The following is a 55,325-nucleotide window of genomic DNA, read 5'->3' as shown; positions in this document are numbered from 1 at the left end:
CGGGAAAGATGCCGAGCATGACCTCGGGCAAGGCCAGTGAAGTACCCGGTTGGTCCGCCACCAGGCGGTAGCGGCAGGCCAGCGCCAGTTCGAGGCCGCCACCCAGGCAGTGGCCCTGGATCAGGGCCAGCGTGGGGTAGCGCACCGCGGCCAGGCGGTTGAACAGGTCCCAGCCGCGCGCCACCAGCGCGCGCGCCTGTTCGGGCGTGTCCAGGCTGGCGAACTCGTTGACGTCGGCGCCCACGACGAAGCCCGTGGCCTTGCCGGAGCGGATGACCAGGCCCGTGGGCGGGGCCGCGTCCAGCGCGTCCAGCACCACCGCAAGTTCGCTCATGGCGTCGGCGGACAAGGCGTTGACCGCGCTGCCGGCGCGGTCGAAGGTCAGCCAGGCCAGGCCGTCGGCATCGCGCTCCAGGCGCCAGTGCGCCAGCGTGTCGATAGTCGTCATGAGCGGTCCTCGTCCAGGGTTTCGACCAGCATCGCGCCGCCTTGGCCGCCGCCGATGCAGATGGCCGCCATGCCGCGCCTGGCGCCGCGGCGCTTCAGGGCCGCCAGCAGGTGCAGCACGATGCGGGCGCCGGAAGCGCCCACGGGATGGCCGATGGCGATCGCGCCGCCGTCGACGTTGAGCCGGGCCGGGTCGAGGTCGCCCCAGGCCGGCGTGCCGAAGTGCTCCTGGCAATAGGCATCGTCGCGCCAGGCCGCCAGGCAGCCTAACACCTGGGCGGCGAAGGCCTCGTTGATTTCCCACAAGTCCAGGTCATTGAGGCCCAGGCCGTGGCGCTGCATGATCGGCGTGGCCGCGTGCACCGGCCCCAGGCCCATCTGCGCGGGATCGAGGCCGGCCCATTGGCTGTCGACGATGCGGCCCAGCGGCCGCAGGTTCCATTTGCGCACCGCTTCCTCGGAAGCGAGGACCAGCATGGCGGCGCCGTCGGTCACTTGCGAGCTGTTGCCCGCGGTGATGTTGCCCCAGGGCTTGTCGAAAACGGGTTTGAGCTTGGCGAGTTTCTCGGGCGTGGAATCATCGCGCACGCCGTCGTCGTCGGGGTACAGCTTGCCCTGCGTGTCGATCAGCGGCGAGATCTCGCCCAGCGCGCCGGCCGCGCGGGCCGCCAGCGCGCGCGCGTGGCTTTGCGCCGCATAGGCGTCCATGGCGGCGCGGTCGATGCCGAAGCGGGTGGCGACGTTCTCGGCGGTCTGCCCCATGGACAGGCCGACCACCGGATCGGTCAGGCCCTTGAGCAGACCGATGACGGGGGCGAGATTGCGCAGCCGGAAGCGGCCCAGCGCCGCGAGCTTGGCGCCTGCGCCGCGCGCGGCATACCAGCTGGCCAGCCAACGCACCATCTCGTCCGAATACAGCACCGGCGCGCGCGACAGCGCGTCCGTGCCGCCGGCCAGCACCAGTTCCGAACGGCCGGACTGGATGTTGGCCACTGCGGAATCCAGCGCCTGCATGCCCGAGGCGCAATTGCGCATGACGGTCCAGCCTGGCACCTTGTTGCCGCAGCCCAGGCGCAGCGCGATCACGCGGCCGATGTTCACTTCGTCAGGCGAAGGCGCGGCGCAGCCCACGATGACCTCGTCCAGGTCGGTGGGCGCATAAGGCTGGCGCAGCAGCAGCGCGCGGCCCGCCTGCACGGCCAGATCGCCGGCGGAGAAGGGACCCGGGCCGGTGCGCGCCTTCAGGAAAGGCGTGCGGGTGCCGTCGACGATGTAAACCGGTTTGAATGCCATCCGATTTCTCCTTTCAGGCGGCCCTGCGTTCAGGCGGCCCTGCGTTCGGCTGCGGGGCTGCCCTGGTCCGCGGCGCGCAAGTCAAAGGCGAAATCATCCACTTTCACCACCGTGTCGCGCAAGCGGTTGCGGCGTTTCACCACTGCGTATTCTTCGGCGGTGATGCCGCCGATGGCGAAGGCGGCATCGGCGATGTCGCGCACGTTGGCCTGCGGATTGCCGTCAAGCGCGCCGCGCTTTTCAAGTTCGCGGATCTTGGCTTCGATGGGCTCGGCGTTCAGCGTGGCGGCCAGCGCCAGTTCGATTGCGCCCACCGGTTCGGCCTCGGTCGCGGGCAGGTGGCAGCCGGCGGTCAGGCGGTCGCGCGTCGCGCTTGGGTTGATCAGCAGCCGCGCAACGTCCTGGCCCAGCTGGTCCGAGGGCAGGGCTTGCGTGCGGCCCCAAGGCAAGACCAGGCGGCGCAGGCTCCAGGCGACGAAACGGTTGGGGTAGTTTTCCAGCACGCCTTCGATGGCTTCCTGCAGCTTGTACAACGCATCCTGGATGGACCAGTGCGCCAGCGGCGCGTCGGCCGCCTGGCGGCCTTCGTCTTCGAAGCGCTTGAGGGTGGCGCTGATCAGGTACATCTGCGACAGCACGTCGCCCAGGCGCGCCGACAGGCGCTCGCGGCGCTTGAGGCTGCCGCCCAGCACCAGCATCGAGGTGTCGGCCAGCAGCGCGAAGGCGGCGCTGTAGCGGCTGAGCAATTGGTAGTAGCGCTTCATTTCCGGCGCGACGTCGGCGTTGACGCCAACGAAACGCGCGCCGGTGAGGGCGGTGCCCAGGGCGCGCAGCTTGTTCTTTGCGACGAAGCCCACGTGGCCCCAGAAGGCGCGGTCGAAATCATCCAGGCCGCGCTTGCGGTCGGGCGATTGCGCGGCCTGCATTTCAGCCAGCACGTAGGGATGGCAGCGGATCGCGCCCTGGCCGAAGATGATCAGGCTGCGCGTGAGGATGTTGGCCCCTTCCACCGTGATGCCGATCGGAATCTGCTGGTAGGCGCGGCCCAGGAAGTTGGACGGCCCCAGGCAGATGCCCTTGCCGCCGATGACGTCCATGCCGTCGTTGACGACCTGGCGCGCCCGTTCGGTCACGTGGTACTTGACGATGGCGGACACGACCGAGGGTTTCTCGCCCAGGTCCACGGCGCCCGCCGTCATGCTGCGCGCGGCGTCCATCATGTAGGTGTTGCCGCCGATGCGCGCCAGCGCTTCCTCCACGCCTTCGAACTTGCCGACGGGCGTGCGGAACTGGCTGCGCACGCGCGCATAGCCGCCCACCGCCCGCGTCGTCAGCTTGGACATGCCGGTGTTGGAAGAGGGCAGCGAGATCGAGCGTCCCGCCGCCAGGCATTCCATCAGCATGCGCCAGCCCTGGCCCGCCATGGCCGGGCCGCCGATGATGAAATCCAGCGGCATGAAGACGTCCGCGCCGCGCGTGGGGCCATTCATGAACATGGCGTTCAGCGGGAAATGGCGGCGGCCGGTGTCCACGCCCGGATGGTCGTGCGGCACCAGCGCGCAGGTGATGCCCAGGTCTTTCGCGCCGCCCAGCAGGCCGTCGGGATCGTACAGGCGGAACGCCAGGCCCAGCAGGGTGCATACAGGCGCCAGGGTGATGTAGCGCTTGTCCCAGGTGACCCTCATGCCTATCACTTCGCGGCCTTGCCATTCGCCCTTGCAGACGATGCCGCTGTCGGGGATGGCCGCGGCATCGGAACCGGCCCAGGGGCTGGTCAGCGCGAAGGCGGGTACTTCCTCGCCGCGCGCCAGGCGCGGCAGGTAGTGGTTCTTCTGTTCGTCGGTGCCGTAATGCAGCAGCAGCTCGGCCGGGCCGAGCGAGTTGGGCACCATGACCGAGACCGCCAGCGCCGACGAGCGCGTGGACAGCTTGGTCACGATTTCGGAATGGGCATAGGCCGAGAACCCCAGGCCCCCATATTGCTTGGGAATGATCATGCCCAGGAAACCCTGGGTCTTCAGGTAGCTCCAGACCTCTGCCGGCAGGTCGTGGCTTTCCTGGGTGACATGCCAGTCGTTGACCATGCGGCAGGCCTCTTCGGCCTGGACGTCGAGGAAACGCTGCTCGTCATCGCTCAGGCGCGGGCGGGGATAGGCCAGCAGGCGGCTCCAGTCGGGCCGGCCGCGGAACAGCTCGCCTTCCCACCACACCGTACCCGCCTCCAGCGCATCGCGCTCGGTGTCCGACATCTGCGGCAGCACCTTGCGGTACAGATTGAAGATCGGCGCCGACAACAGGGCGCGGCGGATCGGACGCACGCCCAGCAAGACCGCCGCCAGGAGCGCGACGATGACCAGAGCGTAGATGACTGCGTGCATTTTCTTGTCTCCGTGGAGGTTCTGTTCCGTCTGCGGGCGCGTGGCGCTCAGGGCACGTGCGGCAGGGGCGAGCGCAGGCCGCCGAGCAGAAAGCTCATCAGGCGCGGCAGCAGCAGGTTGGGGTTATCCGGTTGTTCGGCGTCGTCTATGGTCCAGCCCGTGACCGAGCGCAACAGGTCGGTGCCGATGATGGCGTACGAGGTGGCGCCCAGCATGAACTGGAAGCGCCACATGATTTCCGCGCGGGGTACGTCGGGCAGGGCCGCGAACAGCGCGTTGCGGTAGCGCTCCAGCACGTCCGCGTACTCCTCCGCGAACAGCGCGCGGATGAAATCGGAGGGGTCGGTCATGGTGCGTTCGAGCAGCGGCAGGAAGGTGCTGCCCGCCTGCGCGGGATCCGCCGCCAGGCGCAGCAACGTGCCGAAAAAGGCATCCACGATCTGCGACGGCTTCAGGGGCCTGCCTTCGGCTTGCGTCTCCAGTTCATCCAAAAGTCGCAAGCGCTCGCGGTTCAGCACTTCCAGGCGGCGTTTGAGCACCGCCTGCACGAGTGACTCCTTGGAGCCGAAGTGGTAGTTCACCGACGCCAGATTGACGCCGGCGGCCGCGGTGATCTGGCGCATCGAGGTTCCATCGTGTCCCTGCTGGGCAAACAAGGCCTCGGCGGTGTCCAGGATGGATTCACGGGTGAGGGATGGTCTGATTTCTTGCATAAGGTTGAATTCAAACGTTTGTTTAAAAACAATTATGCGTGAGAGATGGTTGAGACGCGAGCCTCGGCTATCCCCAATAGGGTTTACCACTACCGGCGCGCGATTCCAGCGTTCAGGACCGACCGGATTTTCGCCAGCCTCCGCCAGAGGGATGACAAATCTCATGCGGAGGGAGTAACGATTTCCTAGTGTTTGCGCATGATCCTGAGCCATTCGTCCTCGGACTGCCGACCTAGGATGAATGTGGTCTGGAACGGAGGCGCAAAACCCCGCAGTATCAGCGCGAGGAGTTGATTCTGTCGCGCCCCTGAATACGCAATGGCTAGCCCGTTCGCCCTACCGGACGGAAGGCCGATCAGCCCTGGCACAGGAGCAGGAGAAATGAAAACCTACAGAGTGGGACTGCTGGTTGACGGGTACGAGCAACCCGGTTGGATGCATGAGATGGTGGATTGGCTCAGGCATAGCCAGGATTTTGAAGTCGCTGCTTTGCTGGTGATAAGCGAGGAGGGCGGCGAGAAAGCGCCCCGCCTGGGCGTGCGCGCCCTGTTTGGCGCCCTGTCGCGTCTGGAAGCGCGGCTGTTGCCGGCAAAGCAGCGGCAGGCGCTTGCGTGCCGCGACATGCGGGAAAGCGTGCCGCAGGATACGGCCGCCGTCCTGTCGCTGGCGCCTGGCATGTCCGCGGACGAGATGCAGGGGCAGGTCGCGGCGCTGGGCCTGGACCTGGTCATCACGCTGGGCGCATCGCCGGCCACGCGTGAACAAATGGCGGACTGGACGCGGCTGGGGGTATGGCAGCTGAGCTATTCGGATATTGCGGTGGCGACCAGCCGCTATGCCGGCTTCTGGGAGGTCTATCAGCGCGAAGATCACACCACGGTGAAACTCTGGCGCGTCGGACCGCGAGAGGACCAGGACGAACTGCTGGACCAGCGCAGTTTCAACACCGAAGTGTTCTGGTTGAAGAATCAGGCGCGCGCGTTCAGCCTGGGGAATTTCATGGTGTACGACGCGCTGCAAACGCTGGCGCGCGTCAAGCAAGGGGTTGCGCCGCCGAGCATGCAGATCATGAGCGGCTTGCGGCGCGATGATCCGGTGGAATGGGATAGCGCCGCATATATTGCGCGTCAGGCCTGGTTAATGTCGGATTTGATTGTGCGCCGCGTCATGAAACGCAATGTGCGCTGGCGGATCGGCATGTTTCCCTCTGCGCGGCAGCAGGCGGTGGTATCCGAGGCCATGGTGTTGCAGCCACCCAAGGGCAGATTTTTTGCGGATCCGTTCGTATATACCCAGGATAAAAAGCCGTATATATTTTTCGAGGATTACGATTTTACTTCCCGCAAGGGCACGATCTCGGTCGCGACCTACTCCGACGGGGCTTTCCGCCTGTTGGGGACGGCCTTGAACCTGCCCTACCACCTGTCATTTCCTTATATATTCGAGCACGAAGGCGTCACCTACATGGTGCCGGAGACTTGCGGAAATCGTAGTATTGAACTCTGGAAATGCACCGATTTTCCGCTTAAGTGGGAGCTTGATGTAAATTTGATGACGAATATATCCGCCGTCGATACCATTATTTTCAAGCACGGCGAATACTGGTGGTTATTAACTAATATTGACCGGACCGACGGTCAAAGCCATTGCGACGAATTATTCGCTTTCTTTTCGGATTCGCCGCGCTCGACCGAGTGGACGCCGCATGCCTGCAACCCCATCGTGCGCAACCCGATGCGGGCGCGCAACGCCGGAATCGTTGTGTCGCCTGGCGGAGAGGTGATCCGCTGTGCTCAGTACCAGGGCTTCTGCCACTACGGCAAGGGCGTGTCGCTGAACCGGATCGAGGAACTAACGCCATCCACCTACGTGGAAACGGACGGCGAAATCCACTACGCAAGTTTCCTGAGAAAACGCCATGCTTCGATGCACCATTGGCATCATCAGGGCGGGCATACGGTATTTGACTTCGCCTATATGGAGTAAATCGTTCCGGAAACGCAAAAATAAAAATGTTACCTATATTTCGATTACGAGAAAGACGCACGGGCTTGATGTGTCCGCGGAAACATATAGACAGTTATTGTCCTGGTTCCGGAACTTCCAGGCCGCGCCCGGCGGATGCCGCGGCGCGGCTTTTTTACGGCTGTAACATCGGCCTGCCTTAGCCTGGAAGCCACGTCCGTCCTGCATCTTCCATAGGGAAAGCGCAAGCTCCTCATGGGGAATTCCTGGTGAAAACCCTAGCGTCGGAATGGATGAGATGCACGTCTCGTCCGGATTTACGATGATGATTAAGGCTAACGAATGATTTCTGTTTTTGTCGGATTATATCGAGCCGAAACGTCTTGATTTTGACAATTTCGAACCATAAGATGGGTCCATGCCATCCGTTATGTTGGCTACCAAAGTCTCCCAGCCCAAATGCTCCGGTTCAGCTTCATTAGATATTCCGGAATATTGCGGACTCGCACCGCGGGGTTGGAAAAAAAATAGTCTTCAGCACAGCGAAGATCCCTTCTAGGCCCGTCGAAAAACCGGGAGGACACCATGGCCAAGATGGTCCTGATTGAAGCCCATCCGCTCCTGCGGTTGGGGTTGTGGCAGATTCTGAGCAAGTTGGATGATGTGTGGGAAATCGAGGGGATGGGTTTGGCTGACATCTCCAAGGCGGACGGCGTGCACGCGGGCGCCGACCTGTTGATCTACGGATTGCCGGTGGATACCGACGAAGCATGGAGCGCGCTGCATGAAATCCAGCGCGTGCTCACGCCCAAGCGGATCCTGCTTCTGACGGACGTCATGCCCCTGCCCATGCCGGTGCAGGGCCTGCCCGGGGCAAGCGTCTACGGTTGCCTGATGAAGACGGCCTCGGTGGAGATCCTTGAAGCGGCCATCCGCCTGGTCATGGCGGGCGGGCAGTGCTTCCCCAGCGAACAGGCGTTGCAGGCTCCCGCGCAAACGGTCTGCGCCTTGCCGGCCCGGGAAGCCGACGATGCCGCCGCCAGCAAGGGCTCCATGCCCGTCAGCGCCGGCGCGCAGCTGCTGCAGATCACGCCGCGGCAATACGAGGTGCTGGTGTTGCTGGCGCGCGGTTATCCGATCAAGACCGTCAGCAGGATGTTGAACATTTCGGTGGCAACGGCCAAGACGCATGCATGCACGCTTTACCAGCGCTTGCATGTCAAGAACAAGGGCGAAGCCGTGTACGCGGCGCTGCAACGTGGCGCGACCCTGGAATGGCATGAGCCCAATGGCAGGGATGTGGACGCCGGGCAGCTCTATGGGCGCAAGCTCGGGTAGCGCGGCCGTGGTTGCGCTGCCTGCCCGGCAGCCTGGAACGCAAGCGTTCCATTGCTGCCGGGTATGCGCATAGCCATCATGGCTAATTCTTACACAGCAGTATCCGCGGTCGCAGTGCTGCTGCATTCCTCCACCAATCATCCTCCTGAACGAGATTCAGCGAACGTAGCCGCTGATAGCATGGGTTGTGTCCGCAAGACTGGATCGAGAGGGCGAACCACTCCGCCTCGCCATCGCGATTCCGTGCCGCGGACGAGATTCCCGTGAGGTCGGTGACGCCAGCAGCCTGCCGTTGCAGCAATGATGCGCCAGCGTCATGGGAACCGTGTATGGGCCATGCGTCACAAGGTTCCCCCCGGGATGACAACCGTACTGATCGAAGACTACGCTCTGCTCCGTGTCGCGATCCAGCATGTGCTGGAGCGTGCGCGGAACACCGACGATATTCTGGCCATCTCGCCAGCCCAATTGCTCACCATGTCCAGTTCGATCAATCGCCCAGTGGAGCTGCTGGTGATGGGTTGCAGCGGCCTGGCCGAGCAGGACGTCGGGCTCCTGTCCCAATCGATGGCGTTCTTCATGCCGCGGCTGGTGCTGGTGCTTTATTCGGTACTGGACCCGGGCGTCATGGCGGCGTGCGCGCGGGCGGGCGTCGCGGGCTACATGCCCAAGGCCTCCAGCCCCGATGCGCTGGCGGCCGCGGTCAGCCTCGTCATGGCGGGCGGCGAATGCTATCCGCAGCCCGCGGCCCGACCTCAGGGCGCTTCGCATCCGCCAACCCAGGAGCTGAGGGAACTGACCCAACGGCAGGAAGAGATCCTGCAGTTGCTGGTGCAGGGCAAGACCATGCGCGAGATCGGCCAGCAGGTCGGCATATCGGTGGCCACGGTGAAGAGCCATGCGCGCACGCTGTACTGGAAACTGAACGCGCGCAACCAGGCCGAGGCGGCCTATATCGCCGTGCAGATGGGACTGGTCAGAAGCGGCAACGGCGCAACGGCCGCCAAGCACGATCCCGATGCGTAGGATGGGTTAGGCGCGAGAGATCCGATGCAAGAGCGTCGGTCTCGAGCGCGCGTAACCCATCGCCAACCGCCCAAGGAAAATTGAACGCGTCGCAGCGTTGACGGCTTGCACGCGGCAGATGCGGAAGGCTTGTGCGGTCGTTCGGCCGTTCAAACGCCCGCGCCGCGGGCCGCATGCTTGCCCTTGGCCGCAACCAGCGCTTCGAATTCCTGTTCCGCCGCAGCCAGCACGCTGTCGACGTGCAGATGCGTCTGCGCGTACTGGCGCGCCGCGGCGCCCAGGGTTTCGCGGATCTGCGCGTTGTAGCTGAGCTTGCGCACCGCCTCGGCCATGGCGGCGCCGTCTTCCGGCGGCGTCAGCAGGCCGCAGCGCGCGACCACGCCGGCCAGCTCGGTGCCGGGCGCGGCGCCGCACACCACGGGCCGGCCGCTGGCCAGCATGCCGGTCAGCTTGGACGGCATCACCAGGTCGGCGGCGCCGGCGCGTTGCGGCAGCAGATGGATGTCGGCGGTGTTGAGCAGTTCGCCCAGGCGTTCGGCCGGCTGCAGGTCCAGGAAGACGACGCGGGCCAGGCCCTCGCATTGCTGCTGCAGCGGCGCGCGTTCGGGTCCCTGGCCGCAGAAGACGAACCACAGGCGCGTCTCGCGGCTGAGTCTGCGGGCCACGTCGGCCAGCGTCTGCAAGCCCTGCTTGCCGCCCATGTTGCCTGAATAAAGCGCAACGATGGCGTCGTGAGGAATGCCCAGCTCGGCGCGGTAGTCGCCGCCGCCGGCGCGCGGCGCGATCGCATCGACGTCGATCCAGTTGGGCAGCAGCACGGCGCGGCCGGGGTCCACACCCTTGGCCCGCGCCAGGTCCAGCATGCGGTTGGAAATGGTGGACACGCGGTCGAAGCGGCGCATCAGCCAGCGTTCGGCCCTGAGCACCATGGCGCGCAGGCCGGCGCCCTTGAGCAGCCCCAGCTCGAACGCGGCGTCCACTTCATAGTCCTGGATGTGCAGCCAGGCGCGGGCGCCGCAAAGCCGCGCCGCCAGCCAGGCGGCGGGTGCGCAGAATAGCGCGGGTTCCACCACCAGGATGATGTCCGGCCGTCCCGCGGCCGCGCGCAACAGCGAGGGCAGGCTGGACAGGGCGAAGCTGGCCAGGTGGATCAGGCGCTTGAGGCCGCCCGGCCGTTCGGGAACCCAGAGCGGCGCGCGGCGTACGGTGACGCCGCGCAGGACTTCCTTGCGGTAGCGGCCGGCGCGATAACCATCGTGCACCTGCCACTGCGGATAGTAGGGCGGGGCCGTCACCACGCTGACGTCGTGGCCGCGCGCAGCCAGCCATTCGGCCAGTTCGGCGCTGTATTTGCCGATACCTGTGAGTTCAGGCGCGTAGTTGATGCCGTAGATGAGGATTTTCATGCCGGGCCAGCCTGGCGCGGGCGTACCGGGCGGCATGGGTTGCCGTGGCACACCATGGCGGGCGGCATGTTGCGGAATACCGAGCTGCGCGCGCCGATCACGGCTTCACGTCCGACGGTCACGCCGGGGCCGATGAACACGTCGGTCGCCACCCACGCGCCGTCCTCGATGCGCACGGCGCGTTCGCGCAAGGGGAAATCGGGTTGCCCCGCATCGTGGTCGGCGGCGCACAGGTAGCTGCGTTGCGACACCACGGCATGGGCGCCGATATGGATAGGCCCCAGGCTGTAGATGACCGCGTCGTCGCCGATCCAGGCGTAGTCGCCGATTTCGACCTTCCAGGGATAGGTCACGGTGGCGGTGGGCCGGATCAGGACCTTGCGGCCGACCCGCGCGCCGAAGCAACGCAGCAGCCAGCGGCGAAAGCCATAGGCGACCTGCGGCGACCAGCGGAACAGCGTCGCCTGCACCGTCCACCAGAGCTGCACCGTCAGGGCGGAGCGGCCGCGCTGGCCGGGCGCCAGCGCAAAACGGTCGAGCTGTTGCAGGGCGCTCATTTGGCGGCTCCCGCCACGGCGTCGTCGCGCGCGGCGGCGGCGCTGGCCTGCCGCGCCTTCTGGATTTCCTCGGTCTTGATGCGGATCTGCCAGTAGTACATGGCGCGCGCCACCGCGTAGTCGTAGCCCGCCTTGCCGTCCAGGAAGCCCAGGCGGAACACATAGGAATGCAGGAACGAGATGGGCGCCTTGAACGGCATGGCCTGGAAGATGCGCTTGAGCAGGGCGCGCGCGCCCACGTTGGCCTCGCGCGGATCGTTCATCAGGCCTTTGATGCGCAGGTTCGCTTCCCAGTCGGAATAGCGGTTGTGCTTGTCGAAGTAATGGAACAGCGAATCATGGTCGTTGTGCACCATGCGCTGGCGCAAGGCGAAGGTTTCGCCTTCGACTTGCGGCTGGTAGTGGCCTTCGACCTCCCACATGTGCGCCACGTCCAGGTCGTCATAGTCCAGGAAGCGCGAGCGGTCGCGCGCCAACAGGGCCAGCTTGTAGACGCGGTGCCCGTGTTCCAGCTTCTTGCCGCAGAACACGTAATCGAACGGCACGAAGGCGCCGCCCGCGCCCGCCGCGAAGCGCGGCAGGGCTTCGCGTATCTCGGCGGCCAGAGCGGGCGTCATCTCCTCGTCCGCGTCCACGTACAGCACCACCGGATGCGAGAACGGCAGCTGTTCCAGGCACCACTGCTTCTTCTTGGGATACTTGCCGTTCCACTGGAAGTTGGAGACCTTGGCGCCCAGCGCCGTCGCCATGGCGCAGGTCGCGTCGGTGCTGTTGGAGTCCACCACGAATACTTCGTCGAATTCGACCAGCGCCTTCAGGCACTTGTTGATGTTGCGTTCCTCGTTCTTCGTCATGACGACGACCGATACCGGTATCTTCTGCATGATGCTGTCCTGTTCAGGGCGTGCCGCGCTGCATCAGCGGGCGGAAGAGGGCGATGACGTTGCGGCAGTGCCGTTCCAGGGAAAAGGCGTCGGCGCGTTCCGGGCCTTGCTCGGCAAACCGTTCACGCGTCTCCGCGTCATAGGCCAGGCGGCGCACCGCCTCGGCCAGGGCCGCGGCGTCGCCCACAGGAACCAGCAGGCCGTAGCGGCCGGAATCCAGGATTTCGGCCGGGCCATGGGGACAGTCGGTGGATATCACCGGCACCCCCAGGCACAGCGCCTCCACCAGCACATTGCCGAAGCTCTCGCGCAGGGAGGTCAGGGCGAATGCGCCGGCGCCCGCAATCACCGGGAACGGGTTGTCGATATGGCCGGCCAAGGTGACCGGGCTGCGCGAGCCGCGCTCATCGATGCGCTTTTGCAGGGCTGCGTGCTCGGATCCTTCGCCCAGGATGGTGAAGCGGATGCCGGGGTCGTCCAGCAGAGCGGCCGCGTCGATCAGCGTCGCATAGTCCTTCACCGCTTCGAGCCGGCCCACGGCCACGACATGGTAAGGCTCGGTTTGCGCGGATTCGTCGCCGCCGCGGCTGCCCTGCGCGCGTACATTTTCCAGCGGCACGCCGTTGTAGATGGTGTGGACCTTGCCGCGCAGCGGCGGGAACATGCTGACCAGGTCTTCCTTGACGCCGCGCGATACGCCCACCACCGCATCGTGACGCCGGTAGGTCTGGCTGACCAGCCAGCATTTCAGGCGCCGCATGCGCGAGGCTCCGTAATGGATGGCCGGGCTGCTGTGTTCGAAGGCGACGGTGGCGAACTTGCCGCGCAGCAGCTTCTTGGCCGCCACCACCAGCATGTTGCACAAGAGGCCGTGCGAGCAGACGATGGCGGGCTTGTCGCGCCGGATCTGCATGAGCAGTTTGAAAAAGGCCACGGGCAGCATCAGCCGCAGCGCGGTCGGAGATTCGTTGACGGGGAGCGCCCGGGTTACCTTCGGATTGGATACGGGATACTCGCGGATACGCGAGCGCAGCAGGAACAAGGCGGAATCCACCCCTTGTTCCGGCAAGGCATCCACGATGAAGGCGACACATCTTCCTACGCCGCCGTGCAGGTCTGGCGCGACAAACAAGACATCAGGCATGTGGGATCACTCTAGTTGGCGTCCGGCGCGCAACGTCCGGGCGGTGGCTGGGGGCGGATGTCGTTCTTTGTTCTGGCACGGGCATGATCTGGGCATTGCGCATGAGCGACAGGCAATAGCACAGCAGGAACCCGGTGAAGGCGGTCTTGGGCGCGTACGCCAGGCCGCCGGAAAGCGAGTCGATGAAGATATAGATAGGCGCGGTGGCCAGCAGGTAGCGCCGGTGCAGCTCCAGGCCCGGATGCGCATATCGTCGGAACAGCGTGAGCAGCAGAATGAGCACGGGCGGCAGCATGATCATGAAGGTGCCGACCACGCCGAACTTCATCAGGTAGAAGGCCCAGGAATTGTGGGCGAAGGTGCTCAGCTCGAAGCCGTTCTCGCCCATGACCCAGCTGCGAAAGCCCGCGCCCTTGCCGAACACCGGACTCTCCGCGAAGAAGTCCATTTGTCCCTGCATCTCCTGGACGCGTGCGCCATAGCTGGAGTCCTCGTCCAGGCGCTCGACGCTGAAGATGCGATTGGTGAGCACGTCCAGGTAGCCGATCGCGGCGAAGACCAGCACCCCGGCGACTGCCGCCGGCGCAAAGACCAGCACGGCGCGGCGCCGGATCTCGGGGCCCGCGCCCAATAGCACGGCGATGAACACCGAGATCGCCAGCTGCAGGTATTGGCTGCGGTTCAGCGAAAACACGAGGGCCAGCAGCATATAGACCGTCAGCGCGTAGGCCTTGGGTCCGGAAACGTTGAGCGTGCGCCGGAAGTACAGCAGCGACACCACGCCGAACGGGATGGCCCATACGCCCAGCCGCACGTTGCGCAGCGGATTCGCCACGCTGAAGCCTTGCAGCTGTTCGGCCAGCATCAGCGTGGCCACGGCCAGGCAGGCCGCCACGATGTACTTCTGCAGCACCGCGTAGGCGGCCGGGCTATCGATATCCTTGTAGCAAAGAAAGGGCGTGCACAAGAAATAAAACACGATGCGCAGGTCCCGCGCCACGTCGCCGGTCTCGATGCCCGGATGATGCAGCGACACCAGGATCAGATAGATCACCGACACGGTCTGGATACCCAGCAGCATGCCCAGCATGCCGCGGGGCAGCGCATAGGCCGCGGGATCCGCGAGCCTCAACATCTTGACCACCAGCATGGCGACGAACAGGAAATCGAAGGGCGACAGCTTGAAGCTGCCGACGCCCAGGACGAAGTGGTCGTCGTTCAAGGCCAGCGCCGTGAAGGCGAACATGCCCAGCAGATGCAGGGTGGATAGGCGGCGGTGCGTGGTCATTGCGGCTCTTCTCTGTGTGGAAAGACGCTAGTGCGAAGCCCAGTCGTCGCGTCCGAAAATCTTGGTGGTCAGTTTTTCGAACAGATAGGACAGGTCTCCCTGGCGTGCGTGGGCGGCCACCTTGGACGCGCGGCACGACAGTTCGAACAGCTTGCCCAGGCCCGGCTCCGTGCGGCGGATGCGCGTGACGATCTGTTCGCGTTCCTCGAGCAGCACGTCCTGCATCAGCGCGGTCTTGGTTTCGTCGTGGGCGGTGTAAACGCCCATGGCGTCAGGCACGATCAGGTTCTTGCCTTCGCGCAGCAGCCGGCTCCACAGCTCCAGGTCCATGCAGTAGCGCATGCTCTCCTGCAAGAGCCCGTACTTCTGCAACAGGTCGCGGCGGAAGATCGCCGACTGGTTCGGGATGGACGCCTTCACCACCGTCAGCGTGCCGCGGTTGACCGGCGTGTAATGGATCTTGCGGAAGATCCGGTTGTCGGCGTCGGCCACGAACAGGTTGCCGCTGACGATGGGCGCGCGCCCCTTGGAGGCGGCCGCGCCCAGCTTGCGCAAGGCGCCGGGGAAGTACAGGTCGTCGGAATTCTGCCAGCCCACATAGTCGCCGGTGGCGCGTTCGAAGCCCTTGTTGATGGCATGCGACTGGCCGCGGTCCGGCGTGCTTTCCCAGTACGTCAGGTAGCGCTCATACTTGCGGATGATGTCCACGCTGCCGTCGGTGGAGCCGCCGTCGATGATGATGTACTCCAGCCGCGGATAGCCCTGGTTCAGCACGGACAGGATGGTGCGTTCCAGGAAGCGGGCCTGGTTGAACGAGGGGGTCACGATGGTCACTTTCGGCAACAGGCTGCCGGCGATGGGCGCCGGCGGCCGCAACTCGCGGACGAAGTCGATGAGCTGACGTGAGTACTCGTTATGACGCTTGCGCATGTAGGACCTCAGCATATGAGTTAACGGGTGGCCGCAGGCAAGGCGCCCGGAAAATCTGGGCGGGATTGACGGATGGCGAGAGCCACGCCGGCCAGCGTGATCGCCGCGTAGGCCATGCGGCCCCATGCCGCGGCGTGTTCGCCCGCCGCGTGTACCAGTCCTGCCATGACGCACAGCATCGCCAGGCCGCCCAGGCCGTTCAGGATGGCGACGGCACGCGAATTGCCCAGGCCCAGCAGGGAAAAGTGCGCCGCGGCGTTCAAGGACAGCAGTCCCGAGGCCACGATCAGCAACTGGAAGGTGCCCAGATGGCCGCTGGCGACGTTGTCTCCCAACAGCAGGTTCAGAAGCGGATGGCTGACCGCCAGCACCGCCAGCGTGGCGCTGGCCGACAGCGCCAGGTTCCACAGCATCATGCGGCGGATCTCGCGTTCGACGGCACCGGGATAGGGGGGCGAAACCGACAGGCGGGTGACGCGCGGCATGGCCTTCTGGAAGATGGCGACCGACGCGGTATGGATGATCTGGCCGACCTGCACGCCGACCGTATAGATGGCCAGCGCGGCCGGACCCATGAGGCTGCCGACCAGCACCCGGTCCACCGAGCCGAAGGCGAGGGCGCTCAGGCTGTTCAGCCAGGACCAGCGGGAGAACCGGAAGGCGTCCATCATGGCGCTGCGGTCGCGCACCGGGCGCACCAGGATGCGGCCATAGGTGCGCGCGAACACGCGCATCTTCACGCTGCCTGCGATCAGGAGTCCCAGCGCCTGCGCCAGGCCGGTCCAGGTGGGCGATGCCGTCAGCCAGGCCGTGGCGCAAGCCAGTCCCATCGTGCCGGTGCGGCTGAAGACTTCGCACAGCGCCGTGGCGCGGAAGTCTTCGCGCCCCTTCAGGCAGCCGGAGAACAGCTGGTCATATTGCTGCGTCAGGTAGATGGCCAGCGCGGGCATGGCCAGCATCGTCACCGCCACGCCGCCGAAGGTCGCCGCCGGCCAGCCCAGGCCCACCACTGCCCACAGCAATACTGCGGCCAGGGTCACGACCCCGAGCGCGCAGCCGATCAGCGACATGCTTACGCCGGCTGCGCGATAGGCGCCGCCGGGCTCGTGCATGCGCTCGGACACCAGCTTGGTCGCCGTCACCGCCGCGCCCAGGTTGGCGGCATTGCCGAAGCCGGCCAGGGCGATGATCATGGAGTACTGGCCGAAGCCCACGGTCCCCAGCTGCCGGAACAGGATGGGCAGGGCCACCAGCGCCGCGACCGGCCCGATGCCATACTCCACCAGCCCCCAGAAGGAGGCATTGCCGGCGATATGTTTCCTGAGGAATCCGAGCATGGCTGGGGCCTGTGGGCATATGGGTTCTGGCGAGGCCGTCAGGCCACGGGCAGCGCATGCTGGGTGCGTTCACGCAGGAAGTGGCCGTAGGCCAGCGTGATGCCATGCGTCAGCGAGATCTCCGGTTTCCAGCCCAGCGCCTGCATGCGGGCCGAGTCCATCAGCTTGCGCGGCGTGCCGTCGGGCTTGCTGCTGTCGTAAACGATGTTGCCCTCGTAGCCGACCACGCGGGCCACCAGCCTGGCCAGGTCGGCGATCGAGATGTCCTGCCCGGCGCCGATGTTGTAGATGCCTTCCGCCTGCGGATGCTCCATCAGCATGACGCAGGCCTGGGCCAGGTCGTCCACATACAGGAATTCGCGCAGCGGCGCGCCGGTGCCCCAGATGCTCACGCTTTCCTGGCCGGATTCCCGGCCTTCGTGGAATTTGCGGATCAGCGCGGGCAGCACGTGGCTGCTTTGCAGGTCGTAGTTGTCATGCTGGCCATACAGATTGGTCGGCATGGCGCAGATGAAACGCGCGCCGAACTCGCGCTGATAGGCCTCGCACAGCTTCAGGCCCGCGATCTTGGCGATGGCGTAGGGCTCGTTGGTCGCCTCCAGCGGCCCCGTCAGCAAGGCGTCCTCGCGGATGGGCTGGGGGGCTTCGCGCGGATAGATGCATGACGAACCCAGAAACAGCAGCTTGCGCACCCCGGCGGCATACGCGGCGCGGATCACGTTGCACTGGATCATCAGGTTCTTGTACAGGAACTCCACCGGATGCGTCTGGTTGGCCAGGATGCCGCCGACCTTGGCGGCGGCCAGGTACACCACGTCGACCGGCGTGGTCGAGAAGAAGCGGTTGACCTGATTCTGGTTTTCCAGATCCAGCTCCTCCCGGCCGCGGGTCAGCACGTTGCGGTACCCGCGGCGCTGCAGCTCGCGGGTGATCGCGGCGCCTACCATGCCGCGGTGGCCGGCGACGAAGACGCGTTGCTCCAGGTTCGTCATGTCGTGCTACTCCTTGTAGGCGTAGATTTCGTAGCCGTTCTGCTCCACCAGCGCATCGCGCCGCGCGTCGCGCAGATCGCTCTCGACCATTTCCTTGACCAGTTGCGCGAAGGAGGTGCGTGGCGACCATCCCAGCTTTTCGCGCGCCTTGGTCGGATCGCCCAGCAGGGTTTCCACTTCGGTCGGGCGGAAGTAGCGCGGGTCCACCCGGACGATCACCTGGCCCGGCTTGATGTCATGGACCGGCGAGAACAGCACGGTGGCGGTCTCTTCCAGCCCTTCGCCTTCCCAGGCCAGCAGGATGCCCAGCTCGCGCGCGGCGGTATTGATGAACTCGCGCACGCTGTATTGCATGCCGGTGGCGATGACGTAGTCCTCGGGCGTGTCCTGCTGCAGCATCAGCCACTGCATTTCGACGTAGTCGCGGGCATGGCCCCAGTCGCGCAGGGCGGAAAGATTGCCCAGGTACAGGCATTCCTGCAGGCCGAGCACGATGCGGGCCAGGCCGCGGGTGATCTTGCGCGTGACGAAAGTCTCGCCGCGCTTGGGCGATTCGTGGTTGAACAGGATGCCGTTGCAGGCATACATGCCATAGGCTTCGCGGTAGTTCACGCTGATCCAGTAGGCGTACAGCTTGGCCGCCGCATACGGGCTGCGCGGATAGAACGGCGTGGTTTCCTTTTGCGGCGTCTCCTGCACCAGGCCATACAGCTCGGAGGTGGACGCCTGGTAGAAGCGGGCCTTGTTCTCCAGCTTCAGGATGCGAATGGCTTCCAGGAGGCGCAGGGTGCCCAGGCCGTCGGCGTTGGCCGTGTACTCGGGCTCCTCGAACGAGACGCCGACATGGCTCTGGGCGGCCAGGTTGTAGATCTCGTCGGGCTGCACCGACTGCACGATGCGGATCAGGCTGCAAGAGTCGGTCATATCACCGTGATGCAGCACGAAATTGCGGGGCTGGTCATGCGGATCCTGGTACAGATGGTCGATCCGCGCGGTATTGAACAGCGAAGCACGCCGCTTGATGCCGTGGACCTCATAGCCCTTGGCCAGCAGAAACTCCGCCAGATAGGCCCCGTCTTGGCCAGTAACGCCGGTAATCAGTGCCCGTTTTGGCATGGTTGTATCCTTAAGACTTAATGACTGCACGAAAGGAGCCGAAGGCTGCGGTACCAATGTGCAATGAGATTACTGTTGCACCAGCCGCGGAGATATCGGCCAAAAGGTCTAATAGTTCAGCCTGTCGATAGGGAAAAAGGGACTGGATTGCTTCATCCAGCGCACCCAGCATTGCGATCGCCACCAGGGCCGTCAGCGCCGGGCGACGGTTGACCGAGAAATAGATCAACGTGGTCAGGAAGGCGTAAGCCGCAAGATGCAGACGCTTGTCGCCAAACGCGTCCGACATCTCGGCGGCCAGGCCCGGCAGGTTGCCCACTGTTACCAGTACGGCGAAGAACAGCCCCGCCAATGGCAGGCAGAGCCGCGCCATGCCTGGCCTGAAAAAGGGCGCCCCCTCGGGTGGCAGCAAGCGTGCGGAGCGCGTGCGGCGTGGGGGCTCCTTCTTTTCATACCCGGCCATACATGTCCTGGAATCTGACGATGTCGTCTTCACCCAGGTAAGCGCCCGATTGCACCTCGATGATCTCCAGCGGGATCTTTCCCGGGTTCTCCAGGCTGTGGATCTCGCCCAGCGGGATGTAGGTCGACTGGTTCTCGGTCAGCAGGTACTGCTTGTCGCCGTTGTAGATGCGCGCCGTGCCCGAAACCACGATCCAGTGCTCCGCGCGGTGATGGTGCATCTGCGAGGACAGGCGCGCGCCGGGCTTCACCGTGATGCGTTTGACCTGGTAGCGCGGACCCTGGCCTACCGAGTCGTAGGATCCCCAGGGCCGCTGCACTTCGCGGTGATGGTTCAGTTCCGAGCGGTGCTGCGTCTTGAAGATCTCGACCAGCCGCTTGACGTCCTGCGAGCGCGACTTGTGCGCCACCAGCACGGCGTCGGCGGTTTCGATCACGACGATGTCGTCCAGGCCCACCGAGGCCACCAGCCGGCTGGTGGAGTGGATCAGGCAGTTGCGCGAATCCTCCACCATGACGTCGCCGGTGGTGGAGTTGCCTTCCACGGTCTTCTGGGCGATGCCCCAGACCGCGTCCCAGGCGCCCACATCGCTCCACGAGGCGGCCAGCGGGATGACCACGGCGCTGTCCGTGCGTTCCATGATGGCGTAGTCCATGGAATCGCTGGGGCACGCTTCGAAGGACGGGCCGTCCAGGTGGAACAGCGAGTTCTCGCCATGCCCGATAGCCACGGCCGCCTGCACCTGCTCCAGCATCTTGGGCGCCAGGCGCGCCATTTCCGACAGGAACACCGAGGCTTGGAAGGCGAACATGCCGCTGTTCCAGTAATAGCCGCCATCTTCGATGAAACGCTGCGCGACCTCGGGAGAGGGTTTTTCAACGAAGCGGCGCACGCGGCGCGCGGGCGCCATCACGCCGGGCTCGTCCGCCTGGATGTAGCCGTAGCCGCTGAGCGGCGCGGTGGGATTGATGCCGAACGTCACCAGCGCACCCTGCAGGGCGGCCTGATAGGCCGCGGCGAAGGCGGCCTGCAGCACCTCGCCGTCTTCCAGCACGTGGTCCGACGGCATGATCAGCATGACCGGGTCCTCGCCGTCGCGCATGGCGCGCAGGGTGGCCGCCGCGATCGCCGGCGCCGTGTTGCGCGCGAAGGGCTCCAGGATCACTTCCACGTCCTTGATGCCCAGTTCCAGCGCCTGCTCCGCCGCGATATAGCGGTGCGCGTCGTTGCAGACCAGGATGGGCCGGGCCTCGGCCCCTGCCGACCCCAGCCGCAGCAGGGTGTTCTGCAACAGGCTGCGGTCATCGGTCAAACGGATGAACTGCTTGGGCAGCAGTTCGCGCGACAGCGGCCACAGGCGCGAGCCTGAACCGCCGCAAAGTATGACTGCCCGGTACGGGGGAGGGGGATTGGTCATGGCGCTCACTCCTTGAAGTAGGCCTGGGTGTAGGGGTGCACGCCGGGATCGGCGGCGAGGGCACGGGCGGGCAGCCAGCGGTAGCTGCGGTGCTGGGCCTGGGGCAGGCTGGAAATGTCCAAAGAAAGCTCGGCCTCATAGGCGAGGACGACGTAATGGGTGGAGCGTCCGGCTTCACCCGCAAAATTGGTGCCGTAAAAGTGCTCGTACACGCCGCGCGGGGTCCAGGCCAGCTCGCTGACCGGGATGCCCAGCTCGTCGCGGGCGATGCGGCGCAGCGCCGCGTGCAGGGTTTCGTTCTTGCGGATCCGCCCGCCCGGCACGAACCAGGCGCCCTGGGCCGGGGGATTTGCCCGCAGGCCGGTCAGGTAGCGGCCCGCGGCGTCGCGCAGCAGCAGGTCGATGGAAACCAGCGGCAACATCTCGACCGCCTGGCGGAACTCCGCCTGCGCCAGCACGCCGTCGCGGACCGCGGCCTTGCGTTGCTCGGGCCATCCCAAAGGTTTAGTAGACATTGCGGCCCGTCCATCCCGACAACGCCGTGCGGGCGATGATCTGCAGGTCCATCCTGAACGTCCAGTGCTGGATGTAGTAGATGTCGTACTCGACGCGATCGCTCATCTTGCGCAGCGTGTCCGTCTGTCCGCGCAGGCCGTTGACCTGCGCCCAGCCCGTGATGCCCGGCTTGACGCGGTGGCGCATCATGTAGCGTTGCACCAGGTCCTTGTACATTTCGTTGTGCTCCAGGGCGTGCGGACGCGGTCCCACCACCGACATGTCGCCCATGAGCACATTCAGGAACTGCGGCAGTTCGTCCAGGCTGGTGCGCCTGAGGAAGCCGCCGATGCGCGTGACGCGGGCATCGTTGCGGGTGGCCTGGGTGACCACGCCATGCTCCTGATGCACCGTCATGGTGCGGAACTTGTAGACATGGAAGACCTTGCCGTCCACGCCCAGCCGCGGCTGGGTGAAGAACACGGGGCCGCGCGAAGTCGCCTTCACCAGGATCGCCACCGTCAGCATCACGGGCGACAGCCCGATCAGCGCGCAGAAGGCGAAGCTGCGGTCGAAGATCTCCTTGGCCCAGCCGCGCACGCCGGCAGCGGGCAGGCTGTTGAGCTGTATGGCGGGCAGGCCCAGGAATTCGCCGATGCGGTGTCCCAGCAGCTGGATCGACATGACATCGGGAATCCAGCGGATATCCACCAGGTCATTGCGCAGGTGATAGAGGACTTCGCGCAGTTCCTGGCCCGCTTCCATCGGCAGCACGATCCAGATCTCGCGGACGTTGTGCTCATGCACGAAGCCATGCAGTCCGTCCAGCTCATGCAGGCGGCGGACTTGCGGCGGCAGGTTCTCATGGGGCTCGGCGTAGATGCCGGCCACTTCGTAGCCCGCGCCGCGGTATTGCTCGACGCGGCGCCACAGGTCGTGGCCCAGCGCGCCGAAGCCCACCAGCAGCACGCGCTTGCGGTCCATCCCGCGGTCGCGCGCCGCGCCCAGCACCGCGTAGACCGCAATCCGTAGGCCGGCCAGCGTCAGCGCCGACATGCCAAACCACGTAGCCGCCCATACGCGGGATATCGCCGCGGTCTGGTGCATGAGAAAACTGATGCAGATGCCCAGCGCGAACACCAGCGCCCAGGCCGCCAGGCTGCGCACGACCAGGTCGGTCAGCAGGCGGCCGCGCCACGATACATAGAGGCGGAAGGCCGGGAAGATGGCCACCACGCCCAGGCCGCACAGGTACACAAGGAACAGATGGATCTGCGGAGGATCCGCCAAGGCATCGTCCGAGAATTTCAAGCCGGTGGCAGTCAGGCCGCAGGTGATCACGATCGCGGCATCGAGCAAGCGATAGAGATAGCTTGCTCCGCTGAATCTAGACGACGTGTCCGTTTGGGACGGGTCCATCGCGCACTCCTGTTCGTGGGGAGCCGCCGTGCGGAAGGCAAAAACTGTGCACCGCCGCAAAGCTTGTGGCTACCGACAAAATCTTATTGAGTGCGCAACGCACCCGAAACCTCCAAACGATGTAGGAGAAGGCTTAGGACATCCGTCGAATGTGCGGGCCTAGGAAAAGAGAGTGGAATGTCGCAACCCGTTACGCATCGGGCTCACTCCAAGCAACGAAGTCATTCACAAGTGGATTTGCCATGACGACATTTTTCGGAACGTTGAGCCGAGGCATAGCAGCTATCGCGCTCGTGTCCTCGCTGGGCGCTTGCGCCTTGTCTCCCGGTATGACCTTTGACGCCAATCAGCTTGCGGATCCGTTGGATCCGAACTCCAAGGCGGTAATCAAGGAAATCACGCCCTCGCTGGTGCTTGAAGACCAGCGCGCGCGCCAGGCATTGCTCGACAACGAAGGGGTCGACAAGCTCTATGGCAAGTCCGGGCCGTACCTGATCGGGCCCGGAGACATCCTCTCGATCGTGGTGTGGGATCACCCCGAACTCGTTCTTCCGACGCAAACCTACGCCATCGGGACAGGGGTAACGGAACTAGCCATTGGAGACACCGCCTCGGGCATTCCGGGCTATACGGTTTCATCCACTGGATATATCCAATTTCCCTATGCGGGATTGCTGAAAGTGGCCGGGTTGACGGAACTTCAGGCGCGCAATCTCATAGTGAATAGTTCAAGCAAGTACATCCAGGATCCGCAGATCACCGTACGCGTTCTGGGATATCGCAGCAAGCGTGTTTACGTGGATGGCGAAGTGAAGACGCCGGGCGCAATCGCGATCAACGATATCCCGATGACCCTGTTGGAAGCCGTCAACAGGGCCGGAGGCATTCTGCCCACGGGCGATCGCAGCGCGGTCTACGTGATCCGTGACGGACGCCGTACTCGCGTGAACGTGCCTGCGCTGATCGAGCGTGGCCAAGACCTGAATCAGGTGCTGCTGAAGTCGGGCGACATCGTCAGGGTCACGCCGCGCGACGACAGCAAGGTGTTCGTGATGGGCGAGGTGACCTTGCCCACCGCGGCAGTGATGCGTGACGGACGCATGTCGTTGACCGAAGCGCTGGGCTTGGCCGGAGGACCGAACCAGCTGACCTCGAATCCGTCGCAAATATTCGTTGTGCGCAGCACTGAGCAAGCGACGCCGCTGGTGTTCCACCTGAACGCCGGCTCGCCGCAGACTCTTGCGGTGGCGGAGAAGTTCGAGTTGCAACCCAAAGACGTGGTGTTCGTGGATACGGCGGCCCTGGTGCGGTGGAACCGCTTCATCAGCAACCTGTTCCCGAGCGCCCAGACCGTACAGACCGTGAAGTCCATAGATTAGTCCGCCTTAAACCACGCCTGGGGACGCCGCGACCGCGGCGGCGTCTTCTCTTGGAGAGCTGCATGTCGTTGCCCATCGAATCGTTCGAGCCGTCCGTGCCGGCTCGTCAGCAGGAAACTCCGTTGTCGTCCCATGTGGACGCCATCTTTTCCAACCGGTGGATGATCATCGCGATCACTCTGCTTGCATTACTGGGGGCGCTTACCTATGTGATGATCACGCCCAAGGTGTACTCGGCCGACATCATCGTGCAGGTGGAAGAGGAAATGCCGCAGGGGCAGAGCCGCAGCCTGCTCGGCGACGTATCTTCCATGTTCGATACCAAGGCGGAGACCTCGGGCGAAATGGAAGTGCTGCGCTCGCGCATGGTGGTCGGACCCGCCGTCGACAAGTTCCTGCTGTACATCCAGGCCAAGCCGCGCTATTTCCCCGTGATCGGCGAGTGGCTGGCGCAGCGCTACGAAAGCCTGCCGTACCCGTCGAGCCTGCCGCGCGGCGGCTATGCATGGGGCGGCGAAGCCATCGCGATCTCGCAGCTGGACGTGCCCAACGAATGGCTGGGCAAGCCCTTTCGCGTGACCACGCTGGGCGAAGGGCGTTATACGTTGAGCGACAAGTTCACGGGCGCCACCTTCAACGGCACCGTGGGCAAGCCCGAGCATTTCCGGCTGCCTGGGGGCGGCGCGATGGACGTGCATATCGACGCGCTGACGGGACGCCCCGGCACCGAGTTCACGGTGTCGCGCAGTTCGCGCCTGGCGGCCATCGAGGACGTGCAGGCGCGCCTGGGTATTTTCGAGCGCGGCCGCACATCGGGGGTGATCGGCGTCACGCTGGAAGGCAATGATCCGGCGCTGACGACTGCCGTGCTCAACCAGATCGGCCAGGAATACGTGCAGCAGAACGTGAACCGCAAGTCGGCGCAGGCCGAGAAGTCGCTGGTATTCCTTGAACAGCAGCTGCCGGTGCTCAAGGGCGAGCTGGACGCCGCCGAGACCAAGTACAACTCGCTGCGCAACAAGCGCGGCACCATCGACCTGAGCGAAGAAGCCAAGCTGATCCTGGCGCAATCGGTGGACGCGCAGACCAAGGTGATGGAACTGCGCTCCAAGCGCCAGGAAATGATCACCCGCTTCGCGCCGACCCACCCCAGCATCGTGGCGCTGGATCGCCAGATCGCCGGGCTGACCGGGGACGTGAACCGCATCGGCAACAACATCCGCCAACTGCCCGACCTGGAGCAGGACGTGGTGCGCCTGGTGCGCGACGTGCGCGTCAATACCGAGCTCTACACGGCATTGCTCAACAACGCCCAGCAGTTGCGCCTGATCCGCGCCGGCAAGGTGGGCAACGTGCGCATCCTGGATTCGGCGGTGCAGCCGGACAAGCCGGTGCGTCCCAAGGCCGCCATCATCATCGGCGTGGCGACCGCCTTCGGCCTGATCTTCGGCATGCTGTGCGCGTTCGTGCGCAATGCGCTGTTCGGCGGCCTGTCCGAACCCGACGACGTCGAACGTCATACCGGCCTGCCCGTATTGGCCGCCATTCCGTACAGCGACATGCAGGACAAGCTGTGGCGGCGCAGCCGGCGCAAGAACGCCAGCGTGCCGGCGCTGCTGGCCCAGAGCCAGGGCAACGCGCCGCCCATCGAAAGCCTGAGGTCGTTCCGCAACGTGTTGCAGGCGTCGCTGCGCCAGTCGGCCAACAACATGGTCATGTTCACCGGGCCGGTGGCAGGCGTGGGGAAGTCCTTCCTGTCGGCCAACTTCGCTTTCATCCAGGGCGGCGTGGGCAAGCGCGTGCTGCTGATCGACGCTGACTTCCGCAAGGGCCAGCTCAACCGCTATTTCGGCGTGCCCAAGGAAGACGGCCTGTTCGAAGTGCTGTCGGGCACGATACCGCTGACCCAGGTCCGCAAGCACAGCGTGTCCGAGGGCGTGGACTTCATCGCTACCGGCGCGGTGACCTTCGACCCGTCGGAGCTGCTGGCGTCGCCGGTGTTCGGCGAAACCCTGCGTGAACTGGCCTCGCAGTACGACATGGTGATCCTGGACACGGCGCCCGTGCTGTCGTCTCCGGACGCCGCCGTGGTCGGCACGCATGCGGCCGCAGTGATGGTGGTGGTGCGCTCGGGCATGAACACCGTGGGCGAAATCCGCGAGACGGCCAAGCGCCTGATCCAGGCGGGCGCGCCGGTGGACGGCGTGCTCTTCAACGGTCTCAAGCTCATGCCGGAACGCTTTGGCTTCCGGTCCAAGTACGGCAGTTACCGCTACTCCCGTGCGGCGTATTACGGCGATTTCAAACAGAACGGCCCTAAATAACGCCACCCGGAGAAACTGGCATGCACGGAACTTTTGGCTGGGACACGCCGCAAATTCTGGATGCGGTTTTCAAGGCTTACGACATACGCGGCACGGTGCCGGATGAAATCGATGCGAGGTTCGCGCACAGCCTGGGGATGGCGGCGGGTACCCAGGCCCGCGAACAGGGGGCGCGGTCCATCGTGGTGGGGAGGGATGGCAGGCTGAGCAGCGTCGAGCTGGCGGCCGCCTTGCAGGCGGGCCTGCGCTCGGCGGGCATGCACGTCATCGACATCGGCATGGCGACCACGCCGATGGTGTACTTTGCGACGCGCCTGATGGACACGGGCGCGGGCATCGCGGTCACGGGCAGCCACAACCCGCCCGCGCACAACGGCTTCAAGATCGTGCTGGACGGCGCTTCGCTGTATGGCGAGGGCATCACCGCGCTGCGCGATGCGATGCGCTTGCCGATAGAGTCGGCCAGCGCATCGGGTGGGCGCACGCAAATGCAGATCATGCCGTGCTACACCGCGCGCCTGATGGGCGACATCCGCATGGCGCGTCCGATGAAGATTGCGATCGATTGCGGCAATGGCGTGGCCGGCGCCGCGGCGCCGGCGCTGTTCCGCGCCCTGGGCTGCGAAGTGGTCGAGCTGTTCTGCGAGGTCGACGGTTCGTTCCCGGGCCATCACCCGGATCCGGCCGATCCGCAGAACCTGCAGGACCTGATCTATTGCCTGCGCTACTCCGACTGCGAGGTCGGCCTGGCGTTCGACGGCGACGGCGACCGGCTCGGCGTGGTGACCAAGACGGGGCAGATCATCTGGCCCGATCGCCAGCTGATCCTGTTCGCGCGCGACGTGCTGTCGCGCAATCCGGGCGCCGAGATCCTCTATGACGTCAAGTGCAGCCGCCACGTGGCGCGCGCCATTACCGAGGCGGGCGGCAAGGCCACCATGTGGAAGACGGGGCACTCGCTGATCAAGGCCAAGATGCGCGAAACCGGCGCGTTGCTGGCTGGCGAGATGAGCGGCCACATTTTTTTCAAGGAGCGCTGGTACGGCTTTGACGACGGCATCTACGCCGCCGCCCGGCTGCTGGAGATTCTGTCCGGCGCGCCGGACCCCTCGGCCCTGCTGGAAAGCCTGCCGCAGTCCTGCGCCACACCCGAAATCAAGCTGGAAACCGCCGAAGGCGAGCAGTTCGACCTGGTGGAAGCGCTGCGCGCGCAGGGACAGTTTCCCGGCGCGCAGTCCATCAACGACCTGGACGGCATCCGGGTGGACTACGCCGACGGCTTCGGCCTGGCGCGTCCGTCCAACACCACGCCGACGGTGGTATTGCGTTTCGAAGGGGACACGGTGGCCGCATTGGCCCGTATCGAGGAGGATTTCCGCAACGCGTTCCGACGCATTGCCCCTCATGTTCGTTTACCGTTTTAAGGAGCATCACGCGATGGGAAAGGCCAAGTATGCGGTTGAGGCGCTAAGGGCGAATTCGGGCCTGGCGGACAGCCCGGAGTGGCAGGCGTTCGCGCAGGCCGCGCACGGCGCGGAATTGGACGGCGCGGCGCTGAAGGTCATCGAGGCGGCGGGTCTGTGCGTGGACCTGAGCATGCAGCGGCAATCGCCGGCGCTGGAAGCCGCGGCCATGTCGCTGCTGCAGGCGCGTGGCGTGGCGGATGCGCGCCAGGCTTTGTTCGCGGGCGAACCGGTCAACTGGACCGAAGGCAAGCCGGCATGGCATACGGCGCTGCGCGCCGGGCGCACGCGGGAACAGCCCGACGGCCAGGATGCGGACTCCGTCTGCGAGCATTCGCGCATGACGGACTTCGTGCGCCGGGTGGACCAGACGGCCGACTTCAACACGGTGCTGCATATCGGCATCGGCGGCAGCGATTGGGGGCCGCGCCTGGCGGTCCAGGCGTTTGGCGGGGCGCAGCAGCGCCGGCAGATCCGCTTCGTGTCCAACATCGACGGACACGCGTTCCATGATGCGGTGGCCGGGCTGGATCCGCGCCGCTGCCTGGTGGTGGTGTCTTCCAAGTCCTTCACCACCGCCGAGACGCTGCACAACGCGCGCGCGGCCATCGCCTGGCTCAAGCAGGGCGGCGTGACCGACGTGTCCGAGCACCTGGCCGCTGTCACCGCCAACGTGTCGGCGGCGCGCGCGCTGGGCGTGCCGTCCAGCCAGATATTCAAGATGTGCGACTGGGTGGGCGGGCGCTATTCGGTCTGGTCGGTGGCCGGCCTGTCGATCGCGCTGACGGTGGGCGCTGACGTGCTGATCGGCATGCGGGCGGGCGCCGAAGCCATGGACCAGCATTTTCAGCAGGCGCCGTTCGCGTCGAACGCACCCATCCAGCTCGCGCTGGCGGGCCTGGTCAACTGCAGCGTGCTGGGCCAGAACTCGCTGAACATCGCGGCCTATAGCGCGCGGCTGCTGCACCTGGTCACCTATCTGCAGCAGCTGGAAATGGAATCGCTGGGCAAACGGGTCGCGGGCGATGGCGCGGCGGTCGGGGTGCCGACGGCTCCCATCATCTGGGGCATGCCTGGCACCGACGGGCAGCACACCTTCTTCCAATGGCTGCATCAGAGCGAAGAGGGCGCGCCGGTGGACTTCATCGCCAGCCTGCAAGGCCACGCGGACAGTCCGGATGCGCACCGCATGCTGTTGGCCAACTGCCTGGCGCAGCGCCAGGCGCTGCTGCGCGGCAAGTGCCTGGAGCAGGCGCTGATGGATGTGGCGCACATCGACGACCAGGAGCGCGCGCTGAGCCTGGCGCAGCACATGGTGCATCCGGGCGGGCGGCCTTCGACCCTGATCGTGTTGCGCCAGCTGGATCCGCGCGGCCTGGGCGCGCTGCTGGCGCTGTACGAGCACAAGGTATTCGTGCAGAGCGTGGTCTGGGGCATCAATCCCTTCGACCAGTGGGGCGTGGAGCTGGGCAAGCGCCTGGCCACCGGCATCGAGCGGGAGCTGGCGGTGCCGGTGTCGGCCGGCGTGGTGGACTGGGGCCATGACGCGTCCACCTCGTACTGGATCGACCGCTACCGCAGCCATGCGCAGGCGCCGCGGCCGCGCCATGCCTGGGTGCCGGGCGTGGCGGCGCATCTGTGAGGGAGACCATGCAGGACCTGCATGTATTGGTGACGGGCGGCGCGGGCTACATCGGCACGCACACGCTGGTGGCGATGCTGGCGGCGGGCCAGCGGCCGCTGGTGCTGGATAACTTCAGCAACGGCAGCCGCGAGGCCGTGCGCCGCGTCGAGCGCCTGTGCGGCGTGGAGATCCCGCTGGTGGAAGGGGACATCCGCAGCCCCGGCCTGGTCGAATCGGTGCTGGCCGAATCGGCGGCGCGCGGCGCGCCGGTGCAGGCGGTGCTGCATCTGGCCGGCAGCAAGGCGGTGGGCGAGTCGGTGGCCGATCCGCTCAAGTACTACGACAACAACGTCGGCGGCTCCGTGACGCTATTGCGCGCCATGCGCGAGGCGGGCGTGGCGCGCATGGTGTTCAGTTCTTCGGCCACTGTCTACGGCGAGCCCCACTTCCTGCCGCTCACCGAGGCGCATCCGCTGGCGCCGACCAACCCCTACGGCCGCACCAAGCTGATGGTGGAGGAAGCGCTGCGTGACGTTTGCGCGGCCGATCCCGCGTTCAGCGCGGTGACGTTGCGCTACTTCAATCCCATCGGGGCGCATCCGAGCGGCCAGATCGGGGAAAGTCCGCGCGACATTCCGAACAACCTGTTCCCCTACATCACCCAGGTGGCGGTGGGGCGCCAGCCGTTCCTGCGGGTGTTCGGCGACGATTACGAGACGGCCGACGGCACGGGCGTGCGCGACTACCTGCACGTGATGGACCTCGCGCAGGGGCATGTGCAGGCGCTGGCCTATTCGGAGCGCCATCCCGGGTTCGTGGCGATCAATCTGGGCACGGGGCAGGGCACCAGCGTGCTGGAGCTGGTGCATGCGTTCGAGCGGGTCAACGGCTGCCGGATTCCCGTGCGCCCGCAAGCCAGGCGTCCCGGCGACGTCGAGAAAATGTGGACCGATCCTGCGCTGGCGGCATCTTTGTTCGGCTGGCGCAGCACGCATGACGTGGACGCGATGTGCGCGGACGGCTGGCGCTGGCAGCAGGGCAACCCACAGGGCTACGAACAGGACACAGGGACATAACCCCTGCGCCGTATCGGATGGATTCCGCGAAACCGGCGCGAGCGGTTACAGTTGACGGAAATATTGCGAAGCAGCATTGCCCGGCGGCCTGGCCGCCGCGGCCGTGCACCGTCAACGAGGCGCACCCATGTTTGAATTCAATCCCTCTACCGGCTTCCTGCAGGAGCCGCAGTCATGAGCGGGCCGACCTACAGCGCGCCGGCCCACTGGAACCTGGACAGCATCGTCTCGGGCCTGCGCGAAGCCCGCGTGGCCTGGCGCGGTCCCCGCGGCCGCCTGCGCGAAGACGCCGGCCTGCGCGAATTCCCGTCGCAGGAAAGCCTGCGCCAGATCGTCAAGGACCTCTGTGGCGCCTTGTTCCCGATGCGCCTGGGTCCGATCGACCTGCGCGAGGAGGTCGAGGACTTTTACGTCGGCCATACCATCGGCGCGGCGCTCGACGCGCTGCTGCACCAGGTCTGTCTGGAACTGCAGTACGTGGGCCGGCCCGAACAGACCGGGCCCGCGGATGCGCGCCAGCGCGCCATCGAGATCGTGCGCCAGTTCGGCGCCGAGCTGCCGCGCGTGCGCGCCGCGCTGGACCTGGACGTGACCGCGGCCTATCAGGGCGACCCGGCCGCGCACAACGTGGACGAGGTCCTGCTGTGCTATCCAGGCGTGGCGGCGATGATCCACCACCGTCTGGCCAATGTGCTGTATCGCCTGGGCGCGCCGATGCTGGCGCGCATCGTGGCGGAAATCGCGCATGCGGATACGGGCATCGACATCCACCCGGGCGCCACCATCGGCCGCAGCTTCTTCATCGACCACGGCACCGGCGTCGTGATCGGCGAGACCGCCATCATCGGCGACCGCGTGCGCCTCTATCAAATGGTCACGCTGGGCGCCAAGCGCTTCCCGCCCGGCGAAAACGGCGAACTCAAGAAGGGCCTGGCGCGCCACCCCTTGATCGAGGACGACGTGGTGATCTACGCTGGCGCGACGATTCTCGGCCGCGTCACCATCGGCAAGGGTTCGACCATCGGCGGCAACGTCTGGCTGACCCGCAGCGTGCCGCCGGGCAGCAACGTGACCCAGGCCAGCCTGGTCAGCGACATGCCCGACTGCGGCCTGGGCGGCTGAGCAGCTTGAGGCCGCTGCCCTCCTTGCGCAGCGGCCGGCCCTGAGGAGCCTGGATGGACACTCGAGTCTCTGATCTGGCCGCGCTGCGCGGCTTTGTCGACCGCCACCCGCGGCTGTTCGTGCTGACGGGAGCGGGCGTCAGCACCGACTCCGGCATCCCCGACTACCGTGACACCGAAGGCGAATGGAAGCGCAAGCCGCCCATGACGCTGCAGACCTTCATGGGCGGCGAACTGGCGCGGGCGCGCTATTGGGCGCGCAGCATGGTGGGCTGGCGCCGTTTCGGCCAGGTGCAGCCCAATGCCTCGCACCGGGCGCTGGCGCGGCTGGAATCGCGCGGCCGCGTTTCGGTGCTGGTGACGCAGAACGTCGATGGCCTGCATGAGGCCGCCGGCAGCCGCGACGTCGTGGACCTGCACGGCCGGCTGGACGAGGTGCGTTGCATGGCCTGCGATTGGCGCGGCGGCCGCCAGGCCTGGCAAGAGGCGCTGCAGGACGGCAATCCGGAATGGACGCTGCTGGAAGCCTCGGACGCGCCTGACGGCGACGCCGACCTGGAAGGCGAGGACTTCGCGCGTTTCCAGGTGCCGCCCTGTCCGCGCTGCCGCGGCATCGTCAAGCCGGACGTGGTCTTTTTTGGCGAAACCGTGCCGCGCGAGCGCGTGGACCACGCCAATGCCGGCCTCATGAACGCGGACGCGGTGCTGGTGGTGGGGTCATCGTTGATGGTGTATTCCGGCTACCGCTTCGTCAGCGCCGCGTCGCGCAACGGCATGCCGATAGCTGCCATCAACCTGGGGCGCACCCGCGCCGACAGCATGCTGACCCTGAAAGTGGAACTGCCCTGCGCCGTGGCGCTGGACGCGCTGTAATACGCCCTAGGGCCGGCCGGTTTTTGACCGGTCTAAGCAAGTGCTTGCCCTGCAAAGGTTTTTTTCCGCTGTTACAGACCTTTCCATAGGGTTGTCCACAGGAACTGGGGATAACTCCTAGGGATAACCCCGAGTTTTCGACCTTTTTCGGGCAGCGTTTGTCAAGTCTCGGCGGCGTCCGCCATGTCCCCCATTAGCGCCTTGCGGGCCGCGTGCCAGCTGCCGGCATCCGGCGCATACAGCAGGCCGCCGGTGCGATGCGTGGGCTTGTAGGGCGAACCGTCGAAGTGGGCCGCGTAGCCGCCGGCCTCGCGGTGCAGCAGCCAACCGGCAGCGTGGTCCCAGGCCGTCAACTGGTTGTAGAACGCGATGTGGCAGTGCCCGGCGGCCAGCATGCGGTACTCATGCGCGGCGCAACGCAGCGAGGCGGTGCTGCCCAGGCGCGACAGGTTGCTGTTGACGGTGGTGCGCATCGGCTCGGGCAGGGCGCCGGTCGAGATCAGGCCGTCCATGTCTTCGGGCGGCGCGGGGCTGGCCACCGCGAGCTGGGCCTGCTTGCCGTTTTCATATTCCATCCAGGCGCCTTCACCGCGCACGGCGAGGGCGCTGTCGCGGCTGACCGGGTCGTAGATGACGCCCGCGATCACGTCGCCGCGATGGCAGGCGGCGATCATCATGCCGAAGAGAGGCAGGCCCGCGACGTAGTTGCGGGTGCCGTCGATGGGGTCGATCAGGAAGGCCAGGTCGGCGTCGACCAGCATGTTCAGCAGCGCGGGATTGCGGGCCGAGGCTTCTTCGCCGATCAGCACGGCGCCCGGATGCAGTTTGGCCAGGCGCGCGGCGATCAGGCGCTCGGCGGCTTCGTCCGCGTCGGTCACGAGGTCGCGGGCGGAGCTTTTGCCGCGCACCGCGCCTTCCGGCAGATTGCGAAAGCGCGGCATGACTTCCGTCTGCGCGGTTTCGGCCAGGATAGCGGCAAGCCGGCGGGTGTCCTCGCGGGTGAAGGTTCTGCTCATACGGACTCGTTCGGTCAGGGAACGCGCAAATCTACCATGCCCGGCGCAGGCCGCGATGCAACATATCGGACTCCCGCCAGCACGCCGGGCAAATGCAAGCGGCCCCCGCCGGCAGAAACCGGCGGGGGCCGCAGTGCGCCAGGGGCCGTCAGGCGCCCAGGTCCACGCAGAGGTACTTGATTTCCAGGTACTCTTCGATGCCGTACTTCGAGCCTTCGCGGCCCAGGCCGGATTGCTTGACGCCGCCGAACGGACCGACTTCATTGGAGATGATGCCGGTGTTGATGCCGACGATGCCGTACTCCAGGGCCTCGGACACGCGCCAGATGCGGGCGTAGTCGCGGGTGAAGAAGTAGGCGGCCAGGCCGAAGATGGTGTCGTTGGCCATGCCGATGACTTCCGCTTCGGTTTCGAAGCGGAACAGCGGGGCCACCGGGCCGAAGGTTTCCTCGGTCGCGAAGCGCATGGACTGGGTCACGTCGCGCACCACGGTCGGTTCGAAGAAGGTGCCGCCCAGCGCGTGGGGCTTGCCGCCGGCGATCACCTTGGCGCCGTGCGCGGTGGCGTCGGCGATGTGCTCCTGCACCTTTTCCACGGCGCTGCTGTCGATCAGCGGACCCTGGGTCACGCCGTCGGCGAAGCCGTCGCCGACCTTCATGGCCTCGACCTTGGCGACCAGGCGCTTGGCGATTTCTTCGTACACGCCGGCCTGCACGTAGATGCGGTTGGCGCAGACGCAGGTCTGGCCCGCATTGCGGTACTTGGAAGCCAGGATGCCGTCGACCGCGCGGTCCAGGTCAGCGTCGTCGAACACGATGAAGGGCGCATTGCCGCCCAGTTCCAGCGACAGCTTCTTGATGGTGGGCGCGCATTGCTCCATCAGCGTGCGGCCGACTTCGGTGGAGCCGGTGAAGCTCAGCTTGCGCACCACGTCGCTTTCGCACAGGGCCGCGCCGATTTCGCGCGAGCTGCCGGTGATGACGTGGAACACGCCTGCGGGCACGCCGGCTTCTTCAGCCAGCACGGCCAGCGCCAGCGCGGTCAGCGGGGTCTGCTGGGCGGGCTTGACCACCATGGTGCAGCCGGCGGCCAGGGCCGGGCCGACCTTGCGGGTGATCATGGCGGCGGGGAAGTTCCACGGCGTGATCGCGGCGGTGACGCCGATGGGCTGCTTGAGCGCCATCAGGCGCTGGCCGGCCTTGGGGCTTTGCAGGATGTCGCCGTCGATGCGCTTGGCTTCTTCGCCGAACCACTCCAGGAACGAGGCGGCGTAGGCGATTTCGCCGGCGGCTTCGGTCACGGGCTTGCCCTGCTCGGACGTCATGATGGCGGCCAGGTCCTGCTGGTTCTGCATCATGAGCTGGGCCCACTTCAGCAGGATGGCGGCGCGTTCCTTGCCGGTCTTGGCGCTCCAGGCGGGCAGGGCGGCCTCGGCGCTGGCGATGGCCTGTTCGGCTTCCTTGCGGCCCAGCTTGGGCACCGACACGATGGTCTTGCCGGTGGAGGGATTGTCCACGGGGATGGACGGGCCGTTGCCGGCGGCTACCCACTTGCCGTCGATGTAGCAGGCGTCGCGCAGCAGATCGGGGCGCGCCAGGGGATGGGTCAGTGCGGTCATTATTGGAGTCTCCTTGAAGGGATGCGGTGGGCCAGGAAACGGCTTGCGGGCGTGGCGGCTGATCCGCTACGCCCGCAAAACTTGTGCCTGCCCGCCGGAATACCGGTAGTTCAGGTCCTGTGCGTCAGGCGGCGAGCGCCTCGGACAGGATGGCCAGTGCGCGATCGAACTGGGCGTCGGGGATGGTCAAGGGGTACAGGAAGCGCAGGACGTTGCCGTACACACCGCAGCTTAGCAAAATCAGACCCTTTTCGATGGCGCGGGCTTGCACGCGCTTGACCGCTTCGGCGTCCGGCTTGCCGGTGGCGGGATCGTTCAGTTCCAGGGCGACCATGGAGCCCAGGCCGCGCACGTCGGCGATGCCCGGCACCTTGGCGCGCAGGCCTTCCAGATGCGCGCGCAGCTTGTCGCCCAGGGCGACGGCGCGTTCGCACAGCTTTTCCTCGGCGATCACGTCCAGCACGGCATGCGCCGCGGCGACCGCCAGCGGGTTGCCGGCATAGGTGCCGCCCAGGCCGCCGGCGGCGGGCGCGTCCATGACGTCGGCGCGGCCGACCACGCCCGAGATCGGGAAGCCGCCGCCCAGGCTCTTGGCCATGGTGATCAGGTCGGCCTGGACCGAGTGGTGTTCCATGGCGAACAGCTTGCCGGTGCGGCCGAAGCCGGTCTGGACTTCGTCGGCGATCAGCAGGATGCCGTGCTCGTCGCAGATCTTGCGCAGCGCCGTCATCAGTTCAGGCGGGGTGATGTTGAAGCCGCCTTCGCCCTGGACAGGTTCGAGAATGATGGCCGCGACGCGCTTGGGATCGATGTCGCACTTGAACAGCAGGTCCAGCCCCTTGAGCGAGTCCGCCACGGTGATGGACTGGGTGGCGTTGGGGAAGGGCACGTGATAAATGTCGCCCGGCATCGGGCCGAACGACAGCTTGTACGGGTCGACCTTGCCGGTCAGCGCCATGCCCAGCATGGTGCGGCCATGGAACGAGCCCGAGAAGGCGATGACGCCCGAGCGGCCGGTGGCCGAGCGCGCGATCTTGATGGCGTTTTCGACGGCTTCGACGCCGGTGGTGAAGAAGGCGCTCTTCTTCAGGCCGTCGATGGGGGCGAGGCGGTTGATGCGCTCGGCCAGCGAGACATAGCCTTCGTACGGCACGATCTGGTAGGCCGTGTGCGTGAAGTTGTCCAGCTGCGCGGCGACCGCGGCCTTGATCTTCGGGTGCAGGTGGCCCGTGTTCAGGACGGCGATGCCGCCTGCGAAATCGATGTATTCCTTGCCATTGGCGTCCCACAGGGTGGCGTTTTCGGCGCGCACCGCGTAGAAGTCGCACATGACGCCGACGCCACGCGGCGTGGCCAGGGAACGGCGGGTATTCAGGTCCTGATTCTTCATCTCAGCCTCGGAGAGCATGATGGGCGGGAAAACCTTATTTAATGCTACGATGGCCCCATTTGTGGGAACCACTTTTATAAATCGGGTAGAACCAATTGCGGTCCATAGTCGGTGACTTGCTGCAGCTGCGGCTGGCGGACGGCTCCAGCGAGCCCATGAACAAGCGGCTGTACCGCGGCATCCGTGAAGCCATCCTGGATGGAGCCATTGCCGCGGACTCGCGCCTGCCCGCGTCGCGCGACCTGGCGGCCGAGCTCGGCATCGCCCGCAACACGGTGGTCCACGTCTACAGCCAGCTGCTGGCTGAAGGCTACACCCGCAGCCGCCAGGGCAACGGCACCTTCGTCAACGCCTCGGTGCCGGATTCCTACCTGGCCAGCGGCCGGCGCAAGCGCCAGCCGCCGCCCGCGCAGCCGCGCCCGGCGCTGTCGCCGCGTGGCGCCGCCATCGTCGATGGCGTCTCGGCCTCGCCCTACCAGTGGGGCGCCTTCATGCCCGGCGTGCCCGACCTGACCGAATTCCCGCACAAGAAGTTCGGCCGCATCTTCAGCGCCTTGTGGCGCAATCCCTCGCCCGACCTGCTGACCTACGCCTACGGCGGCGGGCTGCCGGCCCTGCGCGAGGCGCTGGCCCAGCATCTGGCGCTGACCCGCTCGATCGATTGCGATCCCGAGCAGATCATCATCACCGAAGGTTCGCATCAGGCCATCGACCTGACCACCCGCATCCTGGGCGAGGCCGGCGAGACCGCCTGGGTCGAGGATCCGGGCTACTGGGGGGCGCGCACCATCCTGCAGGCCAACGGCCTGCACACCGTGCATCTGCCGGTGGACGAGGAAGGCATGCGCCTGCCGGAAACCGTCGGCACGCCGCCGCGCTTCATCTTCGTCACGCCCTCGCACCAGTATCCGCTGGGGCCGGTCATGTCGCTGACGCGCCGGCGCCAGCTGCTGGCGGTGGCGCGGCAAAGCGGCAGCTGGATCATCGAAGACGACTACGACAGCGAATTCCGCTTCTCCGGCCGGCCCATCGCTTCGCTGCTGGGGCTGGAACCGGACGCGCCTGTGATCTATATGGGCACCTTCAGCAAGACCTTGTATCCGGGCCTGCGCGTGGGCTATCTGGTGCTGCCCAAGACCTTGACCGCCGCGTTCCAGGCGGCGCACGCGGAGCTCTACCGCGAAGGCCACCTGATGACGCACGCGGCCCTGGCCACGTTCATCTCGGAAGGTCACTACGCCGCCCACATCCGCCGCATGCGCATGCTGTATGGACGGCGCCGCGCCATGCTGGTCAATCTGATCGAACGCCGGCTGGGGCCGGATTGGCTGCATCGCGACGCCAGCATGGCGGGGCTGCACCTGGTGCTGACGCTGCCGCAGGACATGGACGACCTGCGCGTGGTGGATGTGGCGCGCAGCAAGGGCGTGCTGACGCGCGCGCTGTCGCGCTACTACGTCAACGACGAAGGCCGCCGGCCTGGCCTGCTGCTGGGCTACGCCTGCGTGCCCGAGCATGACATCGCGCGCAAGTTCGAGGTGTTGCTGGACAGTCTGAACGAAGTGGCGCGCGCGTCCGCCGCGGCGCAGCCCGTGGCCGCGTCAGGCGGGCGCTAGCGCTGCCGCGAAGGCGGCGGCGTTGCGCATGCCCTGGTCTTCGAAGTTGGTGTTGAACACCGCGTGTGCCTGGGCGCTTTGCGCCGCCAGGCGTGAGAAGCGCTCGGCCAGCTCGGCCAGTTCCTGTTCCGAGTATTCGTATTGGAAGCGGCCCGAGGACGCGGCGCCGGACACGTTCCAGGTGGCCGTGTTGCGCCCATGCAGGCGCAGCAGCGTCAGTTCCGGATGGGTGCATTCCCAGACCGCGGGGACGGTGTTGTCGAACCCTTGCGGACTGTCGACCACCGTATGGACCACCCCGAGATCGCGTTCGAAGGCCAGGGTGTCCGCGGTGGCGGCGGGCGAATCGAACCAGCTGCGGTGGCGGAATTCCACCGACACCAGGTGTTCTTCCATGCGGCGCGCGCAGTCGGCCACCCGCGCCCGGCCGCGCGCATCGCGCCGGATCCAGGGCGGAAACTGGAAATGCGCCGCGCCCAGCTTGCCGGCCATGCGCAAGGGCTCCAGCGCAAGCTGGTAGCGGCGCCAGAGTTCGTCGCGCAGGTCGGCGGGCATGCGGTCGTGGTAGATGACGGGTTCCGGCCAGTCAGGGAGTTCGCGCCGGATGTCCGCGGGCAATGCGGACAGCGGCGTCTGATGGCCGGTGAACAGCCGGAAGGCCTTGATGTTGAAGACGAAATCGTCCGGCGTGCGCTGCGCCCACAAGTAGGCGTTTTCGGCCGTGGGCATGGCGTAATAGCTGGAATCGACCTCCGCCATGGGAAAGCGCGAAGCATAGAAGCGCAGCCGCGCTTCGGCGCTGCGGACCTCGGGCGGGTAGAAGCGGCCGCAGGCCAGCAGGGTGGGGTCGGTCCAGGAGGCGGTGCCGCTCAAGAGGCGCATGGCCACAGGCAAATCAGACTTTATCGAAAAAATTCTGTATAAATATACAGTGTTCATCCGTAGCCCGGCAATGTCCGGGCTCGCCGTTTTCAGCGGCCGCCATGCTGCGGCCCCGTCCCATGTCCGACCAAACCGATACGTCCAACCCGTCCGCCGAACGTCCCGATCCCCTGGCCGATCTCAATCCCGCCCAACGCGAGGCCGCCGAGTTCGGCGTGGCCGGCGCGCCGGGGGACGACGGTCCCCTGCTGGTGATCGCCGGGGCCGGCTCGGGCAAGACCAACACGCTGGCCCACCGGGTCGCGCACCTGATCCTGAACGGCGCCGATCCCCAGCGCATGCTGCTGTTGACCTTCTCGCGCCGCGCGGCGCTGGAAATGGAACGGCGCGTGGGCTCGGTGCTGCAGCGGGTGATGCGGCTGCGCGCCACGCAGCAGGCGCCGTCGCTGCCCTGGGCTGGCACCTTCCACGCCATCGGCGCGCGCCTGCTGCGCGATTGCGCGCAACGCATCGGCCTGTCCGAAGCCTTCACCATCCATGACCGCGGCGACGCCGAGGACCTGATGGGCATGGTGCGCCACGAGCTGGGCCTGTCGTCCACCAAGTCGCGCTTTCCGCTCAAGGGCACCTGCCTGGCCATCTATTCGCGCGTGGTCAACAGCCAGACGCCGGTGGCCGACGTGCTGAAGACCTCCTTCCCCTGGTGCGCCCAATGGGAAGACGAACTCAAGAACCTGTTCCGCGCCTACGTCGCGGCCAAGCAGGACCAGCAGGTGCTGGACTACGACGACCTGCTGCTGTACTGGGCCGAGATGATGGGCGATCCCGGCATCGCGGCCGACGTGGGGGCGCGCTTCGACCACGTGCTGGTGGACGAATACCAGGACACCAACCGTCTGCAGTCCGCCATCCTGCTGGCGATGAAACCCGACGGCCGCGGTTTGACGGTGGTGGGCGACGATGCCCAATCCATCTATTCGTTCCGCGCGGCCACGGTGCGCAACATCCTGGATTTTCCGAACCAGTTTCCCAATCCGGCCCGGGTCATCACGCTGGACCGCAACTACCGTTCGACCCAACCCATCCTGAACGCCTCCAATGCCGTGATCGGCCTGGCCACGGAGCGCTACGCCAAGGACCTGTGGACCGACCGCCAGTCGTCCCAGTTGCCTGAACTGGTGACGGTCAGCGACGAAGCCGGCCAGGCGCGCTGGGTGGCCGACCAGGTGCTGGGCCAGCGCGAGGGCGGGGCCACGCTCAAGTCGCAGGCGGCGCTGTTCCGCACCGCCAGCCACAGCGCCGCGCTGGAGCTGGAGCTGACCCGGCGCAACATTCCCTTCGTGAAGTTCGGCGGCCTGCGCTTCCTGGAGGCCGCGCACGTGAAGGACCTGTTGTCGATATTGCGCTGGGCGGAGAATCCGCGCGGCCGCATGGCGGGCTTTCGCGTGGCGCAGTTGCTGCCGGGCATCGGACCCGCCACGGCCGGCAAGCTGATGGACGCCATGTCCGCCTCCGCCGAACCGCTGCGCGCGTTGCGTGAATTCAAGCCGGGCGCGGCGGCGCAGGAAGAGTGGGGCGCTTTCGCCGATACCTATGCGGCCTTGTGCGATCCCGCGCTGAAATGGCCCGCCGACGTGGACCTGGCCCTGCGCTGGTATGGCGCGCAACTGGAACGGCTGTACGACGATGCGCGCGTGCGCCGCGCGGACCTGGACCAGCTGGTGCGCATCGCCGCGGGCTACGGCACGCGCGAACGCTTTCTTACCGAGCTGACGCTGGATCCGCCGGACGCCACCAGCGACGAGTCCGGCGCGCCGCATCGCGACGAGGACTACATGATCCTGTCCACCATCCATTCCGCCAAGGGCCAGGAATGGAAGGCGGTCTACGTCCTGAACGTGGTGGACGGCTGCATCCCGTCGGACATGAGCACCGGCACGGCCGAGGAAATCGAGGAAGAGCGCCGCCTGCTGTATGTGGCGATGACGCGCGCCAAGGAACGGCTGCAGCTCATCGTGCCGCAGCGCTTCTACGTGCACCAGCAGACCGGCATGGGCGACCGGCACGTCTACGGTTCGCGCACGCGCTACATCACCAATGCGATGCTGCCGCTGTTCGATCACTTGCCCAAGCTGCCGGATCTGCCCGCCGGGCGCGCGGCGCCCAAGGAGCCGCAGGCGCCCAGCGTGGATGTGGCCAAGCGGGTGCGCAACCTGTTCTCGTAGGCTGGGCTATCATCGGCCGATACACAAGCTGTCCGGTCGGGATCGCATTGACCAAGGGTGTTTATGTCTACTGAAGAACAGGCCGCCGACGACTCGAAACGAGAGGTCGTCGCATCGATCGCCTACGTGAACGGACGGCGGGAGCGCGAGGTTCCCATCGATCAGGTCGCCCAGTACGTCAGCCAGGACCACGGCATGCTGTGGATCGGCCTGCGCAATCCGCGCCCGGAAGTGCTGGCCAAGGTCGCCAGCGAACTCGGCGCCTGCGACAAGAACCAGGAAGAAATGCTGGAAGCCCACCGGCGGCCGAAGATCATCGACTACGGCAACATGATCCTCATCGTCGCCATCACGGTCGAGGTCGAGGCCGAGCGCCCCATCTTCGGCGAGACCCAGTTCCTGATCGGCGACGGCTTCCTGGTCACGGTGCGGCGCGGCGCCACCGCCGGCCATAGCCCCTTGCGCGAACGTCTGGAAGCCTCGCCCGACCTGCTCAAGCGCGGCAGCGACTATGTGGCTTCCGAGCTGCTGGACTGGCTGGTGGACCGTTATGTGGCGGCTGCCGGCAAGATCGAGTCCGTGGTCGAGGGCGCCGAACAGAAGCTGCTGATCCGCGGCGCCAAGGACTCCGACATCCGCAGGCTGTACCGGCAGCGCCGCGACTTGCTGCGCATCCATACCGTGGTGTCGCCGCTGGCCGAGATCTGCCGCCGCCTGGCGCGGGTCGAGATGTCGGCGGTGGACGAGCATGCCCGTCCGTATTTCGGCGAGGTCGCCGACCGCGTGCTGCGCGTGGATGAGCTTTTCAACTCGCTGCGCGAATCCCTGGCCTTCGCCTTTGAAGCCAGCCTGATGATAGGCCAGGCCGCGCAGAACGACACCACGCGCAAGCTGGCGTCCTGGGCCGCCATCCTGGCGGTGCCCACGGCCATTGCCGGCATCTACGGCATGAACTTCGAGTTCATGCCCGAACTGAAATCGCCCTGGGGCTATCCGATCACGCTGGGCGTGATCGTGTCGATCTGTTCGGTCCTGTATTGGCGCTTCCGCAAGTCCGGCTGGCTGTAGGAGGGGGGCTGCGCGCGGGGCCGCCGGCGGCCAGCGCGCGTAACCCGCCGGCCGGGCGCGACTCCACGTCCCGCCTTTATGGCAAACTGCCTGCGTTTTCCTACCTGGAGCCCGGCTGGTGCGCGGCAAATCTCCCTTACGCGGCGGCAGCAAGCTGACCGCCCTGATCGTCGCCGTGATCCTCGCGGCGGCGGGCGCCATCGTCAACTGGCTGCAGCCTTCGGAAAGAGATGGGCGCACCGAACGTCCGGCCCCTTCCACACAGGGCCGGCCCGGCGCGACGCTGGCTGGCGGCGTCCCGCAGGGCAGCTACACGCTCACCGGCACGATCGTGAACGTGGCCGACGGCGATACCGTGACCCTGCGCGCGCCCGACGGCCAGCACCGCATCCGCATGGACAGCATCGACGCGCCCGAAGAGGGCCACGGGTCCGATCAACCCGGACAGCCTTATGCCGAGGCTTCGCGCAAGAACCTGGCCGGCCTGGTCGCAGGCAAGACGCTCACCGCGCAATGCTACGAGAAGGATCAGTACGGCCGGGAAGTCTGCGCCCTGATCCTGGATGACGGCCGCTCGGCCAACCGCCTGCAAGTGGAGGCCGGTTACGCCTGGGCCTATACGGCGCGCCAGGGGGACTACCTGCGCGACAAGGCCATGCCGGACCTGCAGCGCCAGGCCAAGGCGGCCGGGCGCGGCCTGTGGGCGCAGCCCGGCGCCATGCAACCCTGGAAGTGGCGCTACGACTGCTGGCGGCAGCGCCAGTGCGGCTGAACCCGCGCGGGCCGGCCCGGAACGCCGCGCCCAAGCGCCGCCAGCCCTGGGGGATGCCTGGGTATGGTCCCCGGCCCGTGTTTGCTATCCTCTGTCGCAACGATTCGAAGGGAAGGTTTCCATGCGTGCATTGAAGCGGCTCTGGGCGGCGGCCATGCTGCTGTCGCTGGCGTTGGCGGGCTGCTCGCAAGAAAGCCCCATCAACAGCCCCTATCCGTCCGGCGCCGAAAGCCAGAACACGCTGTTTTCCGCCTTCGTCAAACGCTCTCCGAAGTACCTGGATCCGGCCAGCTCTTATTCCGGCGACGAGACCCCTTATACGTACAACATCTATGAGACGCTGTACGGCTACCACTACCTGAAGCGGCCCTACGAACTGGTGCCGCGCGCGGCGGCGTCGATCGACCCGCCCGTCTACCTGGACGCGCAGGGCAACACGCTGCCCGCCGACACGCCCGGCGAGCAGATCGCGCAAAGCATCTACGACATCAAGATCCGGCCGGGGGCGCGCTTTGCGCCGCATCCGGCATTCGCCCGCAAGACCGACGGCAGCTACGACTACTTCCCGCTGGCGCCAGGCGAACTGGACGACAAGTTCTACATTCCCGATTTCCCGCGCACCGGCACGCGCGAACTGACGGCCGACGATTACGTCTACGCGTTCCGGCGCCTGGTCAGCCCGCGCGTGGTGTCGCCGATCTCCAGCCTCATGACCGAGCATGTGACGGGCCTGAAGGAGTATGCGGACCGGCTGCGCCAGCGCGACCAGGCGCTGCGGCAAGACATGCCGGGCGGCGCCGGCGCGCCGCCCTGGCTGGATCTGCGCGAGGCCGACGGCTTTACGGGCGTGCAGGCGCTGGATCCGCATACGCTGCGCATCCGCGTCAACGGCAAGTACCCGCAGTTCAAGTACTGGCTGGCCATGACCTTCACCGCGCCCATCCCCTGGGAAGCGGACCGCTTCTACAGCCAGCCCGGCATGGCGGCGCACGACCTGTCGTTCAATACGTGGCCGGTCGGCACCGGCCCCTACATGCTGGTGGAGTCGCTGCAGAACCGCCGCCACGTGCTGGGCCGCAACCCCAACTTCCACGGCGAACCCTATCCCTGCGAAGGCGAGCCCGGCGACGCGGCCGCGGGGCTGCTGGCCGACTGCGGCAAGCCCACGCCCTTCATCGACCGCGCGGAATTCAGCGTCGAAAAGGAAGCCATCCCCCTGACCGGCAAGTTCCTGCAGGGCTATTACGACGTGCCGCAGATCGAGCGCGGCGAGTACGGCGTGGCCATGCTGGTCGCGGCGGGCGACAGCCAGGACAAGGCGCGCCTGTACAACGAACACGGCATCAAGCTGCCCACGACCGTCGAGACCGCCAACTGGTACATGGGCTTCAACTGGCTGGACCCGGTGGTGGGCAAGGGCGACACGCCGGAACAGGAAGAAAGGAACCGCAAGCTGCGCCAGGCCATCAGCATCGCCTTCGACTGGGAAGAGTACGTCGCGGTGTTCGAAAACAGCCAGGCATCGGTGGCCTACGGCCCGGTGCCGCCGGGCGTGCTCGGCTACCGCGAGCCGCCCGAAGGCGTGAACCCGGTGGTCTACAACCTGGTCGACGGCAAGCCCGTGCGCAAGTCCGTGGACGTTGCCCGCCGCCTGCTGGCCGAGGCCGGCTACCCAGACGGCCGCAACGCCCAGACCGGGGCGCCGCTGGTGCTCTATTACGACTCGATGCAGGGCGGCGGCTCCAATCCGCAGTTCGACTGGATGCGGCGCCAGATGGCCAAGATCGGGGTGCAGCTGGACGTGCGCGCCACCGACTACAACCGCTTCCAGGACAAGATGATGCGCGGGTCCGCGCAGATCTTCCTGTGGGGCTGGAACGCCGACTACCCCGACGCCGAGAACTTCCTGTTCCTGCTGTACGGCCCCAACGCCAAGGCCAAGGGCGGCGGCGAGAACGCGGCCAACTACGCCAGCCCCGAATATGACCGCCTCTTCGAGCAGATGAAGTTCCTGGACGATGGCCCTGAAAAGGAACAGCTCATCGCCAAGATGACCGCCATCGTGCAGCGCGACGCGCCCTGGATGTTCGGCTACTTCCCGATGTCGGGCGGCGCGTACCAGCAGTGGGTCGGCAATGCCAAGCCGACCCAGATGGTGCGCAACACGCTGCAGTACATGAAGATAGACCCGGTCCTGCGGCAGCAGAAGATCGACGAGTGGAATTATCCGAGGTGGTGGCCGATAGGCCTGTTCGCGCTATTGCTGGCGCTGGCGATATGGCCGTCGTATGTGGCGCTGAAGCGGCGTGAACGCCAGACGGCATTCGCGCCGGTCCTGGGCAAGGAGCATCAATCATGATCGGCTATGTGATCCGCCGGTTGCTGTACGGCGTGCTGATCCTGATCGGCGTGAATCTCTTCACCTTCATCCTGTTCTTCGCCGTGAACACGCCCGACGACATGGCGCGGCTGGCCATCGGCGGGCAGCGCGCCAACCAGGAAGCCGTGGAGAAATGGAAGGTCGAGCGCGGCTATGACAAGCCGCTGTTCTTCAATGCCAAGGCTCAAGGCGCGGCGCAACTGACCGACACGGTGTTCTACCAGCGTTCGGTGCCCTTGCTGGTCATGGATTTCGGCGCGTCCGACGGCGGGCGCGACATCGGCCGCGAAATCAAGACGCGCATGGGGCCCAGCCTGGCGCTGGCGGTGCCCACCTTCTTCCTGGGGCTCTTCGTCAGCATCGTCTTTTCCCTGACGCTGGTGTATTTCCGCGCCACTCGGCTCGACTTCTGGGGCGTGGTGGTCTGCGTGCTGCTGCTGTCCATCTCCAGCCTGTTCTACATCATCGCCGGCCAATGGGTCTTTGCGAAGCTGTTGCGGCTGGTGCCGTTCTCGGGCTTTTCGGGCGGGCTGGACGTGGTCAAGTTCCTGGCGCTGCCGGTGCTGGTCGCGATCGTGTCGCGGCTGGGGCCGGAGGCGCGCTTCTACCGCACCCTGTTCCTGGAGGAGATCGGCAAGGACTATGTGCGCACCGCGCGTTCCAAGGGCCTGGCTGAACGCGTCGTGCTGTTCCGGCACGTGCTGCGCAACGCCATGTTGCCCATCCTGACCAGCACGGTGGCCGCGTTGCCGCTGCTGTTCATGGGCAGCCTGATCGCGGAGTCCTTCTTCGGCATTCCCGGCCTGGGCAGCTACACCATCGACGCCATCAACGCGCAGGACTTCTCCATCGTGCGCGCCATGGTGTTCCTGGGCGCCGCCCTCTACATCGTGGGGCTGATCCTGGCCGACATTTCCTACACGCTGGCCGACCCCCGCGTCCGATTCGAGTAGCCGCCATGCCCAAGTTCGTCTTCCTCTGGACCGATATCGCGCTGTGGCTCATGGCGCTGGGCGCGCTGGCCTATGTATGGCATGTGCGCCGCAGCCCGAACCTGCGCGCGACCTGGGCGCGCGTGGCGCGCGACACGCCGGCCATGTGCTCGGCGGTGATTCTGGCCGCGTTCGTGGTGGTGGGCCTGCTGGACTCGGTGCATTACCGGCCGCTGCTGCCGCCGGCCCCCGGCGCCGCGGCCGACGCGCCGCCGGCCTATGCGCCTGCGGTGCGCTCGGCGCTGGACGGACTGCTCACGGGTTCCGTGCTGACCACGCCGGAAAAGACCTATTCCGAGCCTTTGGCGATACGGCAGTTCACCAAGGAAACCATGCTCGTCAACGACAAGCCGGTGCGCGACTTTCCCCGGCTGCGGGGAGCGGGCGTGCATCTGGAAGACGCCGACCGCGACCACCTGGGCGATGTCGCCAAGCGGCTCGGGCTGGGCTTGGCCGCAGGGCTGGCGGTGTCCGCCGCCGTGATCGGGCTGATGTACGCAGGCCTGGCCCGGCGGCGCGCCGCAAGGGCCGCCGACGAGGCGGCTTCGGACGTACCCTGGCGCGCCATGGCCGTCACCTTCACGCTGCTGTGCCTGACGGCTGGCGCCCTGGCCGGCCTGTCCAGCGGCTATCACGCGCTGGGCACCGACCGCATCGGCAACGACGTGCTGTGGCAGGCCCTGAAGAGCATCCGCACCGCGCTGGTCATCGGCAGCCTCACCACCATCGCCATGCTGCCGCCGGCCATCGTCTTCGGCATCGCCGCCGGCTATTTCAAAGGCAAGGTCGACGACGGCATCCAGTACCTCTACACCACCATCACCTCGATTCCGGGCGTGCTGCTGGTGGCCGCCTGCGCGTTGATGATGCAGGTGTACATCGACAACCATGCCGACCTGTTCGACACCTCGGCCGCGCGCGCCGACCTGCGGCTGTTCCTGCTCTGCATGATCCTGGGCTTTACCGGCTGGGCCGGGCTGTGCCGACTGCTGCGCGCCGAAACCCTCAAGCTGCGCGAGCTGGAATACGTGCAGGCGGCGCGGGCCTTCGGCGTTTCCCACTGGCGCATCATGACCCGCCATCTGCTGCCCAACGTGGCGCACCTGGTCCTGATCACCGTGGTGCTGGAATTTTCCGGCCTGGTCTTGTACGAGGCGGTGCTGTCCTATCTGGGCATAGGCGTGGATCCCAGCATGAACTCCTTCGGCTCCATGATCGATGGCGCCCGGCTGGAAATGTCCCGTGACCCGATGATCTGGTGGAACCTCTTGACCGCATTCCTGTTCATGCTGGCGCTGGTGCTGGCCGCCAACCTGTTCGCCGACGCGGTGCGCGACGCCTTTGATCCGCGCACGCGCCGCTACAAGCCCGGCCGCATGGCGCGCCTCGGCCTGTTCGGCCGCGCGCCGCGCACGGCCCTGGCGACCGATACGCGCCAGTCGCGCCCGGGAGATGCGCCATGAGCCAGGCTCCCTTGCTTGAAGTGCATGGCCTGGACGTCGATATCGCCGGCGAAAGCGGCATGACGCATGCGGTCAAGCGGCTGCAGCTGGCGATCTCCAGACGGCAGACTTTCGCGCTGGTCGGCGAATCGGGTTGCGGCAAGAGCATGACGGCGCTGGCGCTGCTGCGCCTGCTGCCCGACGCCGGCCGCATCGTGGGCGGACAGATCGACCTGGACGGAGAAGACCTCAACCGCCTGCCGGAAAGCGCCATGCGCGGCGTGCGCGGCGGGCGCATCGGCATCATCTTCCAGGAACCGTCCACCAGCCTGAACCCGGTCATGCGGGTGGGCGATCAGATCATCGAAACGCTGATCGCCCATACGCCTTTGCGCGGCGCGGCGGCGCGCGCCCGCGCCGTGGATTGGCTGCGGCGGGTGGGCATTCCCGAGCCTGAGCGGCGCATCGACGACTATCCGTTCCAGTTCTCGGGCGGGCAGAAGCAGCGCGTCATGATCGCCATCGCGCTGGCGGCCGAGCCCTTGCTGCTCATCGCGGACGAGCCCACTACGGCGCTGGACGTCACGGTGCAGGCGCAGGTGCTGGATCTGCTGGCCGACATCCAGCGGGAAATGGGCATGGCGGTGCTGCTGATCACCCACGACCTGGCGGTGGTGAAGAACGTCGCCCACCATGTGGCGCTGATGCGCGGCGGCGAGATCGTCGAAAGCGCCGACGCCGGAGAGTTCTTCCGCGCGCCTAAGCACCCCTATGCGCGGCAGCTGTTCGAAGCGATCCCCACGTTCGAAAAGCGCGGTACGCCGCTCACGGAAAGCGGCCGCGAGGCCATGGCGCGAGACGCGGCCCGGGTGGCCGCCGACGCCCAGGCGCGCGATGCCGGCGTGGTACTGGACGTGCAGGACCTGAAGGTCCATTACCCCGTGCGCAAGGGGCCGCTGCGCCGCGTCGCGTCCTGGGTCAAGGCCGTGGACGGCGTGACCTTCACGCTGAAGGCCGGCGAAACGCTGGCCCTGCTGGGCGAGTCCGGCTGCGGCAAGACCACCACGGGCAAGGCGCTGCTGCGATTGATCGACGGCGCGCGCGTATCGGGCCGGGCCATGCTGCAGGGGCAGGACGTGCTGTCGGCGGACCGGCGCACGCTGCAGCGGCTGAGGCAGGACATCCAGATCGTCTTCCAGGACCCGTATGCCTCGCTCGATCCGCGCATGCGGGTGGGCGACATCCTGGATGAGGGGCTGGCGTCCCTGCGTGCCGGCATGGACAAGGAATCGCGCCGCGCGCATGCCGCAAGGCTGATCGAACGCGTGGGCCTGCCGTCCAATACCCTGGCGCGCTATCCGCACGAATTCTCGGGCGGCCAGCGCCAGCGGATCGCCATTGCGCGGGCGCTGGCGGTCGAACCCAAAGTGCTGATCTGCGATGAGCCCACGTCGGCGCTGGATGTCTCCGTGCAAGCCCAGATCCTGGACCTGCTGCGTGAATTGCAGCTTGAGCTGGGCATCGCCTATCTGTTCATCACGCACAACTTCGGCGTGGTCGAGTATCTGGCGGACCGCATCGCCGTCATGGACGGCGGGCGCATCATCGAATTGGGCCAGGCCGATGCGGTGCTGCACGAACCGCGCCAGGACATGACGCGCAGGCTGCTGGCTGCGGTGCCGCGCCTGCACTTCGGGCCGCCCGAAGCGGCCTGATGCGGCTCATGCGGCGGAGGCGGAGCCCCCGCCGCATGGTTACACGGGTTGGTGTGCGCTGCCTCTTTCCAGCCACGCCAGCGTGTCGCGCTTCAGGCTGCGGCCGCAACGCGTCAGGAATGCGTGCACCGCTTCCAGTTCCGCGGTGTCATAACCGCGTGCCGTGGTCGCGATGGCTTCGGCGATCCACTGCCGTTCCTGCGCCAGCGCCTGGCACGGCTCCTCGACCGGCCGGATCACGATCATCCGGCGGTCCAGGGGGTGGCGGCCGCGCTGGACATAACCGGCCGCTTCCAGCCGGTTGATCAAGGCCGTCGCGCCGCCGGAGCTGATGCCCATCAACTGGGCCAGATGGCCGGTTGGAAGGGCATCGAACTCCATGACCAGCTCCAGCGCCTTCAGGTCCGCCAGGGGAATGCCCAGCTTTTCCGCCAGGGCCGACTGGCATGCCGCGTTGTAGGCGGCGAACTGCCGCCCCAGCAGCAGGACTATTTCGTCCAGCATGCCGGACCGCCGGTTGCTTCCTGCTGATTCAGCCATGCCGGTCACATGCTCGTGGTGAAAGTAGGTCTGTTGTTGCAGCATGATGTGGGTTCCTGGCGGTTGCGATGGATCACTTCTTGCCGGCCAGGCCGCCGAGCAGTCCGCCCAGCAAGCCGCCGTTGGCGGTCCCGCCGGAAGATCCGCCCGCCGCCGTGCCGCCCGTCAGGCTGCCTGTCACCCCGCCCAGCAGGCCACCGAGCAGTCCGCCGTTGGCGGCGCCGCCGCTCGTGCCGCCCGATCCTCCCGTAGCGGCGGGCGCGCCGGCAGGGGCGCCTGCGCTCGCCCCGGCGCCAGCGCCGGCCGCAACATTCACGCCACCCACCAGACCGCCCAGCAGGCCGCCGCCGTTCGTGCCGGCCGAGGCGCCGGCTCCGGCAGCGGCGCCGCCAGCTCCCGTCAATCCACCGACCAGTCCGCCCAGCAAGCCGCCGCCAGCAGCGCCTCCCGCCGTGCCGCCGACGGCGCCCGTCACGCCGCCCAGCAGGCCCGTCACCGGAGCCAGCAGACCGCCGTTGGCGCCGCCAGTCGCGCCGCCTACGGCCCCGGTCACGCCGCCCAGCAGACCCGTCACGGGCGCCAGCAGGCCGCCCGTGCCGTTTGCGCCGCCGGTCAAGCCGCCCGTCACCCCGCCCAGGCCCAGACCGCCGGTGAGCGAGGCGACCGCGCCCGTGGCGTTGGCCAGCGTCGAACCCAGCGGATTGGCGTTGCCCGGCGTGGCATGCAGCAGGCCGCCCGCGCTGGCGACCGCGCCGCCCAGTCCTTGCAGCACGCCGTTCAAGCCCGGCGTGCCGCCCGGCAACGCGCCGCCCAGATTGGTGACCGTGCCGCCCAGGCTGGTCAACAGGCCGGCCACCGGCGCACCGAGTTTGGTCGCATCGCCCACTTGCTGCGTCAGTCCCGTGACCTTGCCGGCCAAGGGACTGGCGGTGGGATCGAGCGCGCCGCCCACGCCCGCCAGCACGGGCTGCAGGCCCAGTGGCAACACGTTGTCGACCGTCTTGCCGACATTGCCGAGCGCAGGCTCGAGCAGCGGAGTGGTGGGGCCGCCAAGCACGCCGCCGGTCACGCCGCCCACCACCTGGGTGATGGGCTGCAGCAGGCCGCCCTGGCCCGACAGCGCCCCGGTCAAGGCGCCCACCGCGCCGGTGGCATTGCCCAGCACGGTCGTCAGCGGATTCGGATTGTTGGGGTTCGCGTTCAGCAGGCCGCCGGTGCTGGCGACGGTCTTGCCCAGGCCGTCCACCAGGCCGCCCACGCCGGCGCCCAAACCGCCGGGCAGTCCCGATCCCTTGACGTTGGTGCCCAGGTCGCTGACCAGGCCTCCCACCTGCCGGACGACGCCGTCAGCCGGCTGCCCCAGACCGGTGGTCGCGCCAATCTGCTGGGTCAGGCCGACGACGGTGTCGGCTACCGGTTTGATCGTGGGATCCAGCGCCTTGCCCACGCCGCTCAAGGTTGTGTCCAGATTGAGGGGCAGGGTGTTGTCGAGCGCTGCGCCGGTATTGCCCAGCGTGGTTTCGAGCAGGCCGCTCACGCGCGGCGGGTTGGTGCCGCCGCCAGGATCGGTGCCGCCGCCGGGGTTGGTGCCACCGCCGGGGTTGGTGCCGCCACCGGGGTTGGTGCCGCCGCCAGGATTGAGGCCGCCGCCAGGATTGAGGCCGCCGCCGGGATCAAGGCCGCCACCGCCAGGGTTGGTCGGAATGTCCGTTCCGGGCAGACCCGCGGTTTTCTTTCCGCCGCCGCCGCCGCCGCCGCAGGCGGCCAGGGCACTCACCAGTGCGGTGGCCAGGACGGTGGCGGTCAGGGCGCGTTGCAGGCGGCGCGTGTCGGAATGGGTATGCATGGCGAGCTCCTTTGGTTGGAAGAGTCAGGCGTCGAAACAACCCGATACGCTTCCTCATGCACAAACCATGCCAAGATTTTTCAGACCCGCTTCAAAACGCCAGTTCCGGTAATTGTTGATGAATTAAATCGCTTTGTTATCAATAGGGTATCCAGGAAATTAAGGGTTTTCCTTAAATCTGGAAAATCCGCATTTTTACGATCGCCAGGAGCCTGCGAATGTTACGGAAAGCCGTCCATCCGACGTAACGTTACGTCGGACGTTACGTAACGCCGGCGGCGTCGCCCAAGAAAAAACGCCCGTCGTAGCGGGCGTTCATCTGCTTGCCGGGCGCGTCGTCCAGGGCGCCTAGAACGCGTCGTAGAACAGCGAATAGTTGGCGTTGAAGCGCACGTTGCGGTTGTCGTTCACGGTGGCCGATCCCACTGGCTTGGCCACGTTGAAATCGAACAGATAGTATTTGTCGTCGGTAAAGCGCAAGCCCAGGGCCACGGAAGACAGGTGCCGCTGGTTCAGGGTCTGCAGGTCCTTGTTGTTGTACCAAGTGCGCGCATAGTCGACCAAGGCATAGGGCTGCACGCTGGACAGGTATTCCCAGCCCACGCCGAAGCGGCGATTGATTTCCGCCGATACGCCGACGCCCTTGTCGCCGCTTTGCTCGCCCTGCGGATAGCCCATGGCGTAGCGCCAGCTGCCGTACGAGATCTGTTCGGAAGAGGGCAGGATGTTGCTGGAGTATTGCGCCGCGCCCGAGAAAACCAGGCCGATCTGGGCGGGCAGCACGAAGGTTTGCCTGGCGTTCAGGTTGTAGCGGGTGAAATCCAGGTCCAGCAGCGGGGTGGCGGAATAACCGTAGTTGGTCGATATATCCTTTTTCGCGCCGGCGGCGTCAAAACCCTTGGCCACGCTCAGCGTAACGTCGGTGGCCTTGGTCTCGGACACCTGGATGTAGCGCATTTCGGCGGTCGCCGCGCGCACCTGCGCATCCTGCTGCAGCCAGCGGTCGGTACTGCGGGCCTCGTACCGGTCCTTCGAATTGGCTGCGTATACGCCCAGGGTTCCTGTCAGCGATCGGGTGTTGTTCAACAGGAACGGATAGCTCACGCCGACGCCGATGCGGTCGTTCTTCACGCGGCGTTCGAAGCCCAGCATTTCGATTGCGTCGTCCTGGGGCCGGGCATCGTAGTGATAACCGTCGATCTTGATCGCCAGGCCGTCCGCACCAATCGGCACCCGGATTTCGCCCGATACGTACTTCACGTCATCGGTATTGAAGGGCACCGAGGCGGTCAGCTTCACTTGCTCGCCCAGGGGCGTCAGGCTGTTGGTCGCCAGGTTCACGATGGGCTGCATGCCGGTGCCCAGATCCGCGATGCCGCCCGTCAGACTGACGGGCTGGCGGCTGGCCGCCAGCACCAGTTCGGTCGCGCCGTCCGCGCGGCGGGGCAAATCCAGGCTGGGCGTGAATTTGACGCCGGGCACGGTGCGCATCAGGTTCAACTGACGTTCCAGCGTGGCCTGCTTGAGCGGCCGTTCTTCCTGCATCGGCGCGGCCAGCGCTTCAAGCCGGTCCTGCGCATTGCCGATGTCGCCTTCGATCCGCACGTTGGCGATGTAGCCCTCGACCACCGTCACCACCACCAGGCCGTTGGCGAAGGTCTGGTTCTGCAGCAGCGCGAAGGAAAGCGGGAAGCCCTTGTCGCGGTAGAGCTGCGTGATCTTGTCGACTTCCTGGACCAGTTCGCCCAGGCTGATTTCCTTGCCCGCGAGCGGGCTGAGCAGTCCGGATACTTCCTCGAATGGAATGGCGCGCACGCCGCTGACGTCGAAATTGCGCGGCACGATGCGTTGAGCCAGCCGGGCCTGCAAGGCCAGTTGTTCCGGCGTTGCCGTCTGCACGTAGGGCGGGGGTTGCGTCGCCGAGGGCGGACGCTCCAGCCGCGGCATGGCGTCCACCGGATTGCCGCGTAGCGGGCCTTCCGCCCTGGCCTGAGAGCAGGCCGCCATCATGCACAAGAGGGCGAGGCAAAGCGGACTCGCCGGAAACATGCGTCTCTTGCCTTTTTCGTCTCTCATTTCCGCTGGCGTTTCTGAACGGATAGCCGATCCCGGTTGAGTATCGGATGGAAAAGGCCTGCAACAGTGTTAGGAAAAAGTTGCATTTGCCGGTGCGCATATGGTGCCAGCATTACCGGCAGAATGACAAATAATTTCAAATTCCGCCTCCCCGGACTCATCGCATTGATATTATTTCGAAATATTCTTGGGTTGCGGAAACTATTTTCAGGCCAAGATAACCGCCGTTCAGCAGGTTTTAATAATGTTTTCGAAAACTTAGGAGTGTTCGTTACACATCTTATGTCGCAATATAGCGAAATTCAGTGAAAACCCTGATGTGTATGATTTGGCAATATATAAACTAAAGATACGTATCAAAAATACGCAAAATGTGTGGGCCCGCCCGGAGGTGAAGATGGCTGGGGATTACCGCAAGAATTGCTGCAACTGCCTGGCGGCCGCGTATTGCCGCCATGGCTCGCCACAAGCGGGGCATCCATGAGCCCGGGCGATGTCGTTCCGCTTTCCTTCAACGGCGGTCTGGTCGCGCTTTCGTTCCTGATTGCCGCGTTGGGTTCGTATGTGGCCCTGCTGGCTGCGGCCGGTATCCGGGCAGAAACCCAGGACGGCGAAATCCGCATCGGCTATATCGTCATCGGCGCGGTCGCGATGGGCGGCGTGGGTATCTGGAGCATGCATTTCATCGGCATGCTGGCGCAGAACCTGCCATTCGAAGTGGGTTACCAGGTCGGCCTGACGATACTCAGTTTCGTGGTTGCCGCAGGGTTTTCCGGCTGGGCGTTCTGGTATGTCGGCCGTGAACGCTTTACCTTTCTCCGATGCCTGGTCGGTGGCTGCGCCGCGGGGTTTGGCGTGGCCTCCATGCATTATGTCGGCATGAGCGCGGCGCGCATGCCGGCGGTATTGCTCTGGAACCTGCCGCTGGTTGTTTTGTCGGTGCTGATCGCCGTCATCGCGGCTACCGCGGCCCTGTGGCTTGCCTTCAATACCCAGAATGAACGCCAGCGCATCGGCGCGGCGGTGTTGATGGCCATCGCGGTTTGCGGCATGCATTACACCGGCGCCGCAGCCGGCGCGGTCATCTGCACAACACAGAACGACGCCGTCGGCCTGCATATCGGCGGCGCCAAGCTGCCTTACATCGCTTTCGCGCTCTCGATCGTCACCTTGTTCCTCATGCGCTGGCACTTGCAGCGCGCTTCCGAACGCTTTCGCGCGCGCACGGCGCAGCGCATCGACTCGATCATTGAATCGGCCCCTGGCGCGGCTACGGACA

General features: G+C 66.2%; 43 protein-coding genes. 19 read left to right on the top strand and 24 right to left on the bottom strand.

The annotated features are described in order from the left end of the window. The 4 genes from N5C88_RS27980 to N5C88_RS27965 form a co-directional block, all read right to left on the bottom strand. Positions 1-448, bottom strand: a 448-nt coding sequence (locus N5C88_RS27980) for an enoyl-CoA hydratase-related protein (protein WP_280016650.1), incomplete at its 3' end; no start/stop codon positions are given. Beyond that, positions 445-1,740: an acetyl-CoA C-acetyltransferase gene (locus N5C88_RS27975; protein WP_280016649.1), complete on the bottom strand. Its 1,296-nt coding sequence runs from the start codon at positions 1,738-1,740 to the stop codon at positions 445-447. The genes N5C88_RS27980 and N5C88_RS27975, both read right to left, overlap by 4 nt. A gap of 29 nt (positions 1,741-1,769) precedes the next feature. Next, positions 1,770-4,118 (bottom strand): acyl-CoA dehydrogenase, encoded by a 2,349-nt coding sequence (locus tag N5C88_RS27970; protein WP_280016648.1) that lies wholly within the window; start codon positions 4,116-4,118, stop codon positions 1,770-1,772. A 47-nt stretch (positions 4,119-4,165) separates the two neighbouring features. Continuing rightward, complete coding sequence (locus N5C88_RS27965) at positions 4,166-4,831, bottom strand: TetR/AcrR family transcriptional regulator (RefSeq protein WP_059372165.1); 666 nt, start codon at positions 4,829-4,831, stop codon at positions 4,166-4,168. Positions 4,832-5,212: 381 nt separating this feature from the next. Between N5C88_RS27965 and N5C88_RS27960 the strand changes: the two genes are divergently transcribed. The 3 genes from N5C88_RS27960 (at position 5,213) to N5C88_RS27950 (ending at position 9,160) form a co-directional block, all read left to right on the top strand. Further along, the gene (locus N5C88_RS27960; RefSeq protein ID WP_280016647.1) at positions 5,213-6,817 is read left to right on the top strand and encodes a hypothetical protein; all 1,605 of its coding nucleotides are present in this window, start codon (positions 5,213-5,215) and stop codon (positions 6,815-6,817) included. 564 nt (positions 6,818-7,381) lie between these two features. Continuing rightward, positions 7,382-8,134: a response regulator transcription factor gene (locus N5C88_RS27955; protein ID WP_059372168.1), complete on the top strand. Its 753-nt coding sequence runs from the start codon at positions 7,382-7,384 to the stop codon at positions 8,132-8,134. A 360-nt stretch (positions 8,135-8,494) separates the two neighbouring features. Beyond that, positions 8,495-9,160 (top strand): response regulator transcription factor, encoded by a 666-nt coding sequence (locus N5C88_RS27950; protein ID WP_059372171.1) that lies wholly within the window; start codon positions 8,495-8,497, stop codon positions 9,158-9,160. Positions 9,161-9,309: 149 nt separating this feature from the next. Here the strand turns inward: N5C88_RS27950 and N5C88_RS27945 are convergent, their stop codons facing one another. The 13 genes from N5C88_RS27945 to N5C88_RS27885 all read right to left on the bottom strand — a co-directional run bounded on the left by N5C88_RS27945 (position 9,310) and on the right by N5C88_RS27885 (position 22,608). Then, entirely contained in the window at positions 9,310-10,566 is a 1,257-nt protein-coding gene (locus N5C88_RS27945; RefSeq protein WP_059372821.1) for a glycosyltransferase WbuB, read from the bottom strand. Further along, positions 10,563-11,123: a putative colanic acid biosynthesis acetyltransferase gene (locus N5C88_RS27940; RefSeq protein WP_059372172.1), complete on the bottom strand. Its 561-nt coding sequence runs from the start codon at positions 11,121-11,123 to the stop codon at positions 10,563-10,565. Before N5C88_RS27940 ends, N5C88_RS27945 begins: the two co-directional genes overlap by 4 nt. After that, entirely contained in the window at positions 11,120-12,007 is an 888-nt protein-coding gene (locus N5C88_RS27935; RefSeq protein ID WP_280016646.1) for a glycosyltransferase family 2 protein, read from the bottom strand. Before N5C88_RS27935 ends, N5C88_RS27940 begins: the two co-directional genes overlap by 4 nt. 13 nt (positions 12,008-12,020) lie before the next feature. After that, positions 12,021-13,151, bottom strand: coding sequence for a glycosyltransferase (locus N5C88_RS27930; protein ID WP_059372179.1), 1,131 nt, complete (start codon positions 13,149-13,151; stop codon positions 12,021-12,023). Beyond that, complete coding sequence (locus tag N5C88_RS27925; RefSeq protein ID WP_118933839.1) at positions 13,144-14,439, bottom strand: O-antigen ligase family protein; 1,296 nt, start codon at positions 14,437-14,439, stop codon at positions 13,144-13,146. The genes N5C88_RS27930 and N5C88_RS27925 overlap by 8 nt, the downstream gene beginning before the upstream one ends. Positions 14,440-14,466: 27 nt before the next feature. Further along, positions 14,467-15,369: a glycosyltransferase family 2 protein gene (locus N5C88_RS27920; protein WP_059372182.1), complete on the bottom strand. Its 903-nt coding sequence runs from the start codon at positions 15,367-15,369 to the stop codon at positions 14,467-14,469. Positions 15,370-15,389: 20 nt separating this feature from the next. Continuing rightward, the gene (locus N5C88_RS27915; protein WP_059372184.1) at positions 15,390-16,706 is read right to left on the bottom strand and encodes an oligosaccharide flippase family protein; all 1,317 of its coding nucleotides are present in this window, start codon (positions 16,704-16,706) and stop codon (positions 15,390-15,392) included. A 38-nt stretch (positions 16,707-16,744) separates the two neighbouring features. Continuing rightward, positions 16,745-17,698: a GDP-L-fucose synthase gene (locus N5C88_RS27910; RefSeq protein ID WP_054453071.1), complete on the bottom strand. Its 954-nt coding sequence runs from the start codon at positions 17,696-17,698 to the stop codon at positions 16,745-16,747. Positions 17,699-17,704: 6 nt separating this feature from the next. Continuing rightward, positions 17,705-18,814, bottom strand: coding sequence for a GDP-mannose 4,6-dehydratase (gene gmd, locus N5C88_RS27905; protein WP_013395110.1), 1,110 nt, complete (start codon positions 18,812-18,814; stop codon positions 17,705-17,707). Between the two features lie 10 nt (positions 18,815-18,824). After that, positions 18,825-19,187: a VanZ family protein gene (locus tag N5C88_RS27900; RefSeq protein WP_059372186.1), complete on the bottom strand. Its 363-nt coding sequence runs from the start codon at positions 19,185-19,187 to the stop codon at positions 18,825-18,827. 76 nt (positions 19,188-19,263) lie between these two features. Next, complete coding sequence (locus N5C88_RS27895; RefSeq protein WP_059372188.1) at positions 19,264-20,694, bottom strand: mannose-1-phosphate guanylyltransferase/mannose-6-phosphate isomerase; 1,431 nt, start codon at positions 20,692-20,694, stop codon at positions 19,264-19,266. A gap of 5 nt (positions 20,695-20,699) precedes the next feature. After that, positions 20,700-21,152 (bottom strand): NUDIX domain-containing protein, encoded by a 453-nt coding sequence (locus tag N5C88_RS27890; protein WP_059372823.1) that lies wholly within the window; start codon positions 21,150-21,152, stop codon positions 20,700-20,702. A gap of 46 nt (positions 21,153-21,198) precedes the next feature. Further along, positions 21,199-22,608: an undecaprenyl-phosphate glucose phosphotransferase gene (locus tag N5C88_RS27885; RefSeq protein WP_059372189.1), complete on the bottom strand. Its 1,410-nt coding sequence runs from the start codon at positions 22,606-22,608 to the stop codon at positions 21,199-21,201. 242 nt (positions 22,609-22,850) lie between these two features. Here N5C88_RS27885 and N5C88_RS27880 point away from each other — a divergent pair, with 242 nt between their 5' ends. From N5C88_RS27880 to N5C88_RS27850, 7 genes are all read left to right on the top strand, one after another. Further along, positions 22,851-23,987: a polysaccharide biosynthesis/export family protein gene (locus N5C88_RS27880; RefSeq protein ID WP_059372191.1), complete on the top strand. Its 1,137-nt coding sequence runs from the start codon at positions 22,851-22,853 to the stop codon at positions 23,985-23,987. 62 nt (positions 23,988-24,049) lie between these two features. Then, positions 24,050-26,311, top strand: coding sequence for a GNVR domain-containing protein (locus tag N5C88_RS27875; RefSeq protein ID WP_059372194.1), 2,262 nt, complete (start codon positions 24,050-24,052; stop codon positions 26,309-26,311). Between the two features lie 20 nt (positions 26,312-26,331). Beyond that, complete coding sequence (locus tag N5C88_RS27870; protein ID WP_059372196.1) at positions 26,332-27,735, top strand: phosphomannomutase/phosphoglucomutase; 1,404 nt, start codon at positions 26,332-26,334, stop codon at positions 27,733-27,735. A 13-nt stretch (positions 27,736-27,748) separates the two neighbouring features. After that, positions 27,749-29,416: a glucose-6-phosphate isomerase gene (pgi, locus tag N5C88_RS27865; RefSeq protein ID WP_280016644.1), complete on the top strand. Its 1,668-nt coding sequence runs from the start codon at positions 27,749-27,751 to the stop codon at positions 29,414-29,416. 8 nt (positions 29,417-29,424) lie between these two features. Beyond that, positions 29,425-30,474, top strand: a complete 1,050-nt coding sequence (galE, locus tag N5C88_RS27860) for a UDP-glucose 4-epimerase GalE (RefSeq protein WP_059372203.1) — start codon at positions 29,425-29,427, stop codon at positions 30,472-30,474. Positions 30,475-30,648: 174 nt separating this feature from the next. Further along, the gene (epsC, locus tag N5C88_RS27855) at positions 30,649-31,596 is read left to right on the top strand and encodes a serine O-acetyltransferase EpsC (RefSeq protein ID WP_059372204.1); all 948 of its coding nucleotides are present in this window, start codon (positions 30,649-30,651) and stop codon (positions 31,594-31,596) included. A 53-nt stretch (positions 31,597-31,649) separates the two neighbouring features. Continuing rightward, entirely contained in the window at positions 31,650-32,468 is an 819-nt protein-coding gene (locus tag N5C88_RS27850; RefSeq protein WP_059372205.1) for an NAD-dependent protein deacetylase, read from the top strand. Positions 32,469-32,629: 161 nt separating this feature from the next. On the opposite strand, the gene N5C88_RS27845 is transcribed toward N5C88_RS27850, so the two are convergent. From N5C88_RS27845 to N5C88_RS27835, 3 genes are all read right to left on the bottom strand, one after another. After that, complete coding sequence (locus N5C88_RS27845) at positions 32,630-33,484, bottom strand: inositol monophosphatase family protein (protein WP_059372208.1); 855 nt, start codon at positions 33,482-33,484, stop codon at positions 32,630-32,632. 148 nt (positions 33,485-33,632) lie between these two features. Next, complete coding sequence (locus N5C88_RS27840; RefSeq protein WP_054453045.1) at positions 33,633-35,102, bottom strand: NAD-dependent succinate-semialdehyde dehydrogenase; 1,470 nt, start codon at positions 35,100-35,102, stop codon at positions 33,633-33,635. Between the two features lie 124 nt (positions 35,103-35,226). After that, the gene (locus N5C88_RS27835; protein WP_280016643.1) at positions 35,227-36,492 is read right to left on the bottom strand and encodes a 4-aminobutyrate--2-oxoglutarate transaminase; all 1,266 of its coding nucleotides are present in this window, start codon (positions 36,490-36,492) and stop codon (positions 35,227-35,229) included. 155 nt (positions 36,493-36,647) lie between these two features. Between N5C88_RS27835 and N5C88_RS27830 the strand changes: the two genes are divergently transcribed. After that, complete coding sequence (locus N5C88_RS27830; protein WP_059372829.1) at positions 36,648-38,108, top strand: PLP-dependent aminotransferase family protein; 1,461 nt, start codon at positions 36,648-36,650, stop codon at positions 38,106-38,108. Here the strand turns inward: N5C88_RS27830 and N5C88_RS27825 are convergent. Continuing rightward, a complete protein-coding gene (locus N5C88_RS27825) occupies positions 38,094-38,990 on the bottom strand; it encodes a DUF72 domain-containing protein (protein WP_280016651.1) in 897 nt (298 codons plus the stop codon). The genes N5C88_RS27830 and N5C88_RS27825 overlap by 15 nt on opposite strands. Before the next feature lie 119 nt (positions 38,991-39,109). Here N5C88_RS27825 and N5C88_RS27820 point away from each other — a divergent pair, with 119 nt between their 5' ends. From N5C88_RS27820 to N5C88_RS27790, 7 genes are all read left to right on the top strand, one after another. After that, positions 39,110-41,215, top strand: coding sequence for an ATP-dependent helicase (locus N5C88_RS27820; protein ID WP_280016642.1), 2,106 nt, complete (start codon positions 39,110-39,112; stop codon positions 41,213-41,215). 63 nt (positions 41,216-41,278) lie between these two features. Beyond that, positions 41,279-42,283 carry a magnesium and cobalt transport protein CorA gene (locus N5C88_RS27815; RefSeq protein WP_059372212.1) on the top strand — a complete coding sequence of 335 codons (1,005 nt, stop codon included), beginning with the start codon at positions 41,279-41,281 and terminating at the stop codon, positions 42,281-42,283. A 115-nt stretch (positions 42,284-42,398) separates the two neighbouring features. Further along, positions 42,399-43,055, top strand: a complete 657-nt coding sequence (locus tag N5C88_RS27810) for a thermonuclease family protein (RefSeq protein ID WP_165867919.1) — start codon at positions 42,399-42,401, stop codon at positions 43,053-43,055. 121 nt (positions 43,056-43,176) lie between these two features. Next, the gene (locus tag N5C88_RS27805; protein ID WP_280016641.1) at positions 43,177-45,414 is read left to right on the top strand and encodes an ABC transporter substrate-binding protein; all 2,238 of its coding nucleotides are present in this window, start codon (positions 43,177-43,179) and stop codon (positions 45,412-45,414) included. Then, positions 45,411-46,388, top strand: a complete 978-nt coding sequence (locus N5C88_RS27800) for an ABC transporter permease (RefSeq protein WP_059372223.1) — start codon at positions 45,411-45,413, stop codon at positions 46,386-46,388. The genes N5C88_RS27805 and N5C88_RS27800 overlap by 4 nt, the downstream gene beginning before the upstream one ends. Before the next feature lie 5 nt (positions 46,389-46,393). Further along, positions 46,394-47,890, top strand: a complete 1,497-nt coding sequence (locus N5C88_RS27795; RefSeq protein WP_118933833.1) for an ABC transporter permease — start codon at positions 46,394-46,396, stop codon at positions 47,888-47,890. Next, positions 47,887-49,584 carry a dipeptide ABC transporter ATP-binding protein gene (locus tag N5C88_RS27790; protein WP_280016640.1) on the top strand — a complete coding sequence of 566 codons (1,698 nt, stop codon included), beginning with the start codon at positions 47,887-47,889 and terminating at the stop codon, positions 49,582-49,584. Before N5C88_RS27795 ends, N5C88_RS27790 begins: the two co-directional genes overlap by 4 nt. Before the next feature lie 39 nt (positions 49,585-49,623). Here the strand turns inward: N5C88_RS27790 and N5C88_RS27785 are convergent, their stop codons facing one another. The 3 genes from N5C88_RS27785 to N5C88_RS27775 form a co-directional block, all read right to left on the bottom strand. Beyond that, positions 49,624-50,169 (bottom strand): MarR family transcriptional regulator, encoded by a 546-nt coding sequence (locus tag N5C88_RS27785; protein ID WP_280016639.1) that lies wholly within the window; start codon positions 50,167-50,169, stop codon positions 49,624-49,626. A gap of 28 nt (positions 50,170-50,197) precedes the next feature. Continuing rightward, positions 50,198-51,970 carry a collagen-like triple helix repeat-containing protein gene (locus N5C88_RS27780; RefSeq protein ID WP_280016638.1) on the bottom strand — a complete coding sequence of 591 codons (1,773 nt, stop codon included), beginning with the start codon at positions 51,968-51,970 and terminating at the stop codon, positions 50,198-50,200. A gap of 348 nt (positions 51,971-52,318) precedes the next feature. Continuing rightward, positions 52,319-54,019: a ShlB/FhaC/HecB family hemolysin secretion/activation protein gene (locus tag N5C88_RS27775; protein WP_280016637.1), complete on the bottom strand. Its 1,701-nt coding sequence runs from the start codon at positions 54,017-54,019 to the stop codon at positions 52,319-52,321. Between the two features lie 507 nt (positions 54,020-54,526). Between N5C88_RS27775 and N5C88_RS27770 the strand changes: the two genes are divergently transcribed. Further along, positions 54,527-55,325: MHYT domain-containing protein (locus N5C88_RS27770; RefSeq protein WP_280016636.1), on the top strand; the 799-nt coding region annotated here is incomplete at its 3' end.

Origin of the sequence: Achromobacter sp. GD03932 (assembly GCF_029839485.1) — a bacterium.
Classification (GTDB): domain Bacteria; phylum Pseudomonadota; class Gammaproteobacteria; order Burkholderiales; family Burkholderiaceae_B; genus Achromobacter; species Achromobacter bronchisepticus_A.
The sequence above is the reverse complement of the archived record's forward strand: the minus strand, read 5'-3'. Positions and strand labels throughout refer to the sequence as shown.

What these genes read in the sequence shown, in the direction of transcription:
- N5C88_RS27940 (WP_059372172.1), bottom strand. Translation starts at nt 11,123, where the DNA reads ATGAGCGCCCTGCAACAGCTCGACCGTTTTGCGCTGGCGCCCGGCCAG.
- N5C88_RS27830 (WP_059372829.1), top strand. Translation starts at nt 36,648, where the DNA reads ATGAACAAGCGGCTGTACCGCGGCATCCGTGAAGCCATCCTGGATGGA.
- gmd (WP_013395110.1), bottom strand. Translation starts at nt 18,814, where the DNA reads ATGCCAAAACGGGCACTGATTACCGGCGTTACTGGCCAAGACGGGGCC.
- N5C88_RS27920 (WP_059372182.1), bottom strand. Translation starts at nt 15,369, where the DNA reads ATGCGCAAGCGTCATAACGAGTACTCACGTCAGCTCATCGACTTCGTC.
- galE (WP_059372203.1), top strand. Translation starts at nt 29,425, where the DNA reads ATGCAGGACCTGCATGTATTGGTGACGGGCGGCGCGGGCTACATCGGC.
- N5C88_RS27835 (WP_280016643.1), bottom strand. Translation starts at nt 36,492, where the DNA reads ATGAAGAATCAGGACCTGAATACCCGCCGTTCCCTGGCCACGCCGCGT.
- N5C88_RS27965 (WP_059372165.1), bottom strand. Translation starts at nt 4,831, where the DNA reads ATGCAAGAAATCAGACCATCCCTCACCCGTGAATCCATCCTGGACACC.
- epsC (WP_059372204.1), top strand. Translation starts at nt 30,649, where the DNA reads ATGAGCGGGCCGACCTACAGCGCGCCGGCCCACTGGAACCTGGACAGC.
- N5C88_RS27875 (WP_059372194.1), top strand. Translation starts at nt 24,050, where the DNA reads ATGTCGTTGCCCATCGAATCGTTCGAGCCGTCCGTGCCGGCTCGTCAG.
- pgi (WP_280016644.1), top strand. Translation starts at nt 27,749, where the DNA reads ATGGGAAAGGCCAAGTATGCGGTTGAGGCGCTAAGGGCGAATTCGGGC.
- N5C88_RS27885 (WP_059372189.1), bottom strand. Translation starts at nt 22,608, where the DNA reads ATGGACCCGTCCCAAACGGACACGTCGTCTAGATTCAGCGGAGCAAGC.
- N5C88_RS27800 (WP_059372223.1), top strand. Translation starts at nt 45,411, where the DNA reads ATGATCGGCTATGTGATCCGCCGGTTGCTGTACGGCGTGCTGATCCTG.
- N5C88_RS27870 (WP_059372196.1), top strand. Translation starts at nt 26,332, where the DNA reads ATGCACGGAACTTTTGGCTGGGACACGCCGCAAATTCTGGATGCGGTT.
- N5C88_RS27785 (WP_280016639.1), bottom strand. Translation starts at nt 50,169, where the DNA reads ATGCTGCAACAACAGACCTACTTTCACCACGAGCATGTGACCGGCATG.
- N5C88_RS27815 (WP_059372212.1), top strand. Translation starts at nt 41,279, where the DNA reads ATGTCTACTGAAGAACAGGCCGCCGACGACTCGAAACGAGAGGTCGTC.
- N5C88_RS27845 (WP_059372208.1), bottom strand. Translation starts at nt 33,484, where the DNA reads ATGAGCAGAACCTTCACCCGCGAGGACACCCGCCGGCTTGCCGCTATC.
- N5C88_RS27925 (WP_118933839.1), bottom strand. Translation starts at nt 14,439, where the DNA reads ATGACCACGCACCGCCGCCTATCCACCCTGCATCTGCTGGGCATGTTC.
- N5C88_RS27795 (WP_118933833.1), top strand. Translation starts at nt 46,394, where the DNA reads ATGCCCAAGTTCGTCTTCCTCTGGACCGATATCGCGCTGTGGCTCATG.
- N5C88_RS27840 (WP_054453045.1), bottom strand. Translation starts at nt 35,102, where the DNA reads ATGACCGCACTGACCCATCCCCTGGCGCGCCCCGATCTGCTGCGCGAC.
- N5C88_RS27950 (WP_059372171.1), top strand. Translation starts at nt 8,495, where the DNA reads ATGACAACCGTACTGATCGAAGACTACGCTCTGCTCCGTGTCGCGATC.
- N5C88_RS27790 (WP_280016640.1), top strand. Translation starts at nt 47,887, where the DNA reads ATGAGCCAGGCTCCCTTGCTTGAAGTGCATGGCCTGGACGTCGATATC.
- N5C88_RS27895 (WP_059372188.1), bottom strand. Translation starts at nt 20,694, where the DNA reads ATGACCAATCCCCCTCCCCCGTACCGGGCAGTCATACTTTGCGGCGGT.
- N5C88_RS27915 (WP_059372184.1), bottom strand. Translation starts at nt 16,706, where the DNA reads ATGCTCGGATTCCTCAGGAAACATATCGCCGGCAATGCCTCCTTCTGG.
- N5C88_RS27975 (WP_280016649.1), bottom strand. Translation starts at nt 1,740, where the DNA reads ATGGCATTCAAACCGGTTTACATCGTCGACGGCACCCGCACGCCTTTC.
- N5C88_RS27955 (WP_059372168.1), top strand. Translation starts at nt 7,382, where the DNA reads ATGGCCAAGATGGTCCTGATTGAAGCCCATCCGCTCCTGCGGTTGGGG.
- N5C88_RS27880 (WP_059372191.1), top strand. Translation starts at nt 22,851, where the DNA reads ATGACGACATTTTTCGGAACGTTGAGCCGAGGCATAGCAGCTATCGCG.
- N5C88_RS27945 (WP_059372821.1), bottom strand. Translation starts at nt 10,566, where the DNA reads ATGAAAATCCTCATCTACGGCATCAACTACGCGCCTGAACTCACAGGT.
- N5C88_RS27825 (WP_280016651.1), bottom strand. Translation starts at nt 38,990, where the DNA reads ATGCGCCTCTTGAGCGGCACCGCCTCCTGGACCGACCCCACCCTGCTG.
- N5C88_RS27935 (WP_280016646.1), bottom strand. Translation starts at nt 12,007, where the DNA reads ATGCAGAAGATACCGGTATCGGTCGTCGTCATGACGAAGAACGAGGAA.
- N5C88_RS27960 (WP_280016647.1), top strand. Translation starts at nt 5,213, where the DNA reads ATGAAAACCTACAGAGTGGGACTGCTGGTTGACGGGTACGAGCAACCC.
- N5C88_RS27910 (WP_054453071.1), bottom strand. Translation starts at nt 17,698, where the DNA reads ATGACGAACCTGGAGCAACGCGTCTTCGTCGCCGGCCACCGCGGCATG.
- N5C88_RS27775 (WP_280016637.1), bottom strand. Translation starts at nt 54,019, where the DNA reads ATGTTTCCGGCGAGTCCGCTTTGCCTCGCCCTCTTGTGCATGATGGCG.
- N5C88_RS27820 (WP_280016642.1), top strand. Translation starts at nt 39,110, where the DNA reads ATGTCCGACCAAACCGATACGTCCAACCCGTCCGCCGAACGTCCCGAT.
- N5C88_RS27900 (WP_059372186.1), bottom strand. Translation starts at nt 19,187, where the DNA reads ATGGCGCGGCTCTGCCTGCCATTGGCGGGGCTGTTCTTCGCCGTACTG.
- N5C88_RS27850 (WP_059372205.1), top strand. Translation starts at nt 31,650, where the DNA reads ATGGACACTCGAGTCTCTGATCTGGCCGCGCTGCGCGGCTTTGTCGAC.
- N5C88_RS27805 (WP_280016641.1), top strand. Translation starts at nt 43,177, where the DNA reads ATGCGTGCATTGAAGCGGCTCTGGGCGGCGGCCATGCTGCTGTCGCTG.
- N5C88_RS27970 (WP_280016648.1), bottom strand. Translation starts at nt 4,118, where the DNA reads ATGCACGCAGTCATCTACGCTCTGGTCATCGTCGCGCTCCTGGCGGCG.
- N5C88_RS27780 (WP_280016638.1), bottom strand. Translation starts at nt 51,970, where the DNA reads ATGCATACCCATTCCGACACGCGCCGCCTGCAACGCGCCCTGACCGCC.
- N5C88_RS27930 (WP_059372179.1), bottom strand. Translation starts at nt 13,151, where the DNA reads ATGCCTGATGTCTTGTTTGTCGCGCCAGACCTGCACGGCGGCGTAGGA.